General features: G+C 41.3%; 31 protein-coding genes and 1 pseudogene. 18 read left to right on the top strand and 14 right to left on the bottom strand.

Annotated elements, in window-relative coordinates; translation table 11 throughout:
• The first annotated feature begins 417 nt into the window (after positions 1-417).
• On the top strand, positions 418-1,302 hold the full coding sequence (locus HC000_RS12000; RefSeq protein WP_011329784.1) for a LysR family transcriptional regulator: 885 nt from the start codon (positions 418-420) through the stop codon (positions 1,300-1,302).
• A gap of 79 nt (positions 1,303-1,381) precedes the next feature.
• On the opposite strand, the gene yegQ is transcribed toward HC000_RS12000, so the two are convergent.
• On the bottom strand, positions 1,382-2,788 hold the full coding sequence (gene yegQ / locus HC000_RS11995; RefSeq protein WP_089369096.1) for a tRNA 5-hydroxyuridine modification protein YegQ: 1,407 nt from the start codon (positions 2,786-2,788) through the stop codon (positions 1,382-1,384).
• A 229-nt stretch (positions 2,789-3,017) separates the two neighbouring features.
• Here yegQ and ndk point away from each other — a divergent pair, with 229 nt between their 5' ends.
• From ndk to der, 9 genes are all read left to right on the top strand, one after another.
• Positions 3,018-3,449, top strand: a complete 432-nt coding sequence (gene ndk / locus HC000_RS11990; protein WP_011329780.1) for a nucleoside-diphosphate kinase — start codon at positions 3,018-3,020, stop codon at positions 3,447-3,449.
• 169 nt (positions 3,450-3,618) lie between these two features.
• A complete protein-coding gene (locus HC000_RS11985; protein WP_086998182.1) occupies positions 3,619-4,749 on the top strand; it encodes a bifunctional tRNA (adenosine(37)-C2)-methyltransferase TrmG/ribosomal RNA large subunit methyltransferase RlmN in 1,131 nt (376 codons plus the stop codon).
• 146 nt (positions 4,750-4,895) lie between these two features.
• Positions 4,896-6,638 (top strand): type IV pilus biogenesis/stability protein PilW, encoded by a 1,743-nt coding sequence (gene pilW / locus HC000_RS11980; protein WP_179807760.1) that lies wholly within the window; start codon positions 4,896-4,898, stop codon positions 6,636-6,638.
• Positions 6,635-7,498, top strand: a complete 864-nt coding sequence (locus HC000_RS11975; RefSeq protein ID WP_179807759.1) for a RodZ domain-containing protein — start codon at positions 6,635-6,637, stop codon at positions 7,496-7,498. Before pilW ends, HC000_RS11975 begins: the two co-directional genes overlap by 4 nt.
• Positions 7,499-7,503: 5 nt before the next feature.
• Positions 7,504-8,622: a flavodoxin-dependent (E)-4-hydroxy-3-methylbut-2-enyl-diphosphate synthase gene (gene ispG / locus HC000_RS11970; protein ID WP_086998188.1), complete on the top strand. Its 1,119-nt coding sequence runs from the start codon at positions 7,504-7,506 to the stop codon at positions 8,620-8,622.
• A gap of 179 nt (positions 8,623-8,801) precedes the next feature.
• Complete coding sequence (hisS, locus tag HC000_RS11965; protein WP_179807758.1) at positions 8,802-10,082, top strand: histidine--tRNA ligase; 1,281 nt, start codon at positions 8,802-8,804, stop codon at positions 10,080-10,082.
• A gap of 47 nt (positions 10,083-10,129) precedes the next feature.
• Positions 10,130-10,750 carry a tetratricopeptide repeat protein gene (locus HC000_RS11960; RefSeq protein ID WP_011329774.1) on the top strand — a complete coding sequence of 207 codons (621 nt, stop codon included), beginning with the start codon at positions 10,130-10,132 and terminating at the stop codon, positions 10,748-10,750.
• 10 nt (positions 10,751-10,760) lie between these two features.
• Positions 10,761-11,939, top strand: a complete 1,179-nt coding sequence (bamB, locus tag HC000_RS11955; RefSeq protein ID WP_011329773.1) for an outer membrane protein assembly factor BamB — start codon at positions 10,761-10,763, stop codon at positions 11,937-11,939.
• 93 nt (positions 11,940-12,032) lie between these two features.
• Positions 12,033-13,496, top strand: a complete 1,464-nt coding sequence (gene der / locus HC000_RS11950; RefSeq protein WP_011329772.1) for a ribosome biogenesis GTPase Der — start codon at positions 12,033-12,035, stop codon at positions 13,494-13,496.
• 117 nt (positions 13,497-13,613) lie between these two features.
• On the opposite strand, the pseudogene HC000_RS18680 reads toward der, so the two are convergent.
• Positions 13,614-14,023, bottom strand: a pseudogene (locus HC000_RS18680) (DUF4202 family protein).
• 184 nt (positions 14,024-14,207) lie between these two features.
• Here HC000_RS18680 and HC000_RS11940 point away from each other — a divergent pair.
• Complete coding sequence (locus HC000_RS11940) at positions 14,208-15,935, top strand: DUF885 domain-containing protein (protein ID WP_179807757.1); 1,728 nt, start codon at positions 14,208-14,210, stop codon at positions 15,933-15,935.
• Positions 15,936-15,990: 55 nt separating this feature from the next.
• Here HC000_RS11940 and HC000_RS11935 read toward each other — a convergent pair whose 3' ends face one another.
• The 6 genes from HC000_RS11935 to HC000_RS11910 form a co-directional block, all read right to left on the bottom strand.
• Positions 15,991-16,452 carry a thioredoxin family protein gene (locus HC000_RS11935; RefSeq protein WP_179807756.1) on the bottom strand — a complete coding sequence of 154 codons (462 nt, stop codon included), beginning with the start codon at positions 16,450-16,452 and terminating at the stop codon, positions 15,991-15,993.
• A 123-nt stretch (positions 16,453-16,575) separates the two neighbouring features.
• The gene (locus HC000_RS11930) at positions 16,576-18,522 is read right to left on the bottom strand and encodes a hypothetical protein (protein ID WP_179807755.1); all 1,947 of its coding nucleotides are present in this window, start codon (positions 18,520-18,522) and stop codon (positions 16,576-16,578) included.
• A 190-nt stretch (positions 18,523-18,712) separates the two neighbouring features.
• The gene (gene ilvD, locus HC000_RS11925; RefSeq protein ID WP_011329767.1) at positions 18,713-20,392 is read right to left on the bottom strand and encodes a dihydroxy-acid dehydratase; all 1,680 of its coding nucleotides are present in this window, start codon (positions 20,390-20,392) and stop codon (positions 18,713-18,715) included.
• 147 nt (positions 20,393-20,539) lie between these two features.
• The gene (locus tag HC000_RS11920; protein ID WP_089369085.1) at positions 20,540-22,030 is read right to left on the bottom strand and encodes a glutamate synthase subunit beta; all 1,491 of its coding nucleotides are present in this window, start codon (positions 22,028-22,030) and stop codon (positions 20,540-20,542) included.
• A 20-nt stretch (positions 22,031-22,050) separates the two neighbouring features.
• Positions 22,051-26,658, bottom strand: coding sequence for a glutamate synthase large subunit (gene gltB, locus HC000_RS11915; RefSeq protein WP_179807754.1), 4,608 nt, complete (start codon positions 26,656-26,658; stop codon positions 22,051-22,053).
• Positions 26,659-27,296: 638 nt separating this feature from the next.
• Complete coding sequence (locus tag HC000_RS11910) at positions 27,297-28,502, bottom strand: anhydro-N-acetylmuramic acid kinase (protein WP_179807753.1); 1,206 nt, start codon at positions 28,500-28,502, stop codon at positions 27,297-27,299.
• A 481-nt stretch (positions 28,503-28,983) separates the two neighbouring features.
• Here HC000_RS11910 and HC000_RS11905 point away from each other — a divergent pair, with 481 nt between their 5' ends.
• Together HC000_RS11905 and HC000_RS11900 are read left to right on the top strand one after the other, a co-directional pair.
• Positions 28,984-30,012: an NADP-dependent oxidoreductase gene (locus HC000_RS11905; protein ID WP_179807752.1), complete on the top strand. Its 1,029-nt coding sequence runs from the start codon at positions 28,984-28,986 to the stop codon at positions 30,010-30,012.
• Positions 30,013-30,061: 49 nt separating this feature from the next.
• A complete protein-coding gene (locus HC000_RS11900; protein ID WP_179807751.1) occupies positions 30,062-30,679 on the top strand; it encodes a glutathione S-transferase in 618 nt (205 codons plus the stop codon).
• Between the two features lie 97 nt (positions 30,680-30,776).
• On the opposite strand, the gene HC000_RS11895 is transcribed toward HC000_RS11900, so the two are convergent.
• Complete coding sequence (locus HC000_RS11895) at positions 30,777-31,085, bottom strand: YkgJ family cysteine cluster protein (protein ID WP_176359701.1); 309 nt, start codon at positions 31,083-31,085, stop codon at positions 30,777-30,779.
• A 116-nt stretch (positions 31,086-31,201) separates the two neighbouring features.
• Positions 31,202-33,148 (bottom strand): RecQ family ATP-dependent DNA helicase, encoded by a 1,947-nt coding sequence (locus tag HC000_RS11890; protein WP_179807750.1) that lies wholly within the window; start codon positions 33,146-33,148, stop codon positions 31,202-31,204.
• Between the two features lie 248 nt (positions 33,149-33,396).
• Here HC000_RS11890 and HC000_RS11885 point away from each other — a divergent pair, with 248 nt between their 5' ends.
• Both HC000_RS11885 and HC000_RS11880 read left to right on the top strand, forming a co-directional pair.
• Complete coding sequence (locus HC000_RS11885) at positions 33,397-34,701, top strand: NAD(P)/FAD-dependent oxidoreductase (protein WP_179807749.1); 1,305 nt, start codon at positions 33,397-33,399, stop codon at positions 34,699-34,701.
• A 161-nt stretch (positions 34,702-34,862) separates the two neighbouring features.
• Entirely contained in the window at positions 34,863-36,362 is a 1,500-nt protein-coding gene (locus tag HC000_RS11880) for a DUF2235 domain-containing protein (protein WP_179807748.1), read from the top strand.
• A gap of 165 nt (positions 36,363-36,527) precedes the next feature.
• Here HC000_RS11880 and HC000_RS11875 read toward each other — a convergent pair whose 3' ends face one another.
• The gene (locus HC000_RS11875; protein WP_058374703.1) at positions 36,528-36,728 is read right to left on the bottom strand and encodes a ribosome alternative rescue factor ArfA; all 201 of its coding nucleotides are present in this window, start codon (positions 36,726-36,728) and stop codon (positions 36,528-36,530) included.
• A 422-nt stretch (positions 36,729-37,150) separates the two neighbouring features.
• On the bottom strand, positions 37,151-39,694 hold the full coding sequence (locus HC000_RS11870; protein WP_179807747.1) for a TonB-dependent receptor: 2,544 nt from the start codon (positions 39,692-39,694) through the stop codon (positions 37,151-37,153).
• A 492-nt stretch (positions 39,695-40,186) separates the two neighbouring features.
• Here HC000_RS11870 and hemH point away from each other — a divergent pair, with 492 nt between their 5' ends.
• On the top strand, positions 40,187-41,206 hold the full coding sequence (gene hemH / locus HC000_RS11865) for a ferrochelatase (RefSeq protein ID WP_179807746.1): 1,020 nt from the start codon (positions 40,187-40,189) through the stop codon (positions 41,204-41,206).
• Between the two features lie 828 nt (positions 41,207-42,034).
• On the opposite strand, the gene HC000_RS11860 is transcribed toward hemH, so the two are convergent.
• Positions 42,035-43,192: a benzoate/H(+) symporter BenE family transporter gene (locus tag HC000_RS11860; RefSeq protein WP_089369059.1), complete on the bottom strand. Its 1,158-nt coding sequence runs from the start codon at positions 43,190-43,192 to the stop codon at positions 42,035-42,037.
• A 184-nt stretch (positions 43,193-43,376) separates the two neighbouring features.
• Entirely contained in the window at positions 43,377-44,597 is a 1,221-nt protein-coding gene (locus HC000_RS11855; RefSeq protein WP_179807745.1) for an ectonucleotide pyrophosphatase/phosphodiesterase, read from the bottom strand.
• A 334-nt stretch (positions 44,598-44,931) separates the two neighbouring features.
• Here HC000_RS11855 and dgt point away from each other — a divergent pair, with 334 nt between their 5' ends.
• Positions 44,932-46,398 (top strand): dGTPase, encoded by a 1,467-nt coding sequence (gene dgt, locus HC000_RS11850; protein ID WP_179807744.1) that lies wholly within the window; start codon positions 44,932-44,934, stop codon positions 46,396-46,398.
• A 69-nt stretch (positions 46,399-46,467) separates the two neighbouring features.
• Positions 46,468-48,009, top strand: a complete 1,542-nt coding sequence (locus tag HC000_RS11845) for a cell surface protein (protein ID WP_179807743.1) — start codon at positions 46,468-46,470, stop codon at positions 48,007-48,009.
• The last annotated feature ends 187 nt before the right edge of the window (positions 48,010-48,196 follow it).

Here is a 48,196-nt window from a genome sequence, read left to right as displayed (position 1 = left end):
GCGCCTTTCACCACCACCTAAATTAACTCGCTTTGGCTCATTAGATTTAGATGGAGCACTTGGCGCTATTGGGTAGACTCATCTAAAGCTAATACAGCTTCAAAAATATCATCACAAAAATATCATCACAAAAATTCATAATACCCTTAAGTTTAAGTCTCAATTTATCGCTACAAACATAAGCAAACAATTGCTAGTGAGAAAATAAAAGCTAGGCATACTTGTTTAACAAAGCCATTTTGTCTCAAGATATCATAATGCGAACTAGCCAGCGATATCGCTTCGCCCTAATCACGGGGGGGGCGGCCAATTTTAAATCACTACTTTTAACATCTAATGATATTTAACAGCGCCGCTGTTATGATTAAACATAACTTCAACAATAATTAAGTTTTGAAATGATAAGCGGTTTTAATAATGCCTAATTACTCCCTTGATGATTTACGTTATTTTTGCACTATAGTGAAATTAGGTAGCTTTAAAAAAGCATCCGAAAGTCTAAATCTATCATTATCAACCTTAAGCCGCAGAATACGTTTATTGGAGCAAACTCTACAGTTAACCTTACTTAATCGAGACGCTCATCGCGTTACATTAACTCATACAGGGGAGCTATATTACGCTCGCTACTGTAAACTGTTTGAGGAAGTAGACGCCATAGAGCAAGCGTTATCTGATGAGAAGCAGCAACCAAAAGGTAAAATTAGAATTTCTGCGCCAATTTACATGGGCAAGCATTTTTTAAGCGCTATTTTTTGTGATTTTTTACTGCTGTATCCAGAAATACAGTTAGATTTACGTTTTTCAAATGACTTAATTGATATCGAAAAAAAAGGCATTGATATTGCTTTTAGAGTACGAAACCCAGCTATTGATAATTGGGTTATTAGAGAGTTGAAACTCACCCATAATATAATATGTGGCCGCCCTAACCAAACCACTCATTTAATTACCCACCCTGAGCAATTAGAAGAACAACCCAAAGTTATTTGCTTTGGATTAGCCCCGTGGCAATTAAAAAATAAACTGACTAATGAAGTGTATAACGTTGAGCCAAAAAAACACATTAGGCTTGAAGTTGATGAAATTCAAATGATGAAACATGCCGTAGAATCGGGTGTTGGCATTAGTTATATACCTGATTATATTGCATTGCCATTAATAGAGTCAGGAACGCTTGAGCGTATTCTTCCTGATTGGCAAAGTGAAGGGCAGCCTTTTTCTATGCTTTATCGCGACAGAAAACAAATCCCTCATCGTGTGAGGTTACTAATAGACTATACCTTGCAACACTTTAGCTAAAGCGCTGCAAGGTATTTTTTAATAACTCAGCCTCAGTACCATAACGCTATAAAAGTCGCTTAAAGTATTGCTGTAATTACTAAACGGCTTGCTTAAACGGATTGCGAGTATCTTGATGCTCATCAAGATTACGCATTAAAATAGCGTACGCTAAATCTAGTGCTTGAGGCAGCGCTATTTTAACAATATGGCCGGAACCTTTAGCATCGCTAATACTTTCACCCTTTTTATTTTCCATCTGCTCAAGTACAAAGCTAATATTACCTAGTGGGGTCATTAACTCTAATGAATGGCCAACACAAAACTTATTTTTTACATCAATATCAACTAAGCCGTTAGCATCTCTACCCAGCACTTCGCCAACAAACTGTTGTTTAGTTGATACCGAATGGCCGTATTCATAATTTTGATAGTCTTGGTGCGCATGGCGCTTTAAAAAGCCTTCGGTGTAGCCTCTGTGGGCTAAATTTTCTAAGGTTTTAAATAAGTTGGTATCAAACGGGCGACCAGCTACTGCGTCATCAATTGCTTTGCGATAAACCTGCGCGGTGCGTGCTACATAATAAAAAGACTTGGTGCGCCCTTCTATTTTTAAGCTATGTATACCCATTTGGGTAAGTTGCTCTACATATTGTACTGCTCGTAAATCTTTTGAGTTCATAATATAAGTACCATGCTCATCTTCATAAGCAGGCATATATTCACCGGGGCGACCTTGCTCCTCTAACATGACTATTTCGCTACTAGGAGCGCCTTCACCAAGCGTAGGTATTATACTTTTAGGATCGAACTTATGTACCATTTCACCCGTTTCGTTTTCAACGCCCGGTTTTACATCGTAATCCCAACGACAAGCATTAGTGCATGTACCTTGATTTGGATCGCGTTTGTTTATGTAACCCGACAATAAACAGCGTCCAGAGTACGCCATACACAAGGCACCATGGACAAATATTTCCAGCTCGGTATTTGGGCAAAGCCTGCGTATTTCGGCAATTTCTTCTAGCGACAGTTCGCGCGATAAAATAACTCGCTCAATCCCCTGTTTTGCCCAAAATTGTACACTCGCGTAATTTACCGCATTCGCTTGTACCGATAGATGAATAGGCATAGTCGGCCATTTTTCTCGCACTAGCATAATTAACCCCGGATCAGACATGATCAGCGCATCGGGCTGCATAGCAATAACCGGCTCAATGTCGCGTAAATACGAGTTAACTTTAGCGTTATGCGGCGCAATATTAGATACCACATAAAACTTTTTATTCAGTGCATGCGCTTCATCTATGCCTATTTTTAATGTTTCAAGATCAAACTCATTATTACGTACTCTTAAGCTATAGCGTGGCTGCCCTGCATATACTGCATCGGCACCATAAGCAAAGGCATAGCGCATGTTTTTTAAGCTGCCCGCGGGCGATAATAGTTCAGGGGTAAACGCAAACGGCGGTGTATTTTTTGAAGAGTTAACAGTAGTTGATGGCATGAGCGCTCCATACATAAAACTGGTTACAAGCCAGTTGCATGAATAATTAACAAATACAATAAGTGTAGAGCGCGGCAGTATAAATGCAGCAAATTATTTGTATTTGATCGAGATCACAAAATAACAATCAAATTGGTTATTAATAATAATTAGTATTTTTACGTTAAAACGCGTATAATTCGCGCCCGTTAATATTCACACTTTCACTTAAAATTATTGGAGCATTAAGATGGCTTTAGAACGTACTTTCTCAATCGTAAAACCTGATGCAGTTGCTAAAAACCACATCGGCGCTATCTACAACCGTTTCGAAACTGCTGGCCTTAAAATCGTTGCAGCTAAAATGGTTCACCTTTCACAAGAGAAAGCTGAAGGCTTCTACGCTGAACACAGCGAACGTCCTTTCTTCGGTGCTTTAGTATCTTTCATGACATCTGGTCCAGTAATGGTTACCGTTCTTGAAGGCGAAAACGCTGTTCTTAAAAATCGTGAAATCATGGGTGCTACTAACCCTGCAGACGCACTAGCAGGCACTTTACGTGCAGACTACGCTGACAGCATCGACGAAAACGCTGTTCACGGCTCTGACGCTGTTGAATCTGCTGCTCGCGAAATCGCGTACTTCTTCGCTGACGAAGAGCTTTGTTCACGTACTCGTTAATTCGAACTCGTTAACATATTGAAAAGGGCTTTCGGGCCCTTTTTTAGTCATTATGTAAGGTATTAATCAGTAAACTTATAATGTTTTACTTAATGATTAAGCTGAGTGAATTGTGTACAATTCGTCCTCGTAAATTTTTATCTCCACCGTCACCGATTGAGGTTGTTTCATGACCGAGCAAAAAAAGATTAACTTATTAGATTTAAACCGAGAAGGGATGCGCGAGCTATTTGCATCGTTCGGTGAAAAGCCGTTTCGTAGTGACCAGGTGATGAAATGGATTTATCATTTTGGCGTAGACAACTTCGACGATATGAGCAACGTAAACAAAAAGCTTAAAGAAAAACTTAAAGCTGAATGCGAAATTGTTGCCCCAGAAATATCAGTGCGTCAACAAGCTAAAGATGGCACGATCAAATACGCATTAGTGCTTGAAGGCGGCCAAGAAGTAGAAGCTGTTTGGATCCCTGAAAAAGAACGCGCTACGTTATGTGTATCATCGCAAGTTGGTTGTGCGCTTGAATGTACTTTTTGCTCTACAGCGCAACAAGGCTTTAACCGTAACTTAAAAGTATCTGAAATTATTGGCCAGGTTTGGCGTGTAGCTAAAGATATTGGCCTTGATGGTCACAGCGAAAAACGCCCGGTAACAAACGTGGTAATGATGGGCATGGGTGAGCCACTCCTTAACGTTAAAAACGTAGTCCCCGCGATGGAACTGATGTTGGACGATTGGGGTTTTGGTTTATCTAAGCGCCGCGTTACATTAAGTACTTCAGGCGTGGTACCGGCTCTGGATTTACTAAAAGAAAAAATTGACGTAGCACTGGCTATTTCATTGCATGCTCCTGATAACGCACTGCGCGATATTTTAGTGCCCGTTAATAAAAAATACCCTATTGAAGAGTTTTTAGCGGCGTGTCGTCGTTATATCGATGGCTCTAAAGCAAATAAAGACGTAACCGTTGAATACGTTATGCTCAATGGTATTAACGACAGCACCGACCAAGCGCACGCATTGGTACAAACGCTTAAAGGCACTCCTTGTAAGGTAAACCTTATTCCGTTTAACCCATTTCCGGGTAACGAATATACGCGTTCGAGTAATAGTCGTATTGACCGTTTTTCTAAGGTTTTACAAGCAGCCGGCATTACTTGTATTGTACGTCGCCCTCGCGGTGATGATATTGATGCAGCGTGTGGTCAATTAGCTGGCGATGTTGTTGATAGAACAAAACGCTTGGCTAAAAAGAAAATGCGTGACGATAACGCGATTACCGTTAATATTCACCAAGCATAACCTCATCTCTAAATAGCAATCAGTCTTAATTAATACTTCATATCAAGACTGATTGCTTTTAAGTCGTTTATTTTTAAATAATTGATGCAACATAGATGCTTTTAGGTAAGATAGGCGCTATGGACAAAAAATAAAGAGACAAGGTAATGCGACCTTTACTAGTTTTAACTATATCTACGCTCGCCTTAGGCGGTTGCGTTACAGAAAATAGTTATAACGGCAGTGATAAACCCGTTGTCGAAAATAAAATTAATAGCGCAGGCGCAGCTCGAACTCGCATTGCCCTTGCTTTACAATATTTAAATACGGGTAATAACTCTCAAGCAAAATATAACCTTGAACGTGCCAGCGAATATGCGCCAAACCTACCCGAAGTCCACTACTCTTTAGCGTATTACTATCAACAAGTTGGTGAAAATAAACTTGCCGATTTAGCCTATCAAAAAGCACTTGCTATTAAACCTGACGATCCTAATACCTTAAATAACTATGGGGTATTTTTATGTGGTATAGATGAATACGACCGTGCTACTGATCAGTTTTTAAAAGCAATCGCAATACCCAGCTATATCCGTGTTGCCCAAAGCTACGAAAACTTAGCGTTGTGCGCTATAGAATTTGACGACTTTGATAACGCCGAAACTTATTTTCAGCAAGCAATAAATCACAGTTCTCAGCGCGCTTCAACGCTGATTAGTTTAGCGGCTTTATATTACGCTAAAAGCGATTTATACAAAGCAAGTGCACTGTTAAAGCGTTACGACGATACCGCGCAAATATCTCCGCGTGCTTTATTACTTAGTTATTTAATTAAACAGCGCATGGGTAAAATTGAAGAAGCAGAGAAAATTGCTGCAACTATCCTACAAACTTACCCAAGTAGTGATCAGGCTTTTGCGATTAGAGATAGCCAAATAAAACAAACCGAATTTGAAGTTTTGCGCGAAAAATATCGTCAAGCGCAGCTCAATGAATTAAAACAAGATGGTAGCGAAGCGCAATTAAGTTCACAGCCTAAAATAAAAATAATTCGTAAAAAGCGTCCATCACAAAATGACTCAACAAGCTTAATTAGTGCTAATAAAACGCCCGTTGCAACAGTAACAGACCCAGCTGCAGTAATAGCCGAAGTTAAACCAGTTCTGCCATCAAGCAAAACTGTCGCACCACCAAGCCAGGCGAACGCTGTGCTTAACGCAAAACCAATAACAAACTCAACAAACCAAAGCAGTAAACAAGCTATTGTTAGCCCTTTAAGCGCGCAGCCTGAGACACCAACAAGCAACTTGCCTGCAGCACAGGTTGCAGCTAATAATAACGTTAAAATAATTTCTTTTGGTGCTCCTCAACCTGCTATTAACAGCGCTAATAAAGCAAATACAACTAACACTACTTTCAGCCAAGCGAGTGCTCAACCTAGTAATAATGGTCAGGTGGTTTTTTATAAGCCCACTAAAAATGCAGATGTATTTGCTAGCAATAACAGCAACGAACTTGACACCATAGAGCTGAGAAATGCGCCAACAAGTAACGACAATAAGCTACCTATGCTCAACCCTAAGGTTGCGCCGCTTACAGTCCCGTTTCATATTATAGAGTTTGGTGAAAACCTATTTAGCATTTCGGTACGATACAATGTTAAACTACAAAAGCTCCTATTATGGAATGGATTAAAAGAGTCAGATCGGGTAATGAATGGCAGTAAAATTTACCTTAACGATCCTAACATTTATTATGAAATTAAAGCTGGTGATACCCTTTTTGAAATAGCTACCCAGCGGCAGGTATTAATTGATGAATTAATGCGATGGAATAAATTAAGTCCTGATATAGCACTAACACCAGGGCACAATCTTTTACTAGTGGATCCAGACTCATACCTATTATGAATGAAGAAATTACTCAGCCCCAAAGCGAACAACCTTCTCTTGGGCAAATATTAAAAACACACAGAGAAAACGCTGACATTAGCCTTGCTACTATGGCAACACATTTAAAACTGACTGTGTTACAAGTGCAACGTATAGAAAATGATGAATATCAACTGCTTGGCCCTACAACCTTTGTAAAAGGGTATATAAAAAATTATTGCCGAGAGCTAAAAATTGATCATACACCTATTTTGGCTATGCTACCTGCACCTACAACGCCTGAAAAACCCGTTGATATGCAGAGTTTTTCGCGTCGTACTGAAAAAGAAGCTAACGACAGTCGTTTAATGATTGCCAGCTATATTATTTTAGCCATTGTAATTGGCTCCTCTGCCTTGTGGTGGTGGCAAACTGCTATGCCTATCGAAGAGCAAACAAGTAATATTAATGTTGAAAACTCAATAATGAGTGAACAACAAGAGCAGGCTGCGCAAAGTAATATTGGCGCATCACAGCAGCAAGTTCTGGAAACAAATAATGTAGCATTACCGCAAAGTGAGCAATTAAGTGCGCTACCTAGCGGTAATAGTACAATTAACACCACTACTACAGCCCCTAACGAAGCAAACAATAGTAGTACTATCGTTATGCTTTTTAATGATGAGAGCTGGGTAGAAATTTATGATGCCGAAGGTGAAAAAATTGCGTTTGGAGTAAAAAAAGCAGGCTATGAAATGACCTTAACAGGCATAGCTCCTTTTTCGGTTGTGCTGGGTAAGCATGATGCAGTTAATATTACTCTAAACGGTGAAGCTGTTGACCTATCAGCTTTTCCAAAAAATCGTTTAGCTAAATTTAAATTACCACTAGCAGAGTAGCCGCTATGTTTTCAGAATCCCCAATAAAACGCAGAAAATCAACCCGTATTAATGTTGGTAATGTACCTATAGGTGATGGCGCGCCCATTGCCGTGCAGTCAATGACTAACACCGACACTATGGATGTAGATGCAACCGTAGCGCAAATTCAGGCAATACAAGATGCCGGCGCCGATATAGTGCGCGTATCTGTGCCAACTATGGACGCCGCTGAAGCGTTTAAAAGTATTAAAGAGCAAGTAACTATACCGTTAGTAGCCGATATTCACTTTGATTACCGTATTGCCTTAAAAGTAGCAAAATATGGCGTAGATTGTCTGCGTATTAACCCAGGTAATATTGGCAGCGAAGAGCGAATTAGGGCTGTGGTAGATGCGGCTCGCGAGCACAACATTCCTATTCGTATTGGTGTAAATGGCGGCTCATTAGAGCGCGATTTACAAGAAAAATACGGCGAGCCTTCGCCCGAGGCATTATTAGAGTCGGCAATGCGCCATGTAAACATATTGCGCCGTTTAGACTTTGATCAATTTAAAATATCAGTAAAAGCGTCTGACGTGTTTTTAGCTGTAGGTGCTTATCGCTTGCTAGCAAAAGAAATAGACCAACCTCTGCATTTAGGTATCACCGAAGCCGGTGGCATGCGCTCAGGCTCAGTTAAATCTGCAGTCGGTTTAGGCATGTTACTTGCCGAAGGAATTGGCGATACGCTACGTGTTTCGTTGGCAGCCGATCCGGTGCAAGAAATTAAAGTTGGTTTTGATATTTTAAAATCACTGCGTATTCGTTCTCGCGGTATTAACTTTATTGCTTGCCCTAGCTGCTCTCGCCAAGAGTTTGATGTAGTTAGCACCATGAACCAATTAGAAGAGCGCTTAGAGGATATTATTGAACCGGTTTCGGTCTCAGTGATTGGCTGTGTAGTAAACGGCCCTGGCGAAGCATTGGTAAGTGATATTGGTTTAGCCGGCGCTAGTCGTCGCTCAGGATTATATATTAATGGCGAACGCCAAAAAGCCCGCATAGATAACAATAATATTGTTGAACAACTTGAAGGCTACGTGCGCGATTTTATTGCAAAAAAACAAAACCAAACACCTATCGATATTAAAATCGTTGAGTAACACCTTTAATTAGTTAGTTTGGCCTTTATTTAAATTGTGCTATCGCTGGGTAACTTAGCAATAGCGCGCCTCTAAGCTCGCATTTACGTGTAAATTAGGGTTATAATATCGGGTCAATTTTTTTAGTTTTATGTTGTCGCAGTCAAGCATTGTACAACAACAGTTTTTAGGATTTAGCAGTGGCAAAACAAATTCAAGCAGTTCGCGGTATGAACGATTGCCTACCAGGCGATACTCAAGTTTGGCAAAAAGTAGAAAATATTTTACGCGAAACCGTTGCGTCGTTCGGTTATCAAGAAATTCGTTTTCCAATTGTAGAATCAACCGACCTATTTAAACGCTCTATTGGTGAAGTAACCGATATAGTAGAAAAAGAAATGTACACCTTTGCCGATCGTAATGGCGACTTACTTACGCTTCGCCCAGAAGGCACCGCTGTGTGTGTACGCGCAGGAAACGAAAATGGCTTACTGTATAACCAAGAGCAACGCCTTTGGTATATGGGCCCAATGTTTCGCCATGAACGTCCGCAAAAAGGCCGCTATCGCCAGTTTCACCAATTTGGTTTAGAAACCTTTGGTATTGCGAGTGCCGACATAGATGCAGAAGTTATTTTACTTACAGCGCAATTATGGGAATCGTTTGGGATTAGCGAACATGTACGTTTAGAGCTTAACTCGTTAGGTTCAAACGAAGCACGTGCCAATTACCGTGATGCACTGGTTGCCTATCTTGAGCAACACCTTGATGTACTAGACGAAGATTCAAAACGTCGCATGTATTCAAACCCGCTACGTGTACTTGATAGCAAAAACCCTGACGTGCAAGCAATTTTAATTAATGCACCTAAGCTATCTGAGCATTTAGACACTGAATCAAAAGAACATTTTGCAAATTTATGTGAACGTTTAGACGCAGCCGGCGTCAAATACACGATTAACGAAAAACTGGTACGTGGTTTAGATTATTACAACCGCACTGTGTTTGAATGGATCACCGACAGCTTAGGCGCGCAAGGTACTGTGTGTGCCGGTGGCCGTTACGATGGCTTAGTTGAGCAACTTGGTGGAAAATCGACCCCTGCAGTAGGTTTTGCAATGGGCCTTGAGCGCTTAGTGCTACTGCTACAAGCACTTGAGTGTGTAGGTGATATTCGTCGTAATGCTGATGTATATTTAGCATCAATGGGCGACAAAGCCAGTATTCAAGCACCTATTATTGCAGCGACGCTTCGACGCGATGTGCCAAACTTACGCGTTATGGTGCATGCTGGCGGCGGCAACTTTAAAAAACAATTAAAACGTGCTGATAAAAGCGATGCACTCGTTGCCGTTATTATCGGTGAAGATGAATTAGAACAAGGCGTTGTGACCATTAAGTATTTACGCGAGCGTAAAGAACAAGTCACATTAGAATTAGAACAAGCTAAAGCGCTATTAGCAGAGCTTATTAATAGCTAATATTTTAATAAAAGCATATTAATGCCAAAGCTATCACAGAGGTAAAAATGGATATTTATTCAACAGAAGAACAACAAGCCGAAGCCATAAAGCGCTTTTTCCGTGAAAACGGCCTTTCTCTTGCACTAGGTGTAATTGTAGGTTTAGGTGGTTTATATGGCTGGAAAGCGTATAACCAAAACCAAATTACCACAGCTGAGCAAGCATCAGACGCTTACACAACATTGGTTTCAGGCGAAAGTGTATTATCGTCAGCTGATACGTTTATTAGCGAAAATAAAGATACCAACTACGCAACGTTAGCTGCATTTGTAGCGGCTAAAGATGCTGTAGAAGCAAATGACCTAGACGCTGCAAGCGAAAAGCTAAGCTGGATAGTGTCTAACGTAAAAAACGATGAATTAAAAGCCATTGCTATTACACGCCTAGCTCGCGTTCAAATTGCCCAGCAGCAGTATGATGAAGCGCTAACGTCGTTAAATGCATCATTACCTGACGCATTTTCTGCCAATGTTGCAGAGCTTAAGGGTGATATTTACACTAAGCAAGGCGACAAAAAACAAGCTCGCGCAGCATATCAAGCAGCGGTTGATGCCGGTGGACTAACCAGTAATCCACTATTACAAATTAAGTTAGATGACCTAGCAGTAACAAGCCCAGCGGCATAAGGTTTTAGCTATGAAAAAAATAACAATCGCAACGCTTGCGCTTTGCATGGCAACTTTAATGGGTTGCTCGTCAAGTGATGACGAAGAAGAACTGGTTCTGCCTGAAATAGCCAACCAGTTCGAAACTAATATTGTATGGCAAGAATCAATTGGTAATGGTGTAGAGCATTATTTTTCACGCTTATCACCTGCTGTATATAAAGATACCGTATACGTTGCTAACCGCGAAGGCCAAGTAAAAGCACTTAAGCTAGAAAATGGCGATACGCTATGGAAAAGCGATGTGCGCCAAGATGTATCGTTTTGGCCATGGGCCGATAACGATAGTGCAAAATTATCGGGCGGAATATTACAAGCTTATGGTAAAATATATTTAGGTTCGGAGCATGGCTATGTTATTGCTCTAGATCGTGAAACTGGTGAAGAAGTTTGGCGTAAAAACGTACCCGGTGAAGCACTTTCAAAACCAGCTGCCGGTGACGGTTTGGTATTTGTAAATTTAGCTTCGGGTAAGTTATTAGCCCTTCATCCTGATACGGGTGAAGAACGCTGGCGCTTTGAGCAAGAAGTACCTGCGCTAACCTTACGTGGACAAAGCGCGCCTACTGTTGCAAATGGTGGTGTATTAGTTGGCCTAGAAACCGGCAAATTAAGCGTATTAATTTCAGACAGTGGTTACTCTGCATGGAGTGCCGAAATTGCAGTTGCTAAAGGTGCTTCAGAGTTTGAGCGTCTAGTTGATGTAGACACACAACCACTTATTAGCGGCCCATACGCTTATGCTATTGCTTATAATGGTAACCTAGCGGCAGTTGATATTCGTTCTGGTAATATTGTATGGAAACGTGAATACAGCAGTTACCGAGATATTGCCATGGATGCACAAAGTATTTATGTAGTAGATAGCAACGGTGTTATTTACGCATTGGATAAAGATTCAGGTATTGAACGTTGGAGCCAACCCGCTCTACGTGGTTGGTATTTAACAGGCCCTGCAGTTGCAGGTGAATATTTAGCGTTAGGGGATCAAGAAGGTAACCTACATTGGCTAAATAAAGTCACTGGCGAGCTAGTATCTCGTGAAGACTTTGACAGTTCAGGCTTTTTTGTTGAGCCTGTTGTTGCCAACGATAAACTGATTTTATATACCCGAGATGGGGAAGTTAGTGCGGTACAAATACCAAACTAACTTATGATTATTAGTATAACCCACTAATAGTTAATTATTTTTTGTAAGGCTTCGCAACGCGAAGCCTTTTGTTGTTTTTTAAAGAGGTAGTTTATGCTTCCCGTGATCGCTCTAGTGGGGCGACCCAATGTGGGCAAATCCACATTATTTAACCGTTTAACACGTACTCGTGACGCGCTCGTAGCCGATTTTCCAGGTTTAACTCGTGATAGAAAATATGGCCAAGCAAATTACGATGGCTATGAATTTATCGTGGTAGACACGGGCGGTATTGATGGTTCTGAAGAAGGCATTGAAATCGAAATGGCTGATCAGTCTCTGCTCGCCATTGAAGAAGCCGATATAGTACTGTTTTTAGTTGATGCCCGTGTAGGTATGACAGTAGCTGACCAAGCCATTGCTAATCACTTGCGCAAGCAAGAGAAAAAATGCTTTGTGGTTGCTAACAAAACCGACGGTATTGACGCCGATTCAAACTGCGCTGAGTTCTATCAATTATCGCTGGGCGAAATTCATCATATTGCTGCATCACATGGCCGTGGTATTACGTTATTACTTGAACAAACGCTACAGCCTTTAATTGCTGAATTAGCGGCGCTTGATGAAGATGTAAGTAACGATGATGAAGAGCTTATCGATTTATACCAAGAAGACAGTGAAGATGACTCTCATCAAGCATTTGCAGACAAACCTGTAAAGCTAGCCATTATTGGTCGTCCTAACGTAGGCAAGTCAACACTTACCAACCGTATACTCGGGGAAGAACGTGTAATTGTTTACGATATGCCAGGCACAACCCGCGATTCTATTTATATTCCGATGACCCGTAACGACAAAGAATATATTTTAATCGACACAGCTGGTGTGCGTAAGCGTAAAAAAGTAAGCGACGTGGTTGAAAAGTTCTCAGTGATTAAAACCCTACAAGCAATTGAAGACTGTAACGTAGTGTTATTAGTCGTTGATGCTCGTGCGGGTATTTCTGATCAAGATTTAAGCTTATTAGGTTTTGCACTTAACTCTGGCCGTTCACTGGTTATTGCGGTGAACAAATGGGATGGCTTAGACGATTATGTTAAAGATCGTATTAAATCAGAACTAGATCGTCGCTTAGGCTTTATCGACTTTGCCCGCCTGCACTTTATATCGGCATTACACGGTACTGGCGTAGGTCATTTATTTGAGTCGGTAGATGAAGCTTACGAGTCAGCTACTAAGCGTATAAGCACCGCAATGTTACGTCGTATTATGGACATGGCACAAGCGGATCATCAGCCACCACTTGTTCGTGGTCGCCGTGTTAAGCTTAAATATGCGCATGCCGGTGGTTATAACCCACCACGTATCGTTATTCATGGTAACCAAGTTCATGATTTACCTGATAGCTATAAACGCTACCTAATGAACTACTACCGTAAAGCACTGAAAATTATGGGCACACCTATCAAAATCGAATTTAGAGAAGGTGATAACCCATTTGCCGGACGTGTTAATAAAATAACACTATCGCAAAAGCGTAAAATTCGTGCGTTTAGTAAAGAAAACCGTAACAAATAGGTACTAGGTACTAGGTACTAGGTACTAGGTACTAGGTACTAGGTACTAGGTACTAGGTACTAAAATATTAAATGGCGTACATTAAATGTACGCCATTTTTTTGTTTAAAATAAAGTATTACGCAACCGCTTTATGAATAAGCCTAACTAACGGTTCGGGTAATGTTACATTACCAGCAAGCACAAAATCACGCGCCTCTACTGACATTTTTTGCCACGTACGGCGAATAATGCCAAGCCATTTTTGTTCATCATAATCTGGTTTGGTACTGGTAAAGGCCAACATATAATGTTCAATAAACACCAAACTTGCAATATCCTCCACTAACTGACTGTCTGGGTTGCGTTTAATATCTTGCTTAGCTACCGCGGCATAAGCTCATCGGCATTAGGGTTAAAACGCGCTAACATTTCGCTCATACGAGTTGCGTATAAACTTTCTTTTGGCAGGCTCTGAGCATTATATATTTCAGTATTAGGGTCTTGGCTATTTGCTTGATCAATTAAAGTTATTACTTGGTTAAGCATTGTTTTATTAGGTGCGCTATTTAGCATGGTACTTATATTTAACTTGAGTTTACTTTACACCATTCTAAGCCGCTCAAAACGAATAAGCGAGTACTGAACGTTAACCGCACTAACGAAGTGTTATCTATAAACAGCACGTGTTAACCTTGAACGATAAAAATTAACTCGCTAAAACGAGATAAACATGTTCAAAAAAAGTATTTTAGCTATTTGCTTAACCCTAGTTTCGCTGCCAAGTATGGCTGATAACAATGCCGATTTAAAAAATATAATTGATAAACATTGGCAACACGCCCAAGCCGAAAAAATATTTTTTCGTACCGATCCCGACGGCTGGAAACCCAATGGCAAGTTAGCTAATTGGACCGAGCACGCTATTGCTCAGCGTCAACTGTACAATGATGCCGTGCTCGACAATTTAAAAAACATTGATCCTAGCAAGCTCAGCGACGCGCAGTTGATGAATTACCGATTATTTAAATATGAACGAGAAACCGAGCAACAAAGCTATCTATTTCAGGATAAGTATTTTCCAGTAAACTTTTTAAGCGGCTGGCATACCTACTTTGCTGAAGCACCGGCTAATATGGCATTTTTAACTGCTAATGATTATGATCACTTTTTAGTCAGCCTTGCCGACTACCCTCGTTTTAATCAAGAAAACATTAACTTGATGAAAGCTGGGATTAAAAATGGTTATACGCATTACTGTAAAACCTTTGAAAATTACAGCAGTAGCATTAGCGCTCATATCGTTAAAAAACCTGAGAACAGCGCCTTATACGAGCCCTTTACCCGTATTCCGAGTACGTTTAGTGCAGAGCAAAAAGCCACATATCAAAACAAAGCAAAAGCTTTAATTAGCTCAAAAGTAGTACCCGCTTATCAGCATTTTTACGACTTTTTTGAAAACGATTACATGCCTAATTGCAGAGCCGAGCCTGGTATTTCAAGTGTTAAAGATGGCCTTGATTACTACAAATATACGGTAAATTATTACACCACCACCAATGCCACGCCAAAACAAATACACGAACTTGGCTTAAAGGAAGTCGCACGTATAAAAACGCAAATGCAAAACATCATTGATAAAGTGGGCTTTGATGGCACTTACGCTGAGTTTTTAGAGTTTTTAGCGAACGACAAGCAATTTTACGCAACAGACGCGCAAGACTTGCTCGAAAAAACCGCTTTCATTACCCAAAAAATGTATGGCAAGTTACCTACCTATTTTGGCCATTTACCGCGCAACACCTTTACGATTAAAGGCTCAGCAAGTCGCGGCGCGTTTTATATGCCACCACCTGATAACCGCTCACCAGGTACTTATTTTTTAGCTTCAACACCTAAAATACAGCCTTTATATAACCTAGAGGCACTGAGTTTACACGAAGCAATTCCTGGGCATCATTTACAAAATGCCGTTGCCATGGAGTTAAATGTACCCCAGTTTAGACGAACACTTAGCCACTCTGCATTTGGCGAAGGTTGGGGCTTGTACAGCGAACGTTTAGGCAAAGAAGCCGGATTTTATCAAAACCCTTACAGCGACTTTGGCCGTTTGGGCTACGAAATGTGGCGCGCAGTGCGTTTAGTGGTTGATACCGGTATTCATGCCTTTGGCTGGAGCCGCCAAAAGGCTATTGACTACTTGGCAGATCACACAGCCTTGCCGCAAAGTGCGGTTGAGGATCAAATAGATCGTTATATTTCTTGGCCAGGCCAAGCACTGTCTTACAAAATGGGCGAGCTAAAAATACGTGAACTGCGCGCAAAAGCCGAAAAAGAGCTAGGTGCTAAGTTTGATATACGCCAGTTTCACGACACTGTTATCGGCCAAGGTTCACTGCCAATGGCGGTGTTAGAAGCGGTAATAAATGAATGGATTGCACAGCAAAAGTCCGTTATTTGATGTCTGTGGCGCTGAACATTACTCAGCGCCTTTAACCTGCAAGCCCACTCGATTATTAAGGTAGGTTTTTTGTAAGATCTTGCGCAAGTGTGCCCGCTGGTTTTTCAACCATACGTGTTAGTTCTTTGCCATTTTGGCTAACTATAATAGTAGGTGTGTATTGTAAATTATGAGCCTGTGCTACGCCGCTAGCATCTTGCTTGTTGTACCCTACGGCTACAAATTTAATACTCTCTAATTGTACTTTCGACTGTTCAAGCAGTTTAATTAAACGCGGAACTTCGCGCGCGCTATCATGGCACCAAGTACCAAATAATACGGTTAACTCCTTCCCCTTTAATTTTTGTATTAGCGTAATATCTTGTTTGCTAGGGGTAAAGTTTTTATATTGCTGAGCAAAGTTATCATATTCTGCAAGTAAATCTGCCGCGCTAATACCCCCAGTATAAGGCGCTGTAGCCCCAAAAGTGGACAGTGGCAAACACAGAAAAAAGAATAAAACTAATTTTTTAAACATTAAGGCGCCTTTTTGTATTAATACTGTGAGTGTTTTATTTACTCGATTTAAGAGTATAAGTTAAGTTCATATATGGCTATTTTACAACCAAAGAAAGTCAATAGCATTACTATAATCAAGCCATTATTTATTGTTATCCATAAAAAAGTTTACTTGCGATAACTGCGTTAAATACTCTCGTCTTGCATCTTTATCTTGCGCTAATTTGTCTAAATCACCAATTAATGTAACTAACTTATTATGTGAATAATGGTTGGTATTTTTAAAATCATCTGGCTCACCAATCTCGTTTATACGTTCTTTTTTATCCATTTTGTGGCTGTTTTCGTTGTTTTCAAGCCAAATATCGTTAATAAGGCGAATGTTACTTTCGTTAGTGGTTTTTTCAGTAAGTGCCATTTTTAGCTCATACTGCGATTTATCTTGGTTGTATTGATAGGTTTTTTTATCAATATCTATTTGCTGGTATTGGTCAAGCCCAACTAACTCGTTATTTTTAACGGCGGTATTAATATTGTAACTTTCTTCGCTGTCGTAATAATCGGGCCGGGTATTCTGGTAGTCAAAATGGCTACTTACGTTTTTACTTTGCGTAACCCCTTTTAGCTCACCTGACTTTTGTTGCTCGGTGGCTTGGCTTAGCGCAACGTTACTTTTAGGCTGATAGTCGCCTCTGTCCATGGCAAACTCAAATTTTGCATCAAAATCAGCTAACTTAGAAATACCCGCCCCTAAAGAATTTTGCGTACTGTTGCCAAGCCCTTGATAGCGAGGATCGTTCGTGATCATGTTATCGACTAAATCGGCAACCATAGCGCGCCCGTCATTAAATTGCTGCGTTGCTAGTGACTCTAACTTGCTATAACGCTGCGCTGCTGAGGACATGCTCGTAAATGCGCCTTTAAATAAAGCAAAGCCTTGCTGCATATTTGCATCGCCTTTTTTACCAAATGCAGACGCTTTCTCGTCGCTACTATTGTGGCGGCTATCTTCAAGGTTTTTATCTAATGAGGCAAGATACTGCTGCATTTGCTGGTTATCTTTAGCGCCTACCGTTGCCATATCTAAAGTAAAGTCGATTTTATTAGCGCCGCGATCCGATTTAAATACCAGCGCTTGCTGCTGCATACTTTCATCTATGCTGTAGCTAAAATCAAGATTGTTTTCAGTAGATAAAACGCTCTCACCTTCGGTCGTTGAAAAAGACACATCAAAACCAGATAACTGCTGATGATTAAAATCTGCTAAAAAGTCTAAGTTCATATCGCCTTGGTTTACCGGCACATAACGGCTGTTAGCATATTGACTGACTTTAAAAAACTCATCAGCCATTTCACCTACACCTGCAAGTACTTCAGTTAGCGCCTGATGCTCAGCCTCTGACAAATCCCCTTCTACTTCATAGCTAAGGCTAAAATTATCAGCCGTTTTACCAGCACTTTCATCATAACCTTGCGATGAGTTAAAGGTAATATTAATAATATCGCCTTCTTTGGTTTTTACTGATAATTGAAAGCGGTAGTTATCGTCATCCTCCTGCTTGCTGCGATTAATACTCTCCATATAAGGGTTAAGCGCACGCTCAACACGCTGCTGACTAGAGGCTAAAAATGATGTTTGTTGATGCCCTAATTGCCCCAGGTTAAATAAAATATCACTGGTGTTGGCGTAAGCCCCCTGAATATCTGTTACCGATTTATTTAAGCGTTGTATGAGCTTATCGCTATGCTCATTTTTAAGTAGCCCTTCTTGCTGACTCGTTATTACAGTACGTATAGCTAACTCTTCAGCGCTGTAGTGGTAGCTCGATATATTTGCTTTTTTTGCAGGAGTGATCAGCACCGAAAGTTGCTGTTGCAGTAATTGGGCAACTTTTTCGTCGCTAAACTGACTGAGAAAATCGGACGTTATTTTGGGTGATAGCTCTGTTGCTAACTCTGGTATTAATTTTGGCGCTATTTCGAGTGGGCTATGTTGCAGTTTGCTGCTAAGGGTATGGTTTGCATTATCAACTGGCAGTACTTGCTTTGTCGCTAAACTAGAGTGGTTATTTAACCCATTGTTAATCATGATCATCCTTAATCGCAAACTGCTATTAAGTATATATCGGTCGGCCAACTAAAAACTTGAGCGATTTATAACCTTGTTACTTAAATTACAAATAAAGTAACAAGGTTATCTAGGGCGTGTTGATCTTTGCGGATTAAAACTCGCTCTATTTAGGGGAGTTTAATCACTAATTTTAGCGATTAATTGTGCCTTAACTTGGCTTATCGGTCACGGCTCCGGTAGAGGCTGAGCTTACTGTTCTGGCATATTTTGCTAGTAATCCGCGGGTGTATTTTGGCGCAGGTTGTTGCCAACGTTGTTTCCTACTGGCCATTTCTTCATCAGTAATATTAAGAGTCATTTCACGGCTTTGCGCGTCAATAGTAATGCTGTCACCATTTTCTACTAGTGCAATGGCGCCGCCTTCGTAAGCTTCTGGTGTAACGTGCCCCACAACAAAACCCCTACTACCACCTGAAAAACGACCATCGGTAATAAGCGCCACATCGTTACCTAAACCTTTACCCATAATAGCTGAAGTGGGGCTTAGCATTTCACGCATACCTGGGCCACCTTTAGGACCTTCATAGCGAATTACTACAACGTCTCCGGCTACTACTTGCCCATCTATAATAGCGGCAAAACCTTGCTCTTCTGAGTCATATACTTTTGCGTTGCCGGTAAAGCGTAAACCCTCTTTACCCGTAATTTTTGACACTGCCCCTTCTGGCGCTAAGTTGCCAGCTAATATAACTAAATGACTGTCTTTTTTAATCGGCTTATCAAAAGGTAAAATAATATTTTGCCCTGCTGGGTAATCTGCTACATCGGCTAAATTTTCGGCCATGGTTTTGCCTGTCACTGTCATACAGTCACCGTGCAGCATACCGGCATCTAATAAACGCTTCATCAGTGGCTGAATGCCACCAATTTCAATCAACTCCGACATTAAATATTGACCGCTTGGGCGCAAGTCTGCAATTACTGGTGTTTTATCGCCAATACGCACAAAGTCATCCAATGTTACTTCAACGCCTACCGCATCAGCCATAGCAATTAAATGCAGCACCGCATTGGTTGAGCCGCCTAAGGTAATGATCAGCGTAATTGCATTTTCAAACGCTTTTTTGGTCATAATATCGGAAGGTTTAATGTCATGCTCTAGCAAATAAACAATCGCTTTACCCGCATCAATACAGTCTTGTTTTTTGTTTTGTGAAATAGCATTTTGCGCAGAACTATTTGGCATACTCATGCCTAAAGCTTCAATTGCTGAGGCTAACGTATTTGCCGTGTACATACCACCACAAGAACCAGCCCCTGGTATGGCTGTTTTTTCAATATGTTCTAATTGCGTAATTGGAATATCGCCTGCCGCGTAGCTGCCCACCGCTTCAAATACCGAGACTATATCGGTATGATTTTCACCGGGTAAAATTGTACCGCCGTACACAAATATAGAGGGGCGGTTTAAACGTGCTAAACCCATTAAACAACCCGGCATATTTTTATCACAACCGCCAATAGCAATAATACCGTCGTGGCCCATACCCGCCGATACCGCTTCTATTGAATCGCAAATTACTTCGCGTGATACTAAAGAATATTTCATCCCTTCGGTGCCCATAGAAATACCATCGGATACGGTAATGGTATTATATATAACGCTTTTCGCACCGGCGCTATCTACGCCTTTACCCACTTCTTCGGCAAGTGTATTAATGTGCATATTGCACGGCGTTACCATAGACCATGTAGAGGCAATACCAACTTGAGACTTTTTAAAATCGTCATCATTAAAACCTACCGCTCGTAACATAGAACGACTAGGAGCCTGAGCGCTACCATCTACAATTTTTTGTGAATATTTACGTGGTTTTTCAGAAGTCATTTCTTACCTTACCTACTTTTTACAAGGTTTATTAATAGAATAAATTATAAAAACAAGCCCCACCTTGCATAATTAATGCGGTAGGGCTTGCTATAATAGATGGTTTTAACTTTTAAAGCAGTTAAAGTTTACAGACTTGTAATCGCTTTAAGGCAAATAGCTTTTACCCATTAAATAGCTGTCAACCTCACGCGCGCAGCGTCGACCTTCATCTATTGCCCACACAATTAAGCTTTGTCCGCGACGACTATCGCCTGCGGCAAATACGCCAGGCTTGCTTGTAGCAAACTTATCGTACTGTGCTGCAATATTAGAGCGAGCATCTTGCTCTAAACCAAATTGTGCAACAAGGCCACCTTCTGGCCCCATAAAGCCCATAGCAATCAGTACTATATCGGCAGGAATTATCTTTTCACTGCCCGCTACTTCTTGTGGCACCATTTGCCCTTTATCGTTAAGTTGCCAAGTAATATCTACAGTGTGCACAGCTTTAACATTACCTTGCCCGTCACTTTCAATTTTTTTAGTCATCACTAAATATTGACGTGGATCTTGGCCTTGTACTGCAATAGCTTCTTTTTGGCCGTAATCAACCAACAAACGTTTCGGCCATTGTGGCCAAGGATTGCTGCTCTCGTCGCGTTGCTCGGGTGGACGAGGCATAATTTCTAGCTGAATAGCACTTTTACACTGATGGCGAAGCGCAGTACCAATACAATCGGTGCCGGTATCACCGCCACCTATAACCACTACATTTTTGCCTTTCGCATTAATGAACGCTCCGTCTTGATGTTCGCTATCGAGCAAGCTTTTGGTATTGGCTGTTAAAAAGTCCATCGCAAAATGCACACCGTTAAGTTCGCGCCCTGCAACGGGTAAGTCGCGCGGTACTGTGGCACCAATACATAACACGACTGAGTCAAAGTCAGTTTCTAACTGTGCCACACTAATGTCTTTGCCTACTTCAGTATTAGTAACAAAAACAATGCCTTCTTGGGCTAAAATATCAACCCGACGTTGCACTAATTCTTTTTGTAGCTTCATGTTTGGAATACCATACATTAGCAAGCCACCAATGCGGTCGGCGCGCTCATATACAGTAACCATATGGCCAGCTTTATTTAACTGTGCTGCAGCGGCAAGGCCCGCTGGGCCCGAACCAATTACGGCTACATTTTTACCAGTGCGAGATGCAGGTGGCTCAGCAACCACCCAACCTTGCTTAAAGGCATGATCAATAATTTCTTTTTCATGTAACTTAATAGCCACCGGATCGGCGTTAATACCCAGTACACATGCACCCTCACAAGGGGCTGGGCATACACGCCCAGTAAACTCAGGAAAGTTATTGGTTTTATGCAATAGCTCTACTGCATCTTGCCAGCGGCCGCGATAAATTAAGTCATTCCACTCCGGTATTACATTATTTACCGGACACCCAGCTACTGCCGGTGCAAATTCTGATTTTGCCGACTGACAAAACGGCACGCCACAATCCATACAACGCGAAGCTTGCTGCTCTACATCTGCTTGTGGTATTTCTTCATATACTTCCAGCCAGTCAATTAAACGTTCACCTGCGTTACGCTCAGTTGGCAAGGCACGACCTACGTTGATAAACCCTGTTGGATTTCCCATAATATATTCTCCTTGGCAACTTAAGCTTTAGCGCTAGCTATGTTGTTTAAATGAATGTCGAATGCTTCTACGGCAATGTCATACTCTGAGGTGAATTTTCCGCTACTGCGTACATCATTCATATAACCTTGCATGCGTTTGTAATCAACCGGCATTACTTTAACAAAGCGCTTAACATTGCTGTTCCAATCTTTTAATAAATCACTGGCAACATCTGAACCTGTAGCATCAAAATGTTGGCTAATTAAGGCTTTTAATTCGTGGCTTTCAGCGTCGGTATCTACACTTTCAAGTGCGACCATTTCCATATTGCATTTAGCCGCAAAGTCATTATTTACATCAAGTACGTAAGCAACACCGCCCGACATACCTGCAGCAAAGTTTCGACCAGTTGCGCCCAAAATAACCACTTTACCGCCGGTCATGTATTCACAACCGTGATCCCCCACACCTTCAACAACGGCTGTTGCGCCCGAGTTACGTACACAAAAACGCTCCCCCGCTATACCGCGTATAAAGGCGCTACCCGAAGTTGCTCCAAAAAAGGCCACATTACCAATGAGGATATTTTCACTAGCAGCAAACTTAGCTTGTTTACTAGGGTACACCACTAAATTTGCGCCAGAGAGTCCTTTACCAAAGTAGTCGTTGGCATCGCCTTCAAGTTCAAAACGTAAACCCTTGGTTGAAAAACAACCAAAGCTTTGTCCCGCTGAGCCGTTAAACTTAACCTTAATAGTATCTTGCGGTAAGCCATCTGCATGGTACTTTTTAGAGATTTCGTTAGAGATCATCGCCCCTATGGTTCTGTCAGTGTTAATCACATCGTATTCAAGCGCCACACTTTGCCCAGACTCTAGTGCCGCTTGAGCATCTTTGATCATTTTGCGATCGATAATGTCGTCGATTAAATGCTTTTGCTTTATTGATTGATACAGAGTTTCGTTTTCAGCGCATTCTGCTTTGTGTAATAGTGGAGTTAAGTCAACGCCTTGGTATTTCCAATGGTCAACATCTTTGCGCTGTGTAAGGCACTGAGTTTGGCCTACCATTTCTTCAATACTTCTAAAACCAAGCTCAGCCATAATTTCGCGTAAACCTTCTGCCATCATGGTAAAAAAGTTAACTAAAATATCGGCACGACCAGTAAACTTGTCGCGCAGGCCTTTATCTTGTGTGGCAATACCAACTGGGCAAGTATTTAAATGACACTTACGCATCATAATACATCCCTCAACCACCAATGCTGTGGTAGCCATACCATACTCTTCTGCACCAAGTAGCGTTGCAATGGCTAAGTCGCGTGGCGTTTTAAGTTGCCCATCGGTTTGTACCGTAATACGGCTACGCAGTTTATTACGCACCAAAGTTTGATGCGTTTCAGCCAAACCCAGTTCCCACGGTAAGCCCGTATGTTTAATTGAGCTCAGTGGTGACGCACCGGTGCCGCCATCGTGGCCCGCAATCAATACCACATCGGCATAAGCTTTTGCCACACCCGATGCAACCGTACCTACACCCGCTTCTGATACTAATTTAACGTTAATGCGCGCGTCGCGGTTGGCGTTTTTAAGATCAAAAATAAGTTGCGATAAATCTTCAATAGAATAAATATCATGGTGTGGCGGCGGCGAAATCAAGCCCACCCCTGGCGTAGAGCCACGAGTTTTACCTATCCATGCATCTACTTTATCGCCGGGTAATTGCCCACCTTCGCCCGGTTTTGCGCCCTGCGCCATTTTTATTTGTAGCTCATCGGCATTCGCTAAATAATGGCTAGTAACACCAAAACGACCCGAAGCCACTTGTTTAATTCGCGAATTCATCGAATCGCCATTTTCAAGCGCAGTATAACGAATTGGGTCTTCGCCGCCCTCACCGCTGTTACTTTTACCGCCAATGCGGTTCATAGCTATGGCTAAAGTAGTGTGTGCTTCCCACGAAATTGAGCCAAACGACATGGCACCCGAGGCAAAACGTTTAAAAATATTGGCAACCGGTTCCACTTCGCTCAAGGCAATAGCAGGACGATCGCTATTCAATTGTAATAAACCCCTTAAGGTAAAGGCTTCTTTACTTTGATCGTCCACCGTTTTTGCATACTGTTTAAATTGCTCAACATTATTACTGGCTGTTGAATGCTGCAGTAAGCGAATTACCGTGGGATTAAATAAGTGCCGTTCACCATCATGACGCCACGAGTATTCTCCGCCTGTAGGCAGTAGTTTATCTATAGCAATGCGGTTGGCCTCAGGGAAACCCTCACGGTGGCGTAATAGCGCCTCTTGGGCAATTTGATCTAGGCTTAAGCCTTCAATGCGGCTAACCGTACCGGTAAAGTACTGATCAATAACCTCTGAGTTAATGCCTAAGGCTTCAAAAACTTGCGCACCTAAATACGACTGTAGCGTTGAAATACCCATTTTAGAGAAGGTTTTTAACAAGCCGCTGCCTACCGCTTTGGTGTATTTTTGGGTAATTTGTTCATTCGTTAAGTTAGTATCAAGTACGCCTTCATCACGTAAACCATACATGCTCTCTAGGGCTAAATACGGGTTAACTGCCGCAGCGCCATAACCAATAACAGTAGCAAAATGATGCGTTTCGCGTATATCACCCGACTCCAAAATTATATCGGCAGATGAGCGTAGTTTTTCACGAATTAAATAGTGATGCACCGCAGCTGTTGCCAATACCGAAGGTATAGCAACATGGTCGCTGTCTACGCCTCGGTCACTTAAAATAAGTATTTCATAATCATCTTCAACGGCATTTTTGGCATATAAACAAATACGATCCAGTGCTCTTTTTAGTGCGCCTGGCCCACCACTGGCTTTAAAAGTAATGTCGATCGTTTTAGCTTGAAGATGGTTATTATCTATATACTGTAGTTTGCGTAATTGCTCATTAGTTAATACAGGCTGTTCAATTTCAACCTTATGGCAATGCCCAGGTGTTTCATCGAGCAAGTTAAGTGAGCGGCCAATATAACCACGCAACGACATTACCAATTCTTCACGAATAGGGTCGATGGGCGGGTTGGTTACTTGCGCAAATAACTGCTTAAAATAATGTGATAATTGTTGCGGGCGATGCGACAGCACTGCAAGCGGCGTGTCGGTACCCATAGCGCCTAGTGGCTCTTTAGCCGTACCAACCATACCCGCTAGTACTAGGTTAAGATCTTCGCTGGTGTAACCAAATGCTTTTTGTATTTTTCGCAGCTCTGCCAATGGCGGCTGGGCAAAAGACGCGCTAGGAACGGGTAAATTGTCTAATTCAATTTTGTTTTCAGCTAACCAACGAGCATACGGCTGAGCCGAGCTAACGTATTGTTTTACTTCGTCATCACTAATAATGCGACCTTGCTCTAAGTCAGCAATAAATATTTTACCCGGTTGCAAACGCCCCTTTTCAACCACAGTAGATTGATCAACGCACAATGCACCGGTTTCAGAGCCCATCACTAGCGTGCCATCTTCGGTTAACAAGTAACGCGAAGGGCGCAAACCATTACGATCAAGGGTTGCACCAATAACATTGCCATCGGTAAACGATAAAGATGCTGGGCCATCCCATGGCTCCATAATACAGGCATAATACTCGTAAAATGCGCGCTTGGTGGCATCCATATTGGTTTGTGTTTGCCATGCTTCTGGCACCATCATCATCATTACTTGCGCCAAAGACCGCCCGCTGAGCACTAATAGCTCAATAGCCATATCAAGATTAGCCGAATCTGAGTTATCGTTATTACACACCGGATTTAACATATTCAATTCAGCATCGCTAAAATTAACCGAGCTAAACAATGCCTCACGAGCATTCATCCAGTTAATATTACCGCGTACCGTATTAATTTCACCATTGTGGGCTATATAACGAAACGGCTGAGCGCGGCGCCAAGCAGGAAAAGTATTGGTTGAAAAACGAGAATGAAACATCGCCATTCCCGAAATAGTACGCTCGTCTTGCAGATCAAGGTAATACTGGCGCACTTGCTCGGTAGTAAACTGGCCTTTATAAACAATTTTGGTAGATGACATTGAGGTTACATAAAATTCGTCACGTTCGGTGAAATCTAAACCATTAATTTTATGCGAGGTGTATTTACGCAGCACAAACAGCTTACGTTCAAATTCTTGTGCGCTTAGCGCTTGCGGCTTAGCAATAAACACTTGCTCAATATTTGGCTCGCTTTCAAATGAAGCCGCGCCTAACATAGAGTTATCGCCCGGAACATCCCGATACCCTATTAAGGTTAAACCCAGTTCGGCAATATTTTGATTTAGTATTTTTTTACACGCGTCGCTAAGTGCTTTATCGCGCGGGAAAAAAATCATCCCCACACCATAGTTTAAGGCGCTTGGCAGCGTCCACCCTAGCTTTGCGGTTTCTTGACGGAAAAACTCATGAGGAATTTGAATAAGAATACCAGCACCATCACCACTTTTAACGTCAAACCCTGTTCCACCACGATGTTCCATGCAGCTGAGCATGGTGAGTGCATTTTCGATAATATCGTGTGACTTTTTACCCTTAAGGTTAGCGACAAAGCCAATGCCGCAACTGTCATGTTCAAATTCAGCGCGATAAAGACCTTGGGATTTTTTGCTCATATCATTCATTACTTATTCCTATTTCATCAGCCTATTGCTATCAGCTAAATTGTGCTTACTAATTAAGTCATATATTTTTATATACTCGAGGTATGCGCTTATCTCATTCAAAAAATCGTTAAAATGCCTAAAACAGCCACTGTAAAATCTTTTTTGAATTTGTATAGTGCAGTATTTATTAGTGAAAACTTTAATCAAAGGGGGATAAAAACTAGCCGTAAAATAACGCTGAGTCAACTAAGAAATGAATATACATTCAGATTATATGAATATATATAGTCAAAAATAGTTATTAACAGTCCATTTACACTGCATTTAATAACTATGCCTTATGTTTTAAAAAAGCGCATAGTTGATTTGGATGGGTTTGGTCTTTTTAGTTATAAAAGTGCACCACTAAGGCCTGAGGGGCGAAACTAAGGGAGGATTGGTGCATCTTTAAAAAGTAAATAAGCAATAACATTTTTATAATAATTAAAGCGCAGCTGCAATTAATTACTACAAAACAATATTCACGCTAATGGCCGCGCAAAAAAATAAGCTTACCCTATAACAGTAAGTCGCAGTTATGCAAAGGCCAAACAGTGAGTTTGGCTAGGTCTCACCTAAAAAATTAAGCTTAAAAATTAAGCCTAGAATATGTGGTTTCAATCTGCAAAACTCACTTTACCCATAGTAACGCCTGCAATTCCTTGAGCTTTATTATCAAGGTGTAGCTGCTCACCGGCTAAGCATTCGTTAGCTAAAATAGCAAAAAGTACCGCTTCTTTCGCGTCGGGATCAACCCCTAATGCGTGAGTATTTTTAAAACCTTTTATGGCCGGACAAAGCGTTACTAAATGTTGCATTAAGAGTAAATTGTGAATGCCGCCGCCACTGGCATACACCACACTATTGGGCGCCATTTTTACACACGTATTTAGCGCATTGGCAATAACCTCTGCGGTAAAGCGGTTTAAGGTGGCCATTACGTCTTGATGACTTAACTTTTGGGTATTTGAAGCCTGTTGCGCAGCCTCTAAATAAGCCAGATTAAACACTTCAGGGCCAGTAGTTTTTGGCATTTTTAGGGTTAAAAAATGATTGTCGCAAAGCGCTGTTAGTAACGCAGTATTAATAACGCCCGCTTTCGCTATCGCAGCGTTTTCATCGTAATGCATGTTATTAAAATAACGCTGCACATAGGCATCCATAATGGTATTACATGGGCCAATGTCAGAGCTAAATACTGCGTTACTATCGCCATTTTGGGGTAAAAAAGTGAGGTTAGCTATACCGCCCATATTGAGCAAAATACGATTTTCGTCAGAGCTTGAAAAAAATAAATAATCACCATACACGGCAAGTGGTGCGCCCTCGCCGCCTGCTGCTATATGCTTTTGCCGAAAATCGCCAATGGTAGTAATACCTGTAGTAACGGCTATTTGGTCGCTATCGCCAATTTGTAAAGTGCCATTGTTAAAGTCGTTATACTGATGCTGGCTTTTAGGGCAATGGTAAATAGTTTGTCCGTGGCTGGCTATTACGTCTATGTTGGCTGGGTTTATCTGCCAGCTTTTTAAACACTGATTAACCATGTCACCATGTAATTTACCAACCCAAGGGTGCAGTAACGTAAGGTATTCTAAGTTGCATTCACGCTTGGCGAATACCTGCTTTATTTTTGTTTTATAATCATCGCTATAATCAACCGTAGTAAACTTTAAAACCTCAATTTGGGTATGCACACCCGCGGCAGTTATTTTACATAAGGCAACATCAAGCCCATCTAACGAGGTACCACTCATTAGGCCTATAATTAATCGGCTTGGCTTTAACGCACTGTTATAAAGCTTACTAATGTGTGGGTGCATAATAATTTCGCATCTATTGTTGTTAAGTTAATAGCATTCATTTTAGAGTAGTTTAAATAAAAGTTATAGCGCTATAGAAATCAGTTAATCCACTTATAAACTCACCTTAGAGTAAATACTCACACCTTGGGGTTGATTTTTTAACCGTGTGCCCAAAACTCCTGTATTAAGATATACATACTTAACCTGAGCTCTGGTTAAGAGATTTACTAACGTATTGAATCATCGTTATATTTGATTTTATTTTCTCTAGCCAGAGGTTTTCAGTGAAAACAAGGCGAATTTACGCGTCAATAGCTGGCCTATTGCAAGTAAATTCAACGCAGTTAGCGCTGAAAATAGCTGCTTGAGATAAGTTTATTATCCGGAGCTCAGGTTTCTTACTACTTATCTGCGCATTATTGTTTAGTTTCAACTTTGCTTTAAACACAAACTAAAACATTCAGATCAAAGTAGTTCACTCATCTATTGGAGATTTTATATGTCAGTAACCAGTCGACAACTCACGTTAGCATTACGCCCACACGGTGCTCCTACCGATGAAAACTTTGCATTAAAAACACTAGAGCTGCCGCCATTAAAAAATGGTGAAGTATTACTGCGTACCATTTACTTATCCCTTGACCCTTACATGCGTGGCCGCATGAGCGACGCTAAATCGTATGCCGACCCAGTAAATGTTGGCGACGTGATGGTTGGGGCAACTGTATGCCAAGTTCAAGAGTCTAAAAACGACTCCTTTAGCGAAGGCGAATGGGTATTGGCTTACACTGGTTGGCAAGACTACGCTATTAGCAACGGCGAAGGGTTAATGCAATTAGGCAAAGAGCCTGCTAATCCTTCGTATGCACTAGGTATTATGGGAATGCCGGGCTTTACCGCTTATATGGGATTACTTGATATTGGTGCACCTAAAGCAGGTGAAACCGTGGTCGTTGCTGCAGCAACAGGCCCTGTGGGCGCTACCGTTGGCCAAATTGCAAAAATTAAAGGCTGTAGAGTCGTCGGCGTTGCCGGTGGCAGTGAAAAATGTAAGCACGCAGTAGAAGTATTAGGTTTTGATGCCTGTATTGATCACAAAGCAGATAATTTTGCACAGCAACTTGAACAAGCCTGTGATAATGGTATTGATGTTTATTATGAAAATGTGGGCGGCAAGGTATTCGACGCCGTATTACCCCTTCTCAATACATCAGCACGCGTACCTGTGTGTGGTTTAGTGTCGCAGTATAATGCAACCAGCTTACCAGAAGGCCCTGATCGTTTGGGTATGCTAATGGGGCAAATACTCTCTAAGCGTATTAAGATGCAAGGCTTTATTATTTTTGACGATTATGGCCATCGTTATGATGAGTTTGCAACCGCTATGCAGCAATGGCTACAAGATGGAAAAATTCAATACCGCGAACATATAGTAGAAGGCATCGAAAATACCATTACTGCCTTTAACGATATGATCAGCGGGAAAAACTTCGGTAAAACCGTAGTTAAAATTAACAGCCCACTTTAAATTTAATGCGTTGTTATCTGTAGAAAATGGCAACGCAACAAGGATTACTATGATCAAGCTACATCATTTAAATAAATCACGCTCAAAACGTATTATCTGGTTACTAGAAGAATTAGCCGTAGATTATGAAATAGTTGCTTACCAACGTAATAAAGACACTTTTTTAGCCCCAGATGAACTTAAACATATTCATCAGCTTGGTAAGTCGCCGGTGATAGAAGATGATGGGATTATTGTTGCCGAGTCGGGCGCAATTACCGATTACCTCATTACTAAATACGGTAACGGAAAGTTTGCACCTAAAGCAGGCACTAGCGATTATGTTGATTATCAGCAATGGCTACACTTTGCCGAAAGCTCAGCTATTTTACCGCTGCTGCTTAAAATGTTTGTATTAAAAGATGGCGCTAAAACCCAGTTTTTAGAAGGTTACGCCGACGCCGAAACAGCTAAAGTAATAAGCTACTTTAACGATCGCCTAGAAGGCAAGCGTTACTTAGTAGGCGACACCCTAACCGGCGCCGATTTTATGATGTCGTTTATTGTCGAAATCGTTAAAAACTCAGGTCAACTAGCACACTTTAAAAACCTAGTTAAGTACGATGAGCAATTACAAAGCCATGAGAAGTTTCATACCGCACAAGAGCTTGAAGCTAAATACGATTAATAATCGGCTGCTATTAGCTTTACAGTTATACCAATTGCATTAAGTTAGTACACATTTAAAAAGGGCCTTGGGCCCTTTTTACGTTTGCTGTAATAATTTAAATTCCGCCTAGCTCGCGCTCGGTAATACACTCATCTGACGCCATTTCAAATTCGCGACACACTAACGGGCGGTTTTCGTAAATAGAACACATGAGTGTGTTGCGATCGAGGGCTTGGCACCAGCCATCATCGGCACGTTTCATTACTTCGCTGCCCCATTTATCGTATTCAATATAATGAAATGGCACACCGGTATCTGTCACTATGCGTACTTCTAATTGGCAGCAACAGGCTTGGCAATTAGCACACGTAACAGGCTCTGGGGTGGTGGTGAGGTTTTTAACCGGAATAACAATTTGAGGCATAGTGGCTTAATAAAATAAAGTAAGCCACTAGGATACACCAACTAAGCTCAAATCGGCAGAGTAAATCTATCTCTAGGGGCTATTTTAAAGGCTAACTAGGTTAAATTTAGCTAATATTATGCTAGCTGACGCGCCAGTAATTTCGCTTTAATATCACTGTAGCGCATCGCTTCACACAGCGCAAAACCACTCAATTGGCGCACTTTATTGCGTGCAAATAAAGGCACGCTCATGCCCGCTAAAAAGCGACATTGGGTTTCTACACCTACGTTATTAATGCCTTTACTGGCTAGATGCTGTAAAAACTCATCTACTTTTTGATAAATTACACTCTCATCAACAACATCTGCTTGCACTGAATATTCAAGCTTAACACTGTGGCCTCTGCATACTGAGCAATGGCCGCATTGCTGGGGCGCATTTTGATCGTCAAAATAACGGGCAAGGTTGTAGCTTAAACAGCTTTGCAACTCAAAAAAGCGTACCAATGCAGCTATACGTTTTATTTCGGCTTGTTCTTTATCGGTAAAATAATCATGCAGTTGCTGCGCAAGTTCAGGGTTGTTTATCACCTCACTATGCACTTTATACACTTGGGTAATACGTTTGGTTTCTAGGGTAATAAGCTGTTTTTCGGCTAAGTAGTCAAGCGCCGCAACCACTCGTTTTCGATCGACTTGCGCGGCTTGTGTCAGGCTATCAAAATTAAGCGTGCCCCATATCTTTTTAAAATCGGTATGGCTAAATATTTGCGTTAAAAATGCTTGGCGCTGCTCATCAAACTGGCCTAGCAACTCGTTTTTATCAACCAAAAACTTATATTTAAAATCGGCGTAGTAAGCGTATTGCGGCGTAATTGCACCTTGCATTTCTAGCTGTACTAACAAAGTTTTAAGCGCAAGTTGCCTAATATTACTGTCGCTTGAAAGGCTATATTCTTGCATTTCCCATTGCTGCTGCGAGCTGTGGTGCTGGCGAATATCGTTAATTACATGCTCAATACCGCTTAGCTCTGGGGTGTCGCCATACACAAAGTTCTCTACAGTATTTAACCCATCAAGGTTGGCTAAGGTAAAACACTGTGACGGGTTACCATCGCGCCCTGCTCGGCCTATTTCTTGGCTGTAGTTTTCAATCGATTTAGGTAAGTCGTAATGAATAACAAAGCGAATATCGGCTTTATCTACGCCCATTCCAAAAGCAATCGTAGCCACTACTACATTAATTCTACCACCCATAAAGTCATCTTGAATTTGCCATCTAAGTGTATCTTCAAGCCCAGCATGATACGCCACAGCTTGCAGCCCTTGATTGCTAAGCATATTAGCCACTTGTTCGGCACTTTGCTGCAAGGTAACATACACAATACCTGGGCCATTTTGTGCGCTAATAATGTTAGCAAGCTCGGTATTTTTATCCGCCGTTTTTACACTCAGCACACTTAAGTCTAAATTAGCGCGGTAAAAACCGGTTTGTACAATGCATTCTGGGGCAATGGCAAAGCGCTCGGCCATATCGCGCTTTACTTTTTTAGTCGCGGTGGCGGTTAATAATAATACCAGCGGAATATTAAGCTCTTCACGGTAGCGTGGTAGTTTTAAGTAGTCGGGTCTAAAGTTGTGTCCCCACTCAGAAATACAGTGCGCTTCGTCAACAACCAACATAGACACTGCTATTTGGTTAATAAACTCTCTAAAACGCTCATTTTTAAAGCGCTCAACCGACACCATTAAGACTTTAATTTTACCGCTGCGAACATCGTTCATTACGGTACTGCTTTGCATTTGATTTTGGCTCGAATCAAGGCTGGCAGCATAAATACCTTTGCTGTTTAAAAAGCTAATTTGATCTTTCATCAATGCCAATAAGGGCGATACCACTAAGGTTAAATGCGGTAAATGCAACGCGGTTAATTGATAACACAAAGACTTACCCGAGCCGGTTGGGAATATTGCCAACGACGATTGCCCATTTAACAACTGCTCTATGGTTTGCTGCTGCCCGCCTTTAAACTGATTAAAGCCAAAGTGTTGCTCAAGTGATTGAATTAGTGGCGCGCTCATAAATGTCCTTTAGATAACTAAACAATAGTCATGCTTATAAAAATGCGGTGTAGATGAAATATTTGCAACTCAGTATACAACAAATAACATTATTTATTGCTGACATCAGTTTTATTTAGGCGCAAACTAGGCAGCCATAGAATGAGTAATAACTACTTGTTGCCAAAATAATTTATTGATACCCAAGTAACCTCAAAAAAATAATTCTACATAGATTATTTGGGTATATTATTTTTAAAGGCAGCGTTATGAATATTACCACACCTAAAGTCGTCGTTATTGGCGGTGGGGCTGGCGGATTAGAGCTTGCAACCCAACTAGGACATAAACTAGGAAAGAAAAAACACGCAGACATACTCCTCATAGATAAAAACCGCACCCACATATGGAAGCCGTTACTGCACGAAGTAGCGACCGGCTCTATTGACCCAGATTTAGACGGCGTAGTGTACAGCGCTCATGCCGCTAAACATCATTATCGCTTTCAGCTTGGTACATTTTGTAATATTGACCAAAGCAATAAAACCATTACCCTCGCACCACTTTATGACGAATTAGGCCACACTATTTTACCCGAGCGCAACGTGCGCTACGACCACCTTGTTATTGCCATAGGCAGCGTAAGTAACGACTTTAATACTCCTGGGATAAAAGAGCATTGCTACTTTTTAGATTCGAATCTGCAAGCAGAGCGCTTTCAGCATTCGTTACTCGACAGCTTTACCCGCCTGCACCAAGACGACAATCAACAACAATCATTAAACATTGCCATTGTGGGCGGCGGCGCAACCGGTGTAGAACTCTCGGCTGAGTTGTATCATGTTTCTGAGTTATTAAAGCTATACGGCTTAACTAATATGTCGTCCAAACGTTTACATATTCATTTAATTGAAGCCGGGCCACGCATTTTACCCGCACTTCCCGAGCGCATTGCCGTTAGTGCCAAGCGCGAGCTGCTAAAATTAGGGGTTAATGTACGCGAACAAACGCAAGTAAAAGAGGCCACCGAGCACGGCTTCATTACCAAAGACGATGAGCACATTAATGCCGATATTATGCTTTGGGCTGCAGGAGTAAAAGCTCCTGATTTTATTAAAGACCTAGGTATTTTTGAGCTCACTCGCAGCAATCAAATTCAAGTTAACCAATTTTTACAAAGCACGGTTGATGACAGCATTTTTGTATTGGGCGATTGCTGCGCCTTTACCCAAGCCGACGGCAAACAAGTGCCACCGCGGGCGCAATCGGCGCATCAAATGGCGCAATGTGTTGAAAAAAATCTTATAGCCACATTAAAACAGCAACCATTGAGTGGCTTTAAGTACAGCGATCACGGCTCTTTAGTTAATCTGTCTCGCTACAGTACAGTTGGTAATTTAATGGGTAATCTCACCAGTAATAGCTTTTTTATTGAAGGTAAAATTGCCCGCTTTATGTATATTTCGCTCTATCGCATGCATCAACGCGCCATTCACGGCAGTGCAAAAACCTTTGCCTTGTGGATCAGCGAAAAAATACTGCGCGTGGTACGCCCTAAAATGAAGTTACATTAAAGTTTTGCAGAGTTTAAACACCACAGCGGTGAATTTATTACCGCTGTCATTAATATTTAACACTTTTACGTTATATATCCAAACCATCTCAAAATGCAAAGTTCAGCATTTCAAAGGCTTGCTTTGGGTATAAAGTAAAAAAGCTTAGGAGGTAATATGCAATGACGGCTAAAACACTCATTTTTAACTTTGATGGCACCGGTGCTGAGCCTAGAGACGCCGAGCAGTTTAGTGCTGATCATTTTAAAGAAGACAGCAGTATTTCTAATATTCTTAAACTACACTTACTCGCTGGCGGACAACTTAATAACTCTCCTAATACTAAATTAACCAATCAACTTAGTTTTTATTATCAAGGTATTGGTACTAAAGGCAGCCGCTTAAAACGTTTTTTAAATCAAACACTCGCACCACGTAACGACGATGTAGCTAGCATTTTAAAACAAGCCCTAAGTGATTTTAAAAGCCATTATAAGCTAGGCGACATTGTCTTATTAACTGGTTTTAGCCGAGGCGCTGCACTCGCTAGGCGCTTAGCAAAATTATTAGAACCATTAATAAGTGAGCAAGTATACCTGTGTGTATTTGACACTATTGCCTCTATTGGTTTATCAAAAATAACCAAAGCGACCCGTGGCGCAGAGCATGTAATTTTTGAAAACCACACCATAGCAAGTAATGTTACTCAAGCCTTACATTTTGTAGCCCTGGATGAAAAGCGTCGCGCGTTTGAACCCACACTAATGAACCAACAAAGCAACATTACCGAATTGTGGTTTGCTGGTGCGCATTCTGATATTGGTGGCGGTTACTATCGCGATGGTTTAGCCGATATTTGCTTACGCTATGCAATAGAGTGGTTAATCTCGCAGCCGTTAAATATCACCTTTTTAACCAGTCACGATATTGACTATATAGCCTTACTACCTAACAATAAAGTAATCGCGCAAGACGATATAACAATTACACCCGACCCGTTGGCATTAAGCCATCAGCAAAATTATTTTTGGTTTAACCCATTTTTTAAACTAGTAGATAGAGAATGCTATGTACTGATAGATAACGAACCAAGTCCCCTTGAGCCATTAGTGCACCACAGCGTGGCCGAACGCATTAACAAACTCACCAGTTACCGCCCAGAGTCACTTAAAAACCTGCCTTATAAAATAATCTATAACGATAATACCCAACTTAGTTTTACCGGGTTAAGTGCACATATTATGCTTGCTAACCAAAATATAAGCGTACTGGCAGTAAAGCAAAGCCAAGATGTGGTGGTATTTGCCAGCGAAGCCTACAACGCCACTGGTTTAATGCTAGAGCAAGGCGCAACGTATCGCTTTACCCCTTACCCTGATCAGTATTGGTTTGACGACGGTATAAAATGTACTGCGCTTGGCTGGCACCGCGATGACGTGCAACTTGGCGTAAAAGAAATCTCTATGGCATTGCTCGAGCCATTTAGACGACTGCCAAATGCACAGTGGTTTTCGTTAATTGGCGCTATTAATAAAAGTGACAAGAACTTATTTGCAATAGCCGACGGCGCAGATGTTAAAATAGTGCAATCAGGCGAATTTACTCCATTTGCCAACGACTTAAGCCGATTTTATGGCGCTAACGCCGGTAAAATTAAAGTAAAAGTAACGAGGTTAAAATAAAACAGCGCTCAGGCATTAAGTTTCAGGTAGAGACTAGGCTAGCTGAAGGTGGAAGTTTACATAGCACTATTAGCAACAAGTGCGAGGCGAAAGTAATAAGTTAAGCTAGTACCTAATCTCTAATAACTAAAAGCATTAGCAAAAGCCCTATTTGATCACAGCTATTTAAGCGGCGATTAAATAGGACTCTTGTCCTGAATGCTTGTTGCTGCGCTTAAAAGAGCCTTTACCTTTTTTAGCTTTAACCACTTGTGGTTTAAACACTTTAGAGGTAACCAGTGCAGCCAACGCATTGTGCCTTATAACACCGCGGCCAGTATCTACGGCGCTGTTAGTGGCCGTTTTTGTTTTCGATTTTTTAGTCATCATTTTTCCTATAAACCAACTAATTATAAAATAGATTGTATGTTACTTAACCTGAACTCTGGTTAAGAGATTTACTAACGTACTAAATCATAGTTATATTTAAATTTATTTTCTCTAGCCAGAGATTTTCAGTGAAAACAAGGCGAATTTACGCGTCAATAGCTGGCCTATTGCAAGTAAATTCAACGCAGTTAGCGCTGAAAGTAGCTGCTTGAGATATATTTATTATCCAAAGTTCAGGTTACTTATATATGGCGATTGTATGCTTAATTTACAAGCTTGCAAGTGATTTAAAGCGCTATTTAAAAAATATGTCCCCCCCCCCCTTTCCCCCTATTTCACTGCCCTCATTAGTATAAAATTAAGGCAAAAAAAAGCGCAGTAAATAACTGCGCTTGTTACTGTTTAGCTGCTATTAAATATTAAAAGCTAAAGCTTAATTTTGCATAGTAGCTACGGCCATCAAAACCATAAGGTACGGCACGTAATGGGTATTTAAATCCGCCATTAGAGATAAAGTTAAGTACTTCATCATCACCTAATTCATCTGGCGTTTCGTCAAATACGTTATCAGCACCAACCGATACAGCAAACGTATCGTTAATTTGGTAAGTCACGTTTAAATCAACCAATACTGCTGACTCAACCGTGCTGGTAGGCTTAAATGAACCCGTAGGTGATAAAAACCCAGGTAACGAAATATGGTCGTTAGCAAAGTATTTAACATCGGTTTCGCCAAAGTAGTTAAAGCGTATCATTGAACTATAAGCATCGCGCTCATAATCAAAGGTTAACGTACCACGCTCACCTGGTTGGCCGTCTGTTAAAAAGCTGCTTTGTATATCATCAAGCGCGACATTTTTTGGAATACCAGGTGCTGCATTTACATTATCAATTTTAGTTTCGTTTAGGTTACCCGCAAAAGTAATACCTAAGTTACCACCGTCCAGTTCAGTACGGTAAGATGCAATAATATCAACACCTTGTGTAGTTGAATCTAAAGAGTTTGAGAAGTAGTTTGCTTGCACTGCACCGGTTGCTTGTAATGCAGCAACTGCCTCTGCACTAAATGCCACATCGTCTGCTGACAATAAACTACCTAGCGTTATACGGTCTTTAATTTCTACGTGGTAAAAATCAACCGTTAACGAAAGCTCGCTGGTTACATCATAAACAAAGCCTGCGCTTAAGTTTTTAGATGTTTCTAGCTCTAAACTATTAACTCCTAAAGCAGAAGGAAATGCCGAACCTGTGGTTGCTGTAAACGATTGGCTTAACGTGCCATCTGAGCCTAAGTTAGTGGTAAATGCTGTATAGCCACTTTGTTGTAACGACGGTGCTCTAAAGCCTGTTGATGCTGCAGCGCGCACAGCAAAGTCATCATTAAATTCATAACGCGTTGCTAATTTACCAATTAAATCATCGCCTGCATCCGAGAAATCTTCGTAGCGAAGTGCGCCACTTACGTTCCATGCATCGGTGATCATGGTTTCTGCATCTACATAAAATGCATAGCTGTCGCGGCTTTGTGAATTTGACGCTTCAGGGCGCAAACCGTTATAAGCTTGAAAACCACACTCTGCAAATTGATTAGGATCGTTAACTGACGGATACGAGGTATCCATATTAGCTAAACCACACGCATAAGAAGCTTCTTCCCCTGGGACTATTTCGTAATTTTCTTTACGGTACTCTGCGCCAAACGACAAATAAAGAGGCTCACTACGACCAATATCTATAATGCCATTAATGTCGGCATTAACTGTAGTTTGATCAAAACGGAAACCACCTGAATACCCACCACTTGGGCCCGCATTAGCCGCTATATCAGCGTTACTCGCATTTGGGTTATTAGCAACATACTCTGCCGCATACGAGGCATTAATGCTGTTACGTGAAGTAAAGTCGTATTGGTTTTCACCATACACCGCCGATACATCGTATCCCCAGTCGGTATTAATTTCGCCTTTAAGTCCAAGTGCAAGTGAAATATCTTGTGCTTCGTTAAAAATCTGCGGTAAAAAACCATCTGCGTATACTTGAGTTACGTTTTTGCCAGCTTCATTAAAGTTTCGGTAAAAACCATTACCTAAAGCGGTACGTTCAGAATAGCCACCAAATGAGTAAAGTTCATTATCGCCACCAACGGGCAGTGCCATATTATAAAATAGTGAGGTAAATTCGCTCTCTGCATTACCTTGGCTCCAGCGTACATCTTTAGAAAGCGTACCAGGTGCTACATCGAGTGAGCCGCCAATATCGCGCTCTGCACGGTTAGTGCCCTCGGCATCACGGTGCTCAAGTGATAGGTTAATGAACCCACCTTCGCTGCCTAAATCAAAACCGCGGTTTAAGCCAACCGATACTGTTTCGCCATCGCCTTCGCCGGTTTCGCTATATTGTACATAACCTGTAGTAACGCCAGTTGAATTGTTAAGCGATAAGTTAATAACCCCTGCAATAGCATCAGAGCCATACTGTGCTGCAGCACCATCACGCAGTACTTCAACACCTTTTAAAGCAACTAACGGAATCGCATTCATATCGGTGCCCGCTGAACCACCACCAACCGTACTGGTTAAACCAAAAATGGCTTGATTATGACGGCGCTTACCATTTATTAATACTAGTGTTTGATCTGGCTGTAAACCACGTAAAGTGGCAGGTCTAAATAAATCAGAGCCGTCAGATACTTGCGTACGCGAAAAGTTAAATGAAGGTGCGGTTGCTTGTAAGCTTTGCCCAAGTTCGGTAAAACCACCTTTATTTAGATCGTCCGCGTCAATTAAATCAATAGGAGATGAGGATTCAGTAGAAGTACGATTTGATACGCGTGATCCTAATACTGATATTTGCTCAATATTTTTTACAGCTTTAACCGGTGCTTCTTGTGCGTTAACCATGCTTGGCGCGCTAAAAGCAAAAGCAACGGCAACAGCGAGTGTGTTTAAACGATATGTTGACATAGTGACGACCCTGTTTTGTGTTCTTATAATTTATAAAAGGTTGTTACATACAAACCTTGCTGCCAACATCCTAGCAACATATGTAAATAAAAAGATACTAAAATGCATAAATAATTAGTCTATGTATGCAAATAACTTCTAAAATAGAAAATTAACACCTTAAATAGATTAAAATACCAGCAACTCGGCATTTTATTTTAAATATTAAAAAGTTAACGTATTGTTTACACTGACCTTCAACTCACTGACTGCTCATTTTACAGCCAAACCATGGTTACTTATCTTTACAGCCTGTAACCTGGTGTTTACAGTGCACTAAAATGGCAGGTTTTTTAGTTTTTATATAAAAAGTAATAACCTCAAAGTATCTAATCGTGCTGATTTTTTAAAATTATAATTAAAACAACTAAATGATTGATCTAAACAGTGCTTTTTTTCGTTACACTATGCCTTAATAGTTATTTCTGAATATTTTGCTTGAAGGAGCATAACGTGTCGCGATTTTCTGCCGTTACCGATAATCCCCATGATGGGCGTTTCAATCAAAAAATAGGCATATTACTCACCAACTTAGGCAGCCCTGATGCGCCAACAGCAAGTGCTTTGCGTACTTATTTACGTGAGTTTTTATCAGATCCACGTATTGTAGAAATACCACGTTTTGTATGGATGATTATTCTCCATGGTATTATTTTACGTATTCGCCCAAAACGCTCTGCCAAGCTTTATGAAAGTATATGGACCGAAAACGGCTCACCACTTACCCATATTACTCGCCAGCAAAGCCTAAAATTAAATGCGCTATTAAAAGAGCATGGCTATACCAATACCGAAGTGGTTATGGCTATGCGTTACGGCAATCCTTCAATTGAAGCTGGGTTGGAACAACTTCGCGATAAAGGCCTTACGCGCATAATTGTATTACCGTTATACCCACAATACTCAAGCCCAACTACGGGCTCAACCTTTGACGCGGTATCAAACGTGCTGCGTAAATGGCGCTGGGTTCCTGAGCTGCATTTTATAAACGGCTATCACAAAAACACCCGTTACATAGAGTCGTTAGCTAACAGTATTAGCGAAGATTTAGCAGCCAATGGTATGCCACAAAAACTCGTTTTTTCGTACCATGGTATGCCTAAACTATTTTTAGAACGAGGCGATCCGTATCACTGTTTATGCCTACAAACCACACGTTTAGTAATCGAAAAGCTTGGCCTTGATAAAGACCAAGTAATAAGTACCTTTCAAAGCCGCTTTGGTAAAGCAGAATGGTTAAAGCCTTATACCGACGCTACCCTTGAAAGCTTTCCTGCACAAGGCATAAAAGATATTGCCATAATTAGCCCCGCGTTTAGTGCTGACTGCTTAGAAACCCTCGAGGAGTTAGAGGGCGAAAACCGTGAAATTTTTGAACATGCCGGCGGTGAGAAATACCGTTACATTGCTGCACTAAACGAGCGAGACGATCACATAGACGCCATGTTTGATATATTAAAACCAATGCTTTAAAGGCAGTAAAAGAGCAGATTTAGGTATCAGGCTTTAGGCTCGAAGCCCTTCGCCTCTTTGTGCATAAATCACTTAACGATCTTTTGCACAAAGAGCAGACAATGAGAGTGAATGAGCAAATATAAAATACATCGTTCTTGCCATTATCATTCCTCTAAAAGCGCAGCGTCTCATACTCTCTTTGTGAATAAGTGGGCTTAAATACTTTTGCACAAAAAGTAGACAATGAGAGTAAATGAGCAAATATAAAATACATCGTTCTTGCCATTATCATTCCTCTAAAAGCGCAGCGTCTCATACCCTCTTTGTGAATAAGTGGGCTTAAATACTTTTGCACAAAAAGTAGACAATTAGAGTGAATGAGCAAATATAAAATACATCGTTCTTGCCATTATCATTCCTCTAAAAGCGCAGCGTCTCATACCCTCTTTGTGAATAAGTGGGCTTAAATACTTTTGCACAAAAAGTAGACAATTAGAGTGAATGAGCAAATATAAAATACATCGTTCTTGCCATTATCATTCCTCTAAAAGCGCAGCGTCTCATACCCTCTTTGTGAATAAGTGGGCTTAAACACTTTTGCACAAAAAGCAGACAATGAGAGTGAATGAAAAGACACATATAAAATAGATATCAGTAAAAGAAGAAATCTAATATCAGAAAAACATTCGGGCTGCGCCCACACGTGAGCAGCATAGCTGTTTATTTTGCCCTTAGATCGTCGCCCAAATCCTTTTTCTTCTCTAAAGCGCAGCGTCTCATGCCCTCTTTGTGAATTAATAACTTAAAGAGCCTTTGCTCTAAGCTCGATGCCCTTTGCCCGATGCTTTAACCCTTACGGATAATAAATAACGTTAATACGCCGGCTATAATTCCCCAGCAGGCAGAGCCTACCGACCACAGGGTTAAATCTGACGCGGTGACTAAAAATGTAATTATGGCGGCTTCGCTATATTGTGAGCTATGCAGTGCTTGCTGCAGGCTTGAAGCAATAGTGCCAAATAATGCAATGCCCGCTAAAGCTAAAATTAATGCTTGCGGTAAGCTGGCCACTACGGCTACTAATGTTGCTGCGCACAGCGCCATAATAATATAAAAAACGCCACCGGCTATGCTCGCCCAATAACGTTTATCGGGGTTTTTATCTGCATCTTCACTCATACAAATGGCGGCTGTTATGGCAGCTAAATTAATTGAATAGGTGCCAAATGGCGCTGTTACTAAATTAATAAAACCCGTTACATTAAGTGACGCCGAAATTGGCGCTTTATAATTATGGGCTTTTAGTACTGCAATACCGGGTAAGTTTTGTGAGGTCATGGTTACTATATATAAAGGAATACTAATACTAATAAATGCCTGAAAGTTAAAACTTGGGGCTATATAAGCAAAACTACTAGCTTGCCATTGCAAGTTGCTGGTATCAATATGGCCCATATTCCACGCCAGTAATACGCCGGTTATTAGTACACTTAACATAGTAAAACGTGCAAAGTAACGTTTACCTATGCAGTAAACTAATACCATTAAGCCAATCATTAACGGTAATTCGTTCATAAAGTTAAATACGTCAATGCCAAAAGTAACTAATACGCCCGCAAGCATGGCACAGGCAAGCTCACTGGGAATACGGTTCATAACTTTTTCAAACCAGCCCGTCACTCCCGATAAAAATACCAATAGTGCACAGAGCATAAATGCCCCTACGGCCTCATTTAGGTTATAGCCATCGGCGGTAGAAATTAGCAGTGCAGCCCCTGTAGTCGACCACGCAATTAATATAGGCACTTTATAATAATACGATAAAATAATAGAGGTGCTGCCCATTACTAAGCCCAGCATTAAAATCCAGCTGGCTACTAGCTCAGGCGTACCGCCAAGCACAATAACTACCTGGTAAATCAGTGCTACTGAGCTGGTAAAACCAATAATAACGGCCACCAACCCTGCCATTACACGGCTAACTAACTGATCAATCCCTGCCATAAGTTTCTCTATTTATTATTGTTATATTTTTAACATACGTGGCAGTTAAATACTTTGCAATTAGCAAGAGGTCTAATTTGAGTGAAAAATAGTCATGTCAGTTTACAGGCATAAAAAAGCGGCTAATTAGCCGCTTAGGTATTATGTAGTTTACAGCCTAAGCTGTTATTTTTTAGACTACAGATTAATGCACTATCATTTTTCGCTGCACAGCGGGCATTAAGCTTTTACCGTCGCCGTCGGTTTTACTAAGTAGCTTTAGCCCCATTATTTTTGCCAATACCGGATAAATATCTAAGTTATTAACTTGCTCAATACTCATACCCTTTTTAAACGCAGGGCCAACAGCTAAAAAGGTTGCTGCCATATCATCGGTATAAGCATAACCGTGGGTGCCTATAGAGCCTGCTTTTTCTGAACTAGCAAATATTGCTGGTGCCGTTGTTTGCACTACAATATCGCCTACACGGGTGCCTTTATTATAATGATAGCCCGCTAACTGCTCAGCCGTTAATACCGTATAACGCCCTTTAGCTGCTTGTTGTAAACGCGCTTTATAGCCCTCAATATCGGCATTAACCGCCTCAGGTTTTGTATAAATAAGTAACCGCGGGCCGGTATTTTTTACTAAAAAGTTGTCATCTTTAGGTAAACTACTAACTAATATACTTTTAGCTGGATCAAGCTGCGCCATACCATGATCCGACACTATCACTAAGTTTACTTCTTGATCTAATTTGCTTAAACGCGCTTGTAACTGCCCCATTAACTCATCGAGTTGTTTAACTGCATCGCGCGTTTGAATCGCATCGGGCCCATATTTATGTCCCATGCTATCTACCAATGAAAAATAACCTGCAACAAACCGCGGGCGCTGCGCTTTAGGTAAACTTAACCACTGCACTATTTGATCAACCCGGTCTTGATAGTCACTATGCTGCGAGTAATGAAAATAGTAGTCAGGGGTCATGCCGTTAAAACGCGCATCCGACTCAGGCCAAAAATAAACTGCCGATTTAAGTCCCTGCATTTTAGCCAAGTTCCACAACGGCGTACCGCTAACCCAAGTACTATCGGTAAAGCCTTTGCCCATGCTATAGCATTCATTATTACGTGCTTTATCACAAAATCTATTGTCAACAATGCCATGATTAACAGGGAGTAAGCCGGTAATAATTGAAAGATGGTTAGGAAACGTTTTGGTAGGATAAACCGGAATCAACTTTTGCGCTCTTACACCGCGATCACCCATTGCTTTTAAATTAGGCGCACCATGTTTTTCTATATAATCCCAGCGCATACCATCAATTGATATAAGTACTACCGTTTGCTCTTTTGCGGCAAACGCATTACTCATCCCTAATAAAAGGCAAACCGATATTGCCTTTATAATCCACTGTTTCATTTTAATACCCTGTTTAACATAATGTTTATTTATAAAATATGTGTGCAAATGAGCGCGTTTGGCTCATCTCTACCAAAGCGCTAAAAATTAAAAGCTACGCTTTTCGCGCCAGCAAGCTATGCGCCTACAAAGTAACAGCGCGAGGTAAACTCCCGCCTACCTACAATCACCGCACTTGGCTAACCTTTACCTGACATCTAAAAACCTGCTTTGTGATTCGATCTTAAAGCAATATATTAATTTAAGATACAAACTGATAGATTAAAGAAAATTAATGAAAAACATATGACGATGCGCTAAAACTATGCCTGTCATCAACTTAAAAAAGGACAAGATGATGATCGATTTTAGTAAAAAAATAACCCCCGCACGTATGTATCGCACTACCGCTAACTTACAAATGGCACTAGAGAGCGATCGGGGCCGAATTATAAACAGCGCCGCTATTCGTCGCCTACAACAAAAAACCCAAGTGTTTCCACTAGAGCGCAACGCCGCGGTACGTTCTCGCCTTACTCACTCGTTAGAAGTACAACAAGTAGGGCGCTTTATAGTACAACGTATTTTTGCATCACTAAGTTATCAGCAGCTGCAAGACTACGGACTCACCGAGCTAGAGCGGCCGTTAGAAAGCCTAGTTGAAATGGCCTGCCTAATGCACGATATAGGCAATCCGCCGTTTGGTCACTTTGGTGAAGCCGCCATAAACCATTGGTTTAATAATAATTTAGCAAGTGTAACCCCCGAGCGCTGTAAACAGCCTAATTCTGGTATTGGGGTTGTTTTTAAAAGCCTAGCACACGACATTTGCAGCTTTGAAGGCAATGCCCAAGGCATACGTATTATTCACTCATTACAATTACTTAATTTAACCTACAGCCAAAGTGCCGGTATTTTAAAATATACCCGCCCTGCAGGGCTCGACAAAAAAGAGATACCACAAAACAAAAATTATTTAATGAAAAAGGTAGGTTACTACTACAGCGAAAAAAAATTTGTAGAGGCACTGCAAACTGCGCTTGAAATTCAGCCGTATTGCCGCCACCCCGCAAGTTATATTATGGAAGCTGCCGATGATATTTCCTATTGCCTAGCCGATATAGAAGACGCCGTAGAAAAAGACATAATAAGCACCGAACTATTATGCCAAAAGCTTAAAAGTCATTATACAAAAGTACTTATAAACCTCACTATCGACGACAGCCAACATCAAGACTTTGTAAATAAAGCCGTAGACTACGCACTTGAGCGTGCCAACGCACAACCTTATAATTTTAATAGTGAATTTTTTATATACTTACGCGTAGCGCTGCTGCATCCGTTAGTTAATCATGCGGCTAAACGCTTTATTAAACACATAGAACCCATTTATCATGGCGATTTTAACCAAGCACTACTTGAGGATCGCAGCTATTTACACGCACTCACCATAACCCTTAAACAAGTGGCGCTTGAATATGTATTTTCAAACAAAGAAGTAGAAAAACTCGAACTACAAGGCTACCGCATTATTAACGGCCTGCTCGATTGTTACAAACCACTGCTATTATTAAGCAGTGACGACTTTAAACGAGCGCTCAATGGCGATTCACGCTTATTAATAGAATCGCGACTGGTTAAAAAGCTTTCTAAAAAGCACTTAAACAGCTATCAGCACGCCATAGATGCAATGCAAGAAGAGCCTGATCACTTTACCGCCTATGAGTTTTATTACCGCTGCCGGTTAATTCAAGATTATATAAGCGGCATGACCGATCAATTTGCCTACGACGAATATCGCAGCCTAATGGTAATTGAGTAGCCCACAGTAGATATATTTTAAATTAGCGCTTAAAATCAAACTATTGATGCTTAAGCGCTACTGAACTTTATGATAAAAATACTCACACGCCTGACCCTTTGTGTTGCCCTATTTTATAGCTTTAATAGCGCAGCCTATAACCAAGCTATGTGCATACTTATAAAACAAGAAATGCAGCAGCACAGTAATAACAAAACGGGCCGCAGCTACCGCAATGCCGCGCGCGACTATAATAAAAATTGCAATAAGCCGGTAGTAACACCAACTCAGCCAAAACCTAAGCCACATGCTATTGTTAATGATCCAGAGCCGCAGAAGGCACTGCCCGAGCCTATTACTGAGTCGGTTAAAGCGCCTATTGTTGAGCCTTTAAAAACACACTCTGAGACAGACAATACCGCGAGTATTAATACCGAGTTACAAGCAAGCCCTAGTCAAACAAGCCAAGTAACAACTGATGAACCCGTTGCTAATGTAAAAAGCTCAGATATAAAAAGTACTGATGTAAAAAGCACTGATATAAAAAATCCGGCAGCTAAAAGTACACCGACAAACACGACAGAAATAAGCGCAGAGCCCATCGCAGCAGCACAAAAGCCGGCAAATATAAAACCTACGCCAGTATCAAAACCAAACACCGAAAGCGCCGCCTCACTACTGCTACCTAGCTTATTATTATTGCTAATAGTACTTATTGGCGTAATGGTTTTAGTACGTATGCGCCGCTCTAAACAAAGTAATTCTGAGGTGGCAACAGTACTGCCAACGAGCCCAGCTGTTACCACACCCGCTCCTAAATCAGTAGTTAAATCGGCAGCTAAGCCAAGCCCTAGCGCCGTAAATACGCAAAATACGACAACAGCACAAATTGCGGCAGAATCTGTTTCAATGCAGCAAATTGATGCCGCGCTGGCAAAACCACAAGCAAGTACTAGCGAGCCAGAAACCGTAGCTAAAACAACAAATACAACATTTAGTAATGAAAAACCCAAAACAAAAACAAAAGCAGAGCCCAATACCGCAGAGTTTGAAGCCGCGGCTAAAAACACCTTAGAGCGAATAAAAAATGCCAGCGACTTTGCCGAGCCAGAAGTACGCATGTTCGATCCCGATGTACCACTGCCTACTAAAAAGCAGCGCCAACAACAGGTTACTCAACAAGTGCCAGCAGCAATTAATGATCAAACGCCAGCTCAAAATACAATTGAGCCCGCCAATATCAGCCCAGAGCCAATTATTGCGCAGCAACCAACAACGAATATACACCCCCCTGTAAACAGCACCACAGAGCAAGCAACTTCATTTAATACCGAGCACGAATTTAAAGAGCCCGAAGTACGTACTTTCGATCCCGATGCACCGCTACCAGGTAGTAAAGCAAAGCCTGTAATAAAAGCAGATACAAACCAACAGCCAGAACCAGTAGTTGAGCCTAAAGAGCAAAATGTGCAAATAGACAACAGCAACCCATTTGCTAACCTATCGCTGGATGATAGCTGGGATCCAAATTCATCGGTAAAACCTAAAATAGCAGAGAAAAAACGTGAACCTAAATCTCAAGCCCTGATCGAAGCCGAGCAGCGTGCTAAAAATATGCAAACTAAAGAATAGAGTTAAAGGTTTTATACATTGGTAAGTTAAGTGCCAATGTGAACTACCCATCGACGCCACTCCGTGTCGATCAATGGGCTTCTACAGCCTTGACTTAGAGACTAGGCTGCTTCTTTTTTCTCAGTTCCAACAGCAAACTTCGATAGCTCGAAGACTTTCGTTTTAATGGCTGATTTCTGCTGAGATG

It is taken from the genome of Pseudoalteromonas sp. MIP2626 (assembly GCF_013414205.1).
In the GTDB taxonomy this organism is placed as follows: domain Bacteria; phylum Pseudomonadota; class Gammaproteobacteria; order Enterobacterales; family Alteromonadaceae; genus Pseudoalteromonas; species Pseudoalteromonas nigrifaciens.
This window is presented reverse-complemented; position numbering and strand designations above follow the sequence as displayed.

Coding starts and splice junctions, on each gene's coding strand:
- HC000_RS12000 (WP_011329784.1), top strand. CDS start 418: ATGCCTAATTACTCCCTTGATGATTTACGTTATTTTTGCACTATAGTG.
- yegQ (WP_089369096.1), bottom strand. CDS start 2,788: ATGCCATCAACTACTGTTAACTCTTCAAAAAATACACCGCCGTTTGCG.
- ndk (WP_011329780.1), top strand. CDS start 3,018: ATGGCTTTAGAACGTACTTTCTCAATCGTAAAACCTGATGCAGTTGCT.
- HC000_RS11985 (WP_086998182.1), top strand. CDS start 3,619: ATGACCGAGCAAAAAAAGATTAACTTATTAGATTTAAACCGAGAAGGG.
- pilW (WP_179807760.1), top strand. CDS start 4,896: ATGCGACCTTTACTAGTTTTAACTATATCTACGCTCGCCTTAGGCGGT.
- HC000_RS11975 (WP_179807759.1), top strand. CDS start 6,635: ATGAATGAAGAAATTACTCAGCCCCAAAGCGAACAACCTTCTCTTGGG.
- ispG (WP_086998188.1), top strand. CDS start 7,504: ATGTTTTCAGAATCCCCAATAAAACGCAGAAAATCAACCCGTATTAAT.
- HC000_RS11960 (WP_011329774.1), top strand. CDS start 10,130: ATGGATATTTATTCAACAGAAGAACAACAAGCCGAAGCCATAAAGCGC.
- bamB (WP_011329773.1), top strand. CDS start 10,761: ATGAAAAAAATAACAATCGCAACGCTTGCGCTTTGCATGGCAACTTTA.
- der (WP_011329772.1), top strand. CDS start 12,033: ATGCTTCCCGTGATCGCTCTAGTGGGGCGACCCAATGTGGGCAAATCC.
- HC000_RS11940 (WP_179807757.1), top strand. CDS start 14,208: ATGTTCAAAAAAAGTATTTTAGCTATTTGCTTAACCCTAGTTTCGCTG.
- HC000_RS11935 (WP_179807756.1), bottom strand. CDS start 16,452: ATGTTTAAAAAATTAGTTTTATTCTTTTTTCTGTGTTTGCCACTGTCC.
- HC000_RS11930 (WP_179807755.1), bottom strand. CDS start 18,522: ATGATTAACAATGGGTTAAATAACCACTCTAGTTTAGCGACAAAGCAA.
- ilvD (WP_011329767.1), bottom strand. CDS start 20,392: ATGACTTCTGAAAAACCACGTAAATATTCACAAAAAATTGTAGATGGT.
- HC000_RS11920 (WP_089369085.1), bottom strand. CDS start 22,030: ATGGGAAATCCAACAGGGTTTATCAACGTAGGTCGTGCCTTGCCAACT.
- gltB (WP_179807754.1), bottom strand. CDS start 26,658: ATGAATGATATGAGCAAAAAATCCCAAGGTCTTTATCGCGCTGAATTT.
- HC000_RS11910 (WP_179807753.1), bottom strand. CDS start 28,502: ATGCACCCACACATTAGTAAGCTTTATAACAGTGCGTTAAAGCCAAGC.
- HC000_RS11905 (WP_179807752.1), top strand. CDS start 28,984: ATGTCAGTAACCAGTCGACAACTCACGTTAGCATTACGCCCACACGGT.
- HC000_RS11900 (WP_179807751.1), top strand. CDS start 30,062: ATGATCAAGCTACATCATTTAAATAAATCACGCTCAAAACGTATTATC.
- HC000_RS11895 (WP_176359701.1), bottom strand. CDS start 31,085: ATGCCTCAAATTGTTATTCCGGTTAAAAACCTCACCACCACCCCAGAG.
- HC000_RS11890 (WP_179807750.1), bottom strand. CDS start 33,148: ATGAGCGCGCCACTAATTCAATCACTTGAGCAACACTTTGGCTTTAAT.
- HC000_RS11885 (WP_179807749.1), top strand. CDS start 33,397: ATGAATATTACCACACCTAAAGTCGTCGTTATTGGCGGTGGGGCTGGC.
- HC000_RS11880 (WP_179807748.1), top strand. CDS start 34,863: ATGACGGCTAAAACACTCATTTTTAACTTTGATGGCACCGGTGCTGAG.
- HC000_RS11875 (WP_058374703.1), bottom strand. CDS start 36,728: ATGACTAAAAAATCGAAAACAAAAACGGCCACTAACAGCGCCGTAGAT.
- HC000_RS11870 (WP_179807747.1), bottom strand. CDS start 39,694: ATGTCAACATATCGTTTAAACACACTCGCTGTTGCCGTTGCTTTTGCT.
- HC000_RS11860 (WP_089369059.1), bottom strand. CDS start 43,192: ATGGCAGGGATTGATCAGTTAGTTAGCCGTGTAATGGCAGGGTTGGTG.
- HC000_RS11855 (WP_179807745.1), bottom strand. CDS start 44,597: ATGAAACAGTGGATTATAAAGGCAATATCGGTTTGCCTTTTATTAGGG.
- dgt (WP_179807744.1), top strand. CDS start 44,932: ATGATGATCGATTTTAGTAAAAAAATAACCCCCGCACGTATGTATCGC.
- HC000_RS11845 (WP_179807743.1), top strand. CDS start 46,468: ATGATAAAAATACTCACACGCCTGACCCTTTGTGTTGCCCTATTTTAT.